The sequence below is a fragment of the Erythrobacter sp. SN021 genome (genome assembly GCF_021864455.1).
Genome location: NZ_JAKKUW010000006.1, coordinates 57672 through 114116 on the forward strand (window position 1 = coordinate 57672; position 56445 = coordinate 114116).

The 56445-nt window shown below is 62.9% G+C and carries 53 protein-coding genes and 1 tRNA gene (2 of these 54 running past the window's edge); 31 read left to right on the top strand and 23 right to left on the bottom strand.

Annotated features, from left to right (window positions below; translation table 11 throughout):
- Together L5849_RS16010 and L5849_RS13105 are read left to right on the top strand one after the other, a co-directional pair.
- Nucleotides 1–830 carry the final stretch of a methyl-accepting chemotaxis protein gene (locus tag L5849_RS16010; RefSeq protein WP_305040844.1) on the top strand. Its footprint begins 973 nt before the window's first position, so the window shows 830 of its 1803 coding nt (coding positions 974–1803); its start codon lies off the left edge, out of view; it ends in the stop codon at nucleotides 828–830.
- Nucleotides 831–887: 57 nt separating this feature from the next.
- A complete protein-coding gene (locus L5849_RS13105; RefSeq protein ID WP_236925947.1) occupies nucleotides 888–2231 on the top strand; it encodes a methyl-accepting chemotaxis protein in 1344 nt (447 codons plus the stop codon).
- Between the two features lie 69 nt (nucleotides 2232–2300).
- Here L5849_RS13105 and L5849_RS13110 read toward each other — a convergent pair whose 3' ends face one another.
- Both L5849_RS13110 and L5849_RS13115 read right to left on the bottom strand, forming a co-directional pair.
- A complete protein-coding gene (locus L5849_RS13110) occupies nucleotides 2301–5624 on the bottom strand; it encodes an amidohydrolase family protein (RefSeq protein ID WP_236925948.1) in 3324 nt (1107 codons plus the stop codon).
- A gap of 17 nt (nucleotides 5625–5641) precedes the next feature.
- Nucleotides 5642–6682, bottom strand: a complete 1041-nt coding sequence (locus L5849_RS13115; protein WP_236925949.1) for a LacI family DNA-binding transcriptional regulator — start codon at nucleotides 6680–6682, stop codon at nucleotides 5642–5644.
- Nucleotides 6683–6866: 184 nt separating this feature from the next.
- Here L5849_RS13115 and L5849_RS13120 point away from each other — a divergent pair, with 184 nt between their 5' ends.
- The 4 genes from L5849_RS13120 to L5849_RS13135 are packed head-to-tail and all read left to right on the top strand — an operon-like array spanning nucleotide 6867 to nucleotide 11109.
- On the top strand, nucleotides 6867–8375 hold the full coding sequence (locus L5849_RS13120) for an NAD(P)/FAD-dependent oxidoreductase (protein WP_115415974.1): 1509 nt from the start codon (nucleotides 6867–6869) through the stop codon (nucleotides 8373–8375).
- Nucleotides 8376–8409: 34 nt separating this feature from the next.
- Entirely contained in the window at nucleotides 8410–9168 is a 759-nt protein-coding gene (locus L5849_RS13125; RefSeq protein WP_236925950.1) for a molybdopterin-binding protein, read from the top strand.
- Nucleotides 9169–9220: 52 nt separating this feature from the next.
- A complete protein-coding gene (locus tag L5849_RS13130; protein ID WP_236925951.1) occupies nucleotides 9221–10189 on the top strand; it encodes a hypothetical protein in 969 nt (322 codons plus the stop codon).
- Entirely contained in the window at nucleotides 10186–11109 is a 924-nt protein-coding gene (locus L5849_RS13135) for a GNAT family N-acetyltransferase (RefSeq protein WP_236925952.1), read from the top strand. Before L5849_RS13130 ends, L5849_RS13135 begins: the two co-directional genes overlap by 4 nt.
- A 91-nt stretch (nucleotides 11110–11200) precedes the next feature.
- On the opposite strand, the gene rplA is transcribed toward L5849_RS13135, so the two are convergent.
- Complete coding sequence (gene rplA, locus L5849_RS13140; RefSeq protein WP_115415971.1) at nucleotides 11201–11893, bottom strand: 50S ribosomal protein L1; 693 nt, start codon at nucleotides 11891–11893, stop codon at nucleotides 11201–11203.
- 4 nt (nucleotides 11894–11897) lie between these two features.
- Nucleotides 11898–12329, bottom strand: coding sequence for a 50S ribosomal protein L11 (gene rplK / locus L5849_RS13145; RefSeq protein WP_067690596.1), 432 nt, complete (start codon nucleotides 12327–12329; stop codon nucleotides 11898–11900).
- A 333-nt stretch (nucleotides 12330–12662) separates the two neighbouring features.
- On the opposite strand from rplK, the gene L5849_RS13150 reads away from it, so the two are divergent.
- From L5849_RS13150 to L5849_RS13165, 4 genes are all read left to right on the top strand, one after another.
- Nucleotides 12663–13820: a sensor histidine kinase gene (locus L5849_RS13150; protein WP_236925953.1), complete on the top strand. Its 1158-nt coding sequence runs from the start codon at nucleotides 12663–12665 to the stop codon at nucleotides 13818–13820.
- A gap of 93 nt (nucleotides 13821–13913) precedes the next feature.
- On the top strand, nucleotides 13914–14960 hold the full coding sequence (locus tag L5849_RS13155; protein WP_236925954.1) for a retroviral-like aspartic protease family protein: 1047 nt from the start codon (nucleotides 13914–13916) through the stop codon (nucleotides 14958–14960).
- Nucleotides 14961–15058: 98 nt separating this feature from the next.
- Nucleotides 15059–15961, top strand: coding sequence for a hypothetical protein (locus L5849_RS13160; RefSeq protein WP_236925955.1), 903 nt, complete (start codon nucleotides 15059–15061; stop codon nucleotides 15959–15961).
- A gap of 269 nt (nucleotides 15962–16230) precedes the next feature.
- A complete protein-coding gene (locus L5849_RS13165) occupies nucleotides 16231–17925 on the top strand; it encodes a hypothetical protein (RefSeq protein ID WP_236925956.1) in 1695 nt (564 codons plus the stop codon).
- A 15-nt stretch (nucleotides 17926–17940) separates the two neighbouring features.
- Here the strand turns inward: L5849_RS13165 and L5849_RS13170 are convergent, their stop codons facing one another.
- Together L5849_RS13170 and L5849_RS13175 are read right to left on the bottom strand one after the other, a co-directional pair.
- Complete coding sequence (locus tag L5849_RS13170; RefSeq protein WP_236925957.1) at nucleotides 17941–18882, bottom strand: copper resistance protein B; 942 nt, start codon at nucleotides 18880–18882, stop codon at nucleotides 17941–17943.
- Entirely contained in the window at nucleotides 18879–20618 is a 1740-nt protein-coding gene (locus L5849_RS13175; protein WP_236925958.1) for a copper resistance system multicopper oxidase, read from the bottom strand. Before L5849_RS13175 ends, L5849_RS13170 begins: the two co-directional genes overlap by 4 nt.
- Before the next feature lie 68 nt (nucleotides 20619–20686).
- Between L5849_RS13175 and L5849_RS13180 the strand changes: the two genes are divergently transcribed.
- Complete coding sequence (locus L5849_RS13180; RefSeq protein WP_115415964.1) at nucleotides 20687–20965, top strand: metal-sensitive transcriptional regulator; 279 nt, start codon at nucleotides 20687–20689, stop codon at nucleotides 20963–20965.
- A gap of 97 nt (nucleotides 20966–21062) precedes the next feature.
- On the opposite strand, the gene nusG is transcribed toward L5849_RS13180, so the two are convergent.
- The gene (nusG, locus tag L5849_RS13185) at nucleotides 21063–21599 is read right to left on the bottom strand and encodes a transcription termination/antitermination protein NusG (protein WP_115415963.1); all 537 of its coding nucleotides are present in this window, start codon (nucleotides 21597–21599) and stop codon (nucleotides 21063–21065) included.
- A 44-nt stretch (nucleotides 21600–21643) separates the two neighbouring features.
- Nucleotides 21644–21847, bottom strand: coding sequence for a preprotein translocase subunit SecE (secE, locus tag L5849_RS13190; RefSeq protein ID WP_115415962.1), 204 nt, complete (start codon nucleotides 21845–21847; stop codon nucleotides 21644–21646).
- A 251-nt stretch (nucleotides 21848–22098) separates the two neighbouring features.
- Here secE and L5849_RS13195 point away from each other — a divergent pair, with 251 nt between their 5' ends.
- Complete coding sequence (locus L5849_RS13195) at nucleotides 22099–23622, top strand: sodium:alanine symporter family protein (RefSeq protein WP_236925959.1); 1524 nt, start codon at nucleotides 22099–22101, stop codon at nucleotides 23620–23622.
- 75 nt (nucleotides 23623–23697) lie between these two features.
- On the opposite strand, the gene L5849_RS13200 is transcribed toward L5849_RS13195, so the two are convergent.
- From L5849_RS13200 to L5849_RS13225, 6 genes are all read right to left on the bottom strand, one after another.
- Nucleotides 23698–23847: a hypothetical protein gene (locus L5849_RS13200; RefSeq protein WP_174223723.1), complete on the bottom strand. Its 150-nt coding sequence runs from the start codon at nucleotides 23845–23847 to the stop codon at nucleotides 23698–23700.
- 48 nt (nucleotides 23848–23895) lie between these two features.
- On the bottom strand, nucleotides 23896–25059 hold the full coding sequence (locus L5849_RS13205; protein WP_236925960.1) for a glycosyltransferase family 87 protein: 1164 nt from the start codon (nucleotides 25057–25059) through the stop codon (nucleotides 23896–23898).
- A 103-nt stretch (nucleotides 25060–25162) separates the two neighbouring features.
- Nucleotides 25163–26986, bottom strand: coding sequence for a DUF885 family protein (locus tag L5849_RS13210; protein ID WP_236925961.1), 1824 nt, complete (start codon nucleotides 26984–26986; stop codon nucleotides 25163–25165).
- A 105-nt stretch (nucleotides 26987–27091) separates the two neighbouring features.
- Complete coding sequence (locus L5849_RS13215) at nucleotides 27092–27490, bottom strand: hypothetical protein (RefSeq protein ID WP_236925962.1); 399 nt, start codon at nucleotides 27488–27490, stop codon at nucleotides 27092–27094.
- Nucleotides 27491–27498: 8 nt separating this feature from the next.
- Entirely contained in the window at nucleotides 27499–29052 is a 1554-nt protein-coding gene (locus L5849_RS13220; RefSeq protein ID WP_236925963.1) for an NAD(P)/FAD-dependent oxidoreductase, read from the bottom strand.
- A gap of 85 nt (nucleotides 29053–29137) precedes the next feature.
- Complete coding sequence (locus L5849_RS13225) at nucleotides 29138–29977, bottom strand: MipA/OmpV family protein (protein WP_236925964.1); 840 nt, start codon at nucleotides 29975–29977, stop codon at nucleotides 29138–29140.
- Between the two features lie 228 nt (nucleotides 29978–30205).
- Here L5849_RS13225 and crtY point away from each other — a divergent pair, with 228 nt between their 5' ends.
- From crtY to L5849_RS13255, 6 genes are all read left to right on the top strand, one after another.
- Nucleotides 30206–31393 (top strand): lycopene beta-cyclase CrtY, encoded by a 1188-nt coding sequence (gene crtY / locus L5849_RS13230; RefSeq protein ID WP_236925965.1) that lies wholly within the window; start codon nucleotides 30206–30208, stop codon nucleotides 31391–31393.
- Nucleotides 31390–32940: a phytoene desaturase gene (locus L5849_RS13235; RefSeq protein WP_236925966.1), complete on the top strand. Its 1551-nt coding sequence runs from the start codon at nucleotides 31390–31392 to the stop codon at nucleotides 32938–32940. Before crtY ends, L5849_RS13235 begins: the two co-directional genes overlap by 4 nt.
- Before the next feature lie 8 nt (nucleotides 32941–32948).
- Nucleotides 32949–33530 (top strand): TIGR00730 family Rossman fold protein, encoded by a 582-nt coding sequence (locus L5849_RS13240; RefSeq protein WP_236925967.1) that lies wholly within the window; start codon nucleotides 32949–32951, stop codon nucleotides 33528–33530.
- Between the two features lie 77 nt (nucleotides 33531–33607).
- Complete coding sequence (locus tag L5849_RS13245) at nucleotides 33608–34549, top strand: phytoene/squalene synthase family protein (RefSeq protein ID WP_236925968.1); 942 nt, start codon at nucleotides 33608–33610, stop codon at nucleotides 34547–34549.
- Between the two features lie 144 nt (nucleotides 34550–34693).
- Nucleotides 34694–36565 (top strand): acetyl/propionyl/methylcrotonyl-CoA carboxylase subunit alpha, encoded by a 1872-nt coding sequence (locus tag L5849_RS13250; RefSeq protein ID WP_236925969.1) that lies wholly within the window; start codon nucleotides 34694–34696, stop codon nucleotides 36563–36565.
- A 98-nt stretch (nucleotides 36566–36663) separates the two neighbouring features.
- Entirely contained in the window at nucleotides 36664–38211 is a 1548-nt protein-coding gene (locus tag L5849_RS13255; protein ID WP_236925970.1) for an acyl-CoA carboxylase subunit beta, read from the top strand.
- An 82-nt stretch (nucleotides 38212–38293) separates the two neighbouring features.
- Here the strand turns inward: L5849_RS13255 and L5849_RS13260 are convergent, their stop codons facing one another.
- Nucleotides 38294–39559, bottom strand: coding sequence for a multidrug effflux MFS transporter (locus L5849_RS13260; RefSeq protein WP_236926075.1), 1266 nt, complete (start codon nucleotides 39557–39559; stop codon nucleotides 38294–38296).
- A 67-nt stretch (nucleotides 39560–39626) separates the two neighbouring features.
- Between L5849_RS13260 and dinB the strand changes: the two genes are divergently transcribed.
- A complete protein-coding gene (dinB, locus tag L5849_RS13265; protein WP_115417791.1) occupies nucleotides 39627–40745 on the top strand; it encodes a DNA polymerase IV in 1119 nt (372 codons plus the stop codon).
- Nucleotides 40746–40815: 70 nt separating this feature from the next.
- On the opposite strand, the gene L5849_RS13270 is transcribed toward dinB, so the two are convergent.
- The 4 genes from L5849_RS13270 to L5849_RS13285 all read right to left on the bottom strand — a co-directional run bounded on the left by L5849_RS13270 (nucleotide 40816) and on the right by L5849_RS13285 (nucleotide 43086).
- Nucleotides 40816–41184 (bottom strand): NUDIX domain-containing protein, encoded by a 369-nt coding sequence (locus L5849_RS13270; RefSeq protein WP_236925971.1) that lies wholly within the window; start codon nucleotides 41182–41184, stop codon nucleotides 40816–40818.
- An 89-nt stretch (nucleotides 41185–41273) separates the two neighbouring features.
- The gene (locus L5849_RS13275) at nucleotides 41274–41894 is read right to left on the bottom strand and encodes a 6-phosphogluconolactonase (RefSeq protein ID WP_236926076.1); all 621 of its coding nucleotides are present in this window, start codon (nucleotides 41892–41894) and stop codon (nucleotides 41274–41276) included.
- Nucleotides 41895–41969: 75 nt separating this feature from the next.
- Nucleotides 41970–42431, bottom strand: a complete 462-nt coding sequence (locus L5849_RS13280) for a Dps family protein (RefSeq protein WP_236925972.1) — start codon at nucleotides 42429–42431, stop codon at nucleotides 41970–41972.
- 91 nt (nucleotides 42432–42522) lie between these two features.
- Nucleotides 42523–43086: a hypothetical protein gene (locus tag L5849_RS13285; protein WP_236925973.1), complete on the bottom strand. Its 564-nt coding sequence runs from the start codon at nucleotides 43084–43086 to the stop codon at nucleotides 42523–42525.
- Nucleotides 43087–43163: 77 nt separating this feature from the next.
- Between L5849_RS13285 and L5849_RS13290 the strand changes: the two genes are divergently transcribed.
- Complete coding sequence (locus tag L5849_RS13290; RefSeq protein WP_236925974.1) at nucleotides 43164–43958, top strand: SDR family oxidoreductase; 795 nt, start codon at nucleotides 43164–43166, stop codon at nucleotides 43956–43958.
- An 86-nt stretch (nucleotides 43959–44044) separates the two neighbouring features.
- On the opposite strand, the gene L5849_RS13295 is transcribed toward L5849_RS13290, so the two are convergent.
- From L5849_RS13295 to L5849_RS13310, 4 genes are all read right to left on the bottom strand, one after another.
- Complete coding sequence (locus L5849_RS13295) at nucleotides 44045–44296, bottom strand: DUF6356 family protein (RefSeq protein ID WP_177822615.1); 252 nt, start codon at nucleotides 44294–44296, stop codon at nucleotides 44045–44047.
- Nucleotides 44297–44318: 22 nt separating this feature from the next.
- A complete protein-coding gene (locus L5849_RS13300; protein ID WP_236925975.1) occupies nucleotides 44319–45371 on the bottom strand; it encodes a YeiH family protein in 1053 nt (350 codons plus the stop codon).
- Between the two features lie 35 nt (nucleotides 45372–45406).
- A tRNA-Gly gene (locus L5849_RS13305) sits at nucleotides 45407–45480 on the bottom strand.
- Between the two features lie 111 nt (nucleotides 45481–45591).
- On the bottom strand, nucleotides 45592–46260 hold the full coding sequence (locus L5849_RS13310) for an OmpW family protein (RefSeq protein ID WP_115415943.1): 669 nt from the start codon (nucleotides 46258–46260) through the stop codon (nucleotides 45592–45594).
- 144 nt (nucleotides 46261–46404) lie between these two features.
- Between L5849_RS13310 and L5849_RS13315 the strand changes: the two genes are divergently transcribed.
- From L5849_RS13315 to hemN, 11 genes are all read left to right on the top strand, one after another.
- Nucleotides 46405–47106, top strand: coding sequence for a helix-turn-helix domain-containing protein (locus L5849_RS13315; protein ID WP_115415942.1), 702 nt, complete (start codon nucleotides 46405–46407; stop codon nucleotides 47104–47106).
- A gap of 80 nt (nucleotides 47107–47186) precedes the next feature.
- Nucleotides 47187–48863: a cytochrome-c oxidase, cbb3-type subunit I gene (ccoN, locus tag L5849_RS13320; protein WP_115415941.1), complete on the top strand. Its 1677-nt coding sequence runs from the start codon at nucleotides 47187–47189 to the stop codon at nucleotides 48861–48863.
- Nucleotides 48864–48875: 12 nt separating this feature from the next.
- Nucleotides 48876–49640 carry a cytochrome-c oxidase, cbb3-type subunit II gene (gene ccoO, locus L5849_RS13325; RefSeq protein ID WP_115415940.1) on the top strand — a complete coding sequence of 255 codons (765 nt, stop codon included), beginning with the start codon at nucleotides 48876–48878 and terminating at the stop codon, nucleotides 49638–49640.
- Nucleotides 49637–49801 carry a cbb3-type cytochrome c oxidase subunit 3 gene (locus L5849_RS13330; RefSeq protein WP_115415939.1) on the top strand — a complete coding sequence of 55 codons (165 nt, stop codon included), beginning with the start codon at nucleotides 49637–49639 and terminating at the stop codon, nucleotides 49799–49801. The genes ccoO and L5849_RS13330 overlap by 4 nt, the downstream gene beginning before the upstream one ends.
- On the top strand, nucleotides 49791–50702 hold the full coding sequence (ccoP, locus tag L5849_RS13335) for a cytochrome-c oxidase, cbb3-type subunit III (RefSeq protein WP_115415938.1): 912 nt from the start codon (nucleotides 49791–49793) through the stop codon (nucleotides 50700–50702). The genes L5849_RS13330 and ccoP overlap by 11 nt, the downstream gene beginning before the upstream one ends.
- Nucleotides 50689–52272, top strand: coding sequence for a cytochrome c oxidase accessory protein CcoG (ccoG, locus tag L5849_RS13340; protein ID WP_115415937.1), 1584 nt, complete (start codon nucleotides 50689–50691; stop codon nucleotides 52270–52272). The genes ccoP and ccoG overlap by 14 nt, the downstream gene beginning before the upstream one ends.
- Nucleotides 52269–52718 (top strand): FixH family protein, encoded by a 450-nt coding sequence (locus tag L5849_RS13345; protein WP_306664141.1) that lies wholly within the window; start codon nucleotides 52269–52271, stop codon nucleotides 52716–52718. The genes ccoG and L5849_RS13345 overlap by 4 nt, the downstream gene beginning before the upstream one ends.
- Nucleotides 52715–54838: a heavy metal translocating P-type ATPase gene (locus tag L5849_RS13350; RefSeq protein WP_236925976.1), complete on the top strand. Its 2124-nt coding sequence runs from the start codon at nucleotides 52715–52717 to the stop codon at nucleotides 54836–54838. The genes L5849_RS13345 and L5849_RS13350 overlap by 4 nt, the downstream gene beginning before the upstream one ends.
- Entirely contained in the window at nucleotides 54835–54993 is a 159-nt protein-coding gene (ccoS, locus tag L5849_RS13355) for a cbb3-type cytochrome oxidase assembly protein CcoS (protein WP_115415935.1), read from the top strand. The genes L5849_RS13350 and ccoS overlap by 4 nt, the downstream gene beginning before the upstream one ends.
- Complete coding sequence (locus tag L5849_RS13360) at nucleotides 54990–55199, top strand: hypothetical protein (RefSeq protein ID WP_115415934.1); 210 nt, start codon at nucleotides 54990–54992, stop codon at nucleotides 55197–55199. The genes ccoS and L5849_RS13360 overlap by 4 nt, the downstream gene beginning before the upstream one ends.
- A gap of 31 nt (nucleotides 55200–55230) precedes the next feature.
- Nucleotides 55231–56445 carry the 5' portion of an oxygen-independent coproporphyrinogen III oxidase gene (hemN, locus tag L5849_RS13365; RefSeq protein WP_236925977.1) on the top strand. 99 nt of this gene lie beyond the right edge of the window, so only the first 1215 of its 1314 coding nucleotides appear in the window; its start codon is at nucleotides 55231–55233; the stop codon falls past the right edge of the window.

Genomic DNA, 56445 nt, shown 5'->3' on the forward strand with positions numbered 1-56445 from the left:
GCTTCGCTCAGCGGTTTAAAACGACTGTGGGCGAGGTGGTCAACGGGGTGGCGTCGGCTTCCGCTCAGCTCAAGACCACGGCCGACTCCATGGCTTCCGCCGCCGAACAGGCATCCGTCCAGACGACCAATGTCACCGATTCGATGGAGCAGGCATCGAATGGCGTGACCGCCGCCGCCGCCGCCTCGGACGAATTCGCCATGTCGATCGGCGAAATCAGCCGCCAGGCGGCCCATTCGGCTGCCTTGGCCCGCAAGGCAACCGCTGCCGCGAGCGGTGCCGACGAAACGATTTCCGCCCTTTCCATTTCGGCGGACCAAGTCGGGCAAATCGTCGAACTGATTCAGTCGATCGCCCAGCGCACCAACCTTCTCGCTCTCAACGCTTCGATCGAGGCGGCCCGTGGAGGGGAAGCGGGGCGCGGTTTCGCCGTGGTTGCCAGCGAGGTCAAGGAACTGGCCACCCAGACCAGCCGCGCGACCGAGGAAGTCGCCGCGCAGATCCGCGCCATGCAGGATTCCACCGGTGCCAGCGTCGGCGCGTTGCGCTCGATCGCCGAGCAGATCAAGGAACTGGAAAGCACCGCCACATCGATAGCCAGCGCGGTGGATCAGCAATCGGTCGCCGGGCAGGATCTCGCCCGCAGCATCGATCTTGCCGCACGATCCGCCGACGAGGTGTCATCGAATATCGTGCAGGTTCGCGAAACCAGCTACGCCACCGGAGCGGCCGCCAGTCAGGTGCTCAATTCCTCGACCGAGCTCGAGGCACAGGCGATGACGCTCCAGACGCAGGTCTCGCAATTCCTTCAACACGTGCGCGCCGCTTAACCCGATTGCAAGCAATCCGTCCTTACGGTTGACGCAGCCTTAAGGGGGTAAACGGGGATGACCGCATACAGTTCGATCATGGCCGACGAATTGGTCCAGGAAATCGCGGATGTGGATATAGACTATTCGCAATCGCGAACGCGCAATTCGGCGCTGTCGCGCTGGTTCATGGATTTGTCGTTGGCGCGCAAGGCAAAGCTGGCATCGGGTATCACGCTCGGCGGTCTGCTCGTAATTGCGTTTCTCGCCGTGATCGGTCTGACCTATCCCGAATTTGCGGAAACCGCCCGGTTCGCGGTGATAGCCATCGCCGCAATATCTCTCGTCGGCGGCATCGTAAGCTTCAAACTGATACTCGATCAAGTCATCGAACCGTTTCTCCAGGTGTCGCACGGCATGGCCCGTCTGGCCCGGGGCTCCCGCGACATCGAGGTGGCAGGCCTCGACCGCGAAGATGAAATCGGCGATCTTGCCCGATCGTTGGAAGTGTTTCTGAAATCCGGTCACAAGCTCGACGAACTGTTCGCCGGCCGCAAGGAAGCGGCGGAAAAACGCAAGACTGAACTGATGCGCGTGGCCGGCGCCTTCGAGAGTGAAGTCGCAGATGTGGTCAGCGGCGTGGCGACTGCGGCGAGCCAACTGAATGTGACAGCCTCGGGGATGGCAACCAGCGCGGAGCGTGCAGCCGATCAGTCGCAGCGCGTTTCCCAGTCGATGAACCAGGCGAATAATGGCGTGACCGCCGCGGCGGCGGCCTCCGACGAATTCGCCCTGTCGATCGGTGAGATCAGCCGTCAGGCGGCCCATTCGGCCGAACTGGCGCGCAAGGCGACCGACGCCGCCAGCGGGGCCGACGAGACCATTTCCGCCCTTGCGGTTTCGGCGGACCAGGTCGGGCAAATCGTCGAGCTGATCCAGTCGATCGCCCAGCGCACCAACCTGCTCGCCCTCAACGCCTCGATCGAGGCGGCGCGCGGTGGGGAGGCAGGCCGCGGCTTCGCGGTGGTCGCCAGCGAGGTCAAGGAACTGGCCGCCCAGACCAGCCGCGCGACCGAGGACGTGGCCGCGCAGATCCGGGCAATGCAGGATTCGACCGGCGCCAGCGTCGGCGCGCTGCGTTCGATCGCCGGGCAGATCAAGGAGCTCGAGTCGACCGCGATTTCGATTGCAAGCGCGGTGGACCAGCAGTCGGTCGCCGGGCAGGATCTCGCCCGCAGCATCGATCTTGCCGCCCGTTCGACCGACGAGGTCGCATCGCATATCGACCAATTCCGCGAAACCAGCATCACCACCGGCACCGCCGCGAGCCAGGTGCTTAATTCGGCAACCGAACTCGAAGGTCAGGCAAGTGCGCTCAAGCTGCGCGTAGAGGCGTTTTTGGGGCAGATCCGCGCGGAATAGAGGCCGTCATGCAGACCCGGCAGACGGGCAGCGCGTAACCGCAATCCGCGCCGCCCGCCCTGGCCGGGGTCATTCCCACCAATAGGGCAGGCGCCGGGCGTTGCCGGTCTCGACCTCGTTCATCGTCCGCGCATCGTAGAGGCGACCGCCCAGCATCACGCGGTCGATCTTGTCCGAATTGCGAATATTTTCGCTGGGATCGGCATCCAGGACGATGAGATCGGCCAGCTTGCCGACTTCGAGACTGCCGATATCGCGCTCCATGCCGAGCGATTTGGCAGGCTCGATCGTTCCCGCCCGCAGCGCTTCGACCGCCGACATCCCGCCCCGGGCAAAGCTCCACAGCTCCCAATGGGCAGCGACACCCGCCTGCTGGCCATGCGCCCCGATGCTAACCTTGACCCCGCGCTGGGCGAGCTTCTTCGCTTCGCGCGCAGCCTCGTCGTCGACGAAAGCCCAGTCGGGCGCCTTCACGCGCCGTGCCGTTTGCGCAATCAGTTGGCGCGGCGGGGTGTGGACCATCAGCGGGTTGGCGAACACATCGGTCGCCTGCCGCCAGTAGGGATCGCCCGCCAGGCCGCCATAGGTCACCACCAGCGTCGGCGTGTAATTGACGTTCGACCCAGCCCAGAATTGCAGCACATCCTCGTAGAAGACTTCGCCGGGAACATTGTGCTCGAGGGTGGAATTGCCATCGGCGATCAAGTTCATGTCCATGCCGAACAGCGAACCCCCTTCGGCCACCACCAGCATGTTCTCCGCGCGTGCGGCGGCCACCACCTGCTGGCGCTGGTCGCGCCGGGGCTGGTTGTAGTTCTTGATCGAAATGCCGCCCTGCGCCTTGATCCGCTGGATGTGCGCGAGCGCATCCTCGTAGCTGTCGATCCGCGCATAGACGCTCGGCGCCTTGGCCCCATAGACGATTTCCGCCGTCGAGAAGATGCGCGGGGCGAGCAGCGTGCCGGCGCGCTGACGCTCTGCCGCGGCAAAGATCATGCTGGCCTGCGACGAGGGATCGTGGAGCGTCGTCGTGCCCATGGCCAGGTTCTGAACCAACGACCAGTTTTGCTGCGGCACCAGATCGCCCGTGCCCTGCGGCCCATGCGCATGCGCGTCGACAAGGCCGGGCATGATAGTCTTGCCCGCCGCATCGATCACCGTCGCGCCCTGCGGGACCTGGACCGAGGACGCCGGGCCAATGGCGGCGATCCTGTCACCGGTGATGACGATCGTGCCATTGGCGATTGCACCGGCACCGTCACCCGCCATGGTCAATATCTTCGCGCCGGTTATCGCCACCGTGCCGCGCGGCTTGTCGGCGGCAACCGAGCGCTCGAGCGAGGTGCCGCTGGTCGGCGGAACGAAAGCGGGCGCGTCCTTGTCCTTAGGCGCATTGGCGAACATCGAGGCGAGGCTGGCGCGGTAGAGCACCGGCCCCATCGACCAGGTCAGCATGTCGCCGCCCTCGCTCCAGCCGATGTAGTCCGCCCCGCCCTTCGATGCGCGCACCACAGGCAGCGAACTGGCCTTTTCGCCCACCGTCACCGCCTGCCCACCGGGCATCAGCGGCGTGGCGAAGACCTCGTAATTCTCGCGGAAGGCGACGAAATCGCCGCGCGGACTGACGTGATATTCGGTCGCCAGTTCGCCCTCGGCATGGACCTGCCGCGCTTCGCCGTCGAGATCGGCGGAGAGCAGTTGCAGCTTGCCATCCTTGCGGCCCAGCATGAACACGCGGTCGCTATCGGCGCCGAATTGCGGGTTCGACGTGTCGCGTGCGACGAGTTGGGGCGTGCCGCCCGCTGCGCTTACGCTGTAGACGCCCGCGTTCTCGGAGAATTCAGGCGAGGTGAGGTATCCGCCCGAGCGCTTTTCGAACACGATAGTGTCGCCGGTGGGCGAGAAACGCGGGTTCGCATAGTGGCCGCGCATGGTGGTGACCGCCCTCGCCCCGGAACCATTGGCATTGGCGGTCATGATCTGGCCGAGGCCGCTGTCGGTCCAGCGGACATAGGTAATCCGCCGCCCGTCGCGCGACCACGAGGGCCACAGCTCGAGCGCGTCGTCAGTGCCCGAGGTGAGCCTGCGCTCCGCGCCGCCGCCGACCGGTTTCGCATAAAGCTTGCCGAGGCTTTCGAACACGACCGTACGCCCGTCGGGCGAAACGCTGGCGAAACGCGGTATCTTCGCGGTGAAGCTGTCAGGCGATACCGGGATCACCGGGTGCGGCGCATCGGCCACGCCGCGCGTATCGTTGATGCTGAAGGGAATATCGCTCGCGCCACTGCCATCGGCTGCCACGCGCTTCAGCTTGCCGCCGGCCCACAGCACGATGGAATTGCCGTCCGGCACCCAGTCCATCAGCGGATAGAAACCATGGACAGCCCAGGTTTCCTGCATGTCCATGTCGAGATCGCCATAGATCATGCGCTGCTGGCCGGTAGCGAGGTTCTTCACCCACAGCTCGGTTTGGTCCTTGTCGCGGCGGATGAAGGCCAGGCTGTTGCCGTCGGGCGAAGGCTGCGGGCGGACAGCACCGCCGAAGCCGCTGACCGCCGTGGTCACCTCGCCCGTGGCCAGCTCGTACCGCTCGATGGCGAAGGTGCCCTGCGTCGAATCCTGCGCATATTCGAAGATCGGACCGCCGGTGACGTTGCGCGAGTAATAGACTGCCTCGCCGTCGGGCGCATAGACCGGCTCGCCCAGTTCCTTCTGCAACGCTTCGCTGGCCCGTTTGACCAGCTTCACGCCGCCGCCGCCCGAAACGTGGTAGAGCCAGATCTCGCCCGTGCCGAGCGAGCGCTGGGTGGTGAAATGCTTCTTGGCGACGATGTAATTGCCGTCGGGCGACCAGCTCGGCTGGTTGAGAAGCCGGAAGTCTTCCTTGGTCAGCTGGCGCTTGTCCGAACCGTCGGCATTCATGATCCAGATATTGTCGCCGCCGCCGCGGTCGGAGGTAAAGGCGATACGCCGCCCATCGGGCGAGAAACGCGGCTGCACCTCCCATGCGAGACCGTCGGCAATGCGCGTCGGCGTACCGCCCGTGATCGGCATGGTGTAGATATCGCCCAGCAGCGAGAAGGCGAGCATGCGTCCGTCGGGGGACACATCCACATCCATCCAGGTACCTTCGTCCGTGCGGATCGGCACCTGCCGGATGGTCGCACCGCGCGGCGCGGTGACATCCCACTTTTCGTCCTCGGCCTCGGCGGCCGGATTGGCCGTTGCAGGAGCTGCATCGACAGCCAGGCCGCTGCCTTCGGCGGGACCGTCCTCCGCCGATGCATCGACTTCCTGCTCCTCCACCGGGTTGGGGCTCGGCTGCGGGTCTTGGGCATGGGCGGCCTGGCTGACGAAGAGTGCGGCAAGCACGGAGGCAATACTGGTTTTCATGGGTCTCTCCGGGTGGATTATTCGATTGGCCGGCGCACGCTGGCGCGCTCGACGAGATGGACAGCAACACGGCGCTCGGGGCGTTCGTCCTGCGATGCAAGGGCAGTATCGATCAACAGCATGCCGGCCTGGGCGAAATCGGGTTCGACCGTGGTGAGGGGCGGCGAACTGAACTCGCCCGAGCCGAGACCGTCGAAGCCGATAACGCCGACATCGTTCGGTACATCGATGGCGCGCGCGGCCAGTTCCTCCAGCGCGCCCAAGGCCATCGCGTCGCAGGCGAAGAAAAGGCCATCGAAGCGCGCCCCGCTGCCCACCAACTGCGCGACGGCGTTACGGCCTTGAGAGACGCGATCGCTGCCTTCGCTGACCACGGCATCCACCGGCGCAAGCCCCGCCGCTTCCATGGCGCTGCGATAGCCATCGTAGCGCTCGCGAAACTGGCGCTGGGAAGATGCGGTATCGCCGACGAACACGATTTGCCGGGCACCACTGGCCACCAGGCGTTCCACTGCAATCCGCCCGCCGTCGCGATTGTCCGAGCGGACCCAGACACTGTCGTCGAAGGGCGAGCCCCAAAAAGCGATGCCTTCGGTATCTTCCGCGCATTTGCGGAAATAATCCCAGGCTGCGTGATTGGTCGCCGTCCCGATGACGACCACACCATCGGCCTGGCGGCGCGCGACGTAATGGCCGAAAAGCTCCTCCGGCTTGGCCTGGAACGAGACCAACGCCTCGTATCCGCGCTCTGCCGCCGCGGCGCAGGTGCTTCCCAGCAGGCTGTAGTAAAACGGATTGATGGCTGCGGGACCCTGCCCCTCGCGCCCGATGACGACGATCGCTATCGTGCCCGTCTCACCGCGCCGCAGGCCTGCGGCACGCATATTGACGTGATAGCCCAGTTCCTCCGCCGCCAGTTCGACCCGGCGGCGGGTCGCCGGAGTGATGGTTTCCGAACCGGCCAGCGCGCGACTTACGGTCGACTGGCTCACCCCAGCGCGTTCGGCCACGTCTATCGAAGTGACCCGCCGCGGCTTCTGCTTGGCGCTGCTAGACATGCTGCGAAGGCTCCCCTTTCCGACCGCCCTAACGCAGGCTCTGCGCGAAAGCGATAGCCAAGCAGGACGCGGAAGCGATCCAGTCGCCGATGGAGCCGAACCCCGCAAATTAGGTTGCGCCCTGCAACCGAGGCTGGTGCTTTCGTTCAGACTGAGCTAGGTTCCGGGAACTTGGGAGAGACAGATGACGAACACGGCGACCGATTTCGATGTTATGATCGTGGGTGCGGGAATTTCCGGCATCGGCATGGCAGCGCATATGAAGGAAAAGGCGCCGGGCCATGATTTCGTCATTGTCGAACGCCGCGAGAACCTGGGCGGCACCTGGGACCTGTTCCGCTATCCCGGCATCCGTTCGGATAGCGACATGCATACGCTGGGCTTCGATTTCGAACCGTGGAAACACGAGAAGTCGATCGCCGATGGGCCTGCCATTCTCGAATATCTCGACCGGATCGTCGATGAACGCGACATCCGCAAGCATATGCGGTTCGGGCACAAAGTGCTCGCCGCCGACTGGCGCGAGAGCGATGGGCGCTGGCACGTAACGCTCGAGACGGGCGAGGGCGAGAAAAAGCACCTTACCGCCAACTGGCTTTATCTCGGGTCGGGCTATTACGACTATGACGAACCCTATGATCCGGGCTTCGACTTCGGCGAATTCGACGGTCGGATTGTGCATCCGCAGTTCTGGCCCGAGGACCTCGATTACACCGGCAAGAATGTCGTCGTGATCGGATCGGGTGCCACTGCGGTGACGATCGTTCCCTCGATGAGCGACAAGGCCGCCAAGGTGACCATGTTGCAGCGCACGCCGACCTGGATGTTCAGCCGTCCGGCGAAGGATGCGCTGGCCAATTTCCTGCGCAAGATCCTGCCCGAGAAACTCGCCTACCGGATCACGCGGTGGAAGAACATCACCTTGCAGGATTTCGGCTTCAAACGCGCGCGGACCCAGCCGGAGAAAATGGCTGCGACGCTTCACAAACGTATTCGCAAGTCAATGGGCGAGGATTACGATCTCGCGCCCTTTACCCCGCCCTACAACCCCTGGGACCAGCGCCTGTGCCTGGTCCCCGACGACGATCTGTTCACCGCGCTCAAGAGTGGCAAGGCCGACGTGGTCACCGGCCATATCAAAGCCTTCGAAAAAGGCGGAGTGCGGCTGACCGACGATCGTTTCCTGCCCGCCGATATCGTCGTTACCGCGACTGGCCTCAAGCTCGCGGTGGCAGGCAAGATCCAGCTCGCGCGCGAAGGGCAGGCCATCGATCTCGCCCAGCATTATTATTACAAGGGCTGCATGTTCTCGAACCTGCCCAATTTGGCGGTTGTGTTCGGCTATCTCAACGCCAGTTGGACTCTGCGCGCGGATATCAATTCCGATTATATCTGCCGGGTGCTCAACGAGAGCCGCGCAAAGGGTGTCGATGTAGTCGAGCCGGTTCTGACAGCCGAGGCAGAAGCCCGGATCGAGGAAGACGACATCTTCGATTTCTCGTCGGGCTATATCCAGCGCGCCAAATCGATCATGCCGAAAAACGCGGTCGCTTATCCCTGGCGGCTGAATCAGGAATATGTGGTCGATCGCAAACGCATGAAGGAAGAGCCGGTCGACGATGGCCTGCTGGAATTCCGCCGTCATGGTGCCAATGCGCGCGCGGCCGACCAGCAATTGGAAGCAGCAGAGTAGCATTCATGCGGCGAGCACGTTAGGCGTGCCATCCATGAATGAACGCATCTATACTGCGGGTCTGGTCGTCATCGGCGACGAGATCCTTTCGGGGCGCACGCACGACAAGAACATCGCCCAGATCGCCAGCTGGCTACAGGTGCAGGGCATCCGCCTGTCGGAAGTGCGCGTGGTGCCCGATGTGATGGATCGCATCGTCGAAGCGGTGAATGCCTTGCGCGAAGCGTATGACTACCTCTTCACCACCGGCGGTATCGGCCCCACCCATGACGACATAACCGTGGATGCGGTGGCAGAGGCGATTGGTGTTCCGGTGGTCATCCATCCCGAGGCGAAGGCCATGCTCGAACGCTATTACGCCAGCATCGGCAAGGAATTGACCGAGGCGCGCCTGCGCATGGCGCGCGTGCCCGAAGGCGCCGAACTGATCCCCAACCGGATGTCGGGTGCACCGGGGATCAAGCTCGGCAATCTGCATCTCATGGCCGGTGTACCGCATATTACCGCCGGCATGCTCGATGCGCTGACTGGTACACTCGAAGGCGGCGCTCCGCTGCTGTCCGAAACGGTCGGATGCTGGACGCCCGAAAGCGAGGTCGCCGACATTCTGCGCCAGGTGGAACAGGCCCATCCGCAGTGTCAGATCGGCAGCTATCCCTTCTTTCGCGAAGGGCGGGTGGGCGCCAATTTCGTCGTCCGCTCGACACGGGAGGAAGAGCTCCAGAGCTGCATCGACAGCCTGTGCGACGGGCTTGCGACTGCCGGCTTCGATTTCACTCCCGGCGGCATCTGAACCGCTAAGTCTATCATTACCCAATTAACTTCCGTGTGATAAGGTCACATGGATGACCGCAGTCTACATAACCATCGACACCGAATATTCACCGGGCCTCACATTGCGCCTCGGCGCGAAAGCCCGCGAGGAAGTGTTCGAACGATCAATTTCCTGCTGCACCCCACAGGGCCAAGTCGGAACTGGGCATCAAATGGATGTGATGGACGCGAACGGGGTCAAGGGCGTGTTCTTCGTCGACCCGATGCCCGCGCTGGTGTGGGGGACAGGAGCGATTGCCGCCGTGGTCGAACCCATACTCGAACGCGGCCACGAGGTACAACTGCATCTCCACCCCGAATGGTTGGAGATTGCCGGCGATGCCAATCCCCTGCCGGGTCGGACGGGCCGCAACATGCACGATTTTTCGGAATCGGAGCAGGTCGAACTGATCGAAATCGCGCGCGAGTTTCTAATGCGGGCCGGGGCTCCGGCCCCCACCGCCTTCAGGGCGGGCAATTTCGGCGCGGACGATGCGACACTGCGCGCGCTGGCGAAGGTGGGGATCCGTTACGATAGCAGCCATGTGCCGGGGATCGCTGGCTCGGAGTGCCGTATTTCGCTGTCCGCCGACGACCGCCAAGTCGTTTGCCACCACGGCACGATCGAAGTCCCCGCAGGATCGATCCGCAGCCACGGTGGCCAGCGCCATGCGCAGATCACCGCACTTTCGCATCGCGAGCTGGCTGCGGCGCTGCGCTTTTGCGTGCGCGAAGGCGCCGCCATGCTCAATATCGTAAGCCACAGTTTCGAGCTGATGAGCCGCGACCGTACGCGCGCCAACACGATCGTCCGCGATCGCTTTGCCAGATTCTGCGCGAGCATAGCGGCGACCCCGGGAGCGCATGGGGCGACCTTCACCAGCCACCCGCCGCAAATCGGTGACGGGACCGGCGCGGCCGCCATGCCGCACAGCCCCTTCCGCTCCGCGGCACGGGTTATGGAACAGCTCGCCTCCAATATGCTCTACGGCGCATCGTGACGGGTGATCTCACGCCTTCCACCGAATATCGCATCCCGTTCACGGTAGGATCGCGGCGGCTGTTCTCGATCGAGCGCTCGGTCGCCACGCTGGCCTTTTCGCTGCAGGATATTCTCGCCGGGCGGGTACCGCCGGTGCCCGCGCTGAACAGTGTCGAGGGGCTGCGGGTGCTTTCCGCTCCGACGGCGGCGGAACTTCGCCTGCGCTCAGCGATGCCGGGCTTCCTGATCGGCTCGCGCGAACAATATGCGCGATACTTCATCGACATGGCGGGCAGCTACGAAGACTACTTCTCGCGCTTCTCGGCCAAGACCCGTTCGACGCTGCGCCGCAAACGCCGCAAGTTCGAAAAGGCGGCGGGCGGTTCGCTCGATCTGCGTGCCTATCGCACACCCGAGGAAATCGACACATTCACAGCGCTGGCCCAGCCGCTATCGCGCAGAACCTATCAGGCGCGCCTGCTCGACGCGGGCTTGCCCGAAGGCGAAGCCGCCCAGGCGGAGAGACGCGATCTGGCGGCAGAGGACCGTCTGCGCGCTTTTCTGCTTTTCCTCGACAACGCTCCGGTCGCCTATCTCTACCTTCCGGTGGAGCGCGAGACGCTGGTCTATGCCTATCTCGGCTTCGATCCCGGCCATGCCGGTCTGTCGCCCGGCACGGTGCTGCAGATGGCAGCGCTCGAGAATCTCTTCGCCGAGGGACGCTACCAGTATTTCGACTTCACCGAGGGCGAAGGCGCGCACAAGGCGCTGTTCGGAACCGACAGCGTGGATTGCGCCAGCTTCCTGATGCTTCGCCCGACCTGGGCCAATCGCGCCGTGATTGCGAGCCTCGGCGGCTTCGATGGCGCGGTGAAGTCCGTCAAACGGCTTGCACGGCAAACCGGCGTCGAGGGCACGCTGCGGCGCCTTTTGCGCTAGGGAACGGCTCCGCGCTCCTCATGGAAAAGGGCCAGCGGGTCTGCACCCACCGGCCCTTTCGTATGTCTTGGCGACGGCTGCGAAGCTGGGCTTACGCGCCTTCGACTTCAGCCAGGTCGACCTTGAGGCCCGGACCCATCGACGAGGTCAGCGTGACCTTGCGAACGTACTTGCCCTTGGCGCCCGAAGGCTTGGCCTTGACGATGGCGTCGGTCATGGCCTTGAAGTTGGCCTTGAGGTCCTCGTCCTTGAACGAGAGCTTGCCGATGCCCGAGTGGATGATGCCCTGCTTTTCGACACGGAATTCGACCTGGCCGCCCTTGGCGTCCTTCACGGCCTGTTCCACGTTCGGGGTCACGGTGCCCAGCTTCGGGTTCGGCATCAGGCCCTTGGGGCCAAGGATTTTACCGAGACGACCGACGACGCCCATCATGTCCGGCGTGGCGATCACGCGGTCATAGTCGAGATTGCCGTTCTGCATGTCTTCCATGAGGTCTTCCGCGCCGACCTTGTCGGCGCCGGCGGCCTTGGCCTTCTCGGCATTGTCGCCCTTGGCGAACACGGCGACCTTGACGTCCTTGCCGGTGCCGCTCGGGAGCGAAACCATGCCGCGGACCATCTGGTCGGCGTGGCGCGGGTCGACGCCGAGGTTCATCGCGACTTCGACAGTCTCGTCGAACTTCGCCTTGTGCTCGCGCAGCGTGGCGAGTGCTTCGTCCACACTGTAGAGCTTTTCGCTGTCGAGCTTGGCGACGAGCTGCTGCTTCTTGGTCTGCTTAGCCATTATCTTAGCCCTCCACCACGTCGAGGCCCATCGAACGCGCGCTGCCTTCGATGATCTTGGTGGCCTGTTCGATGTCGTTCGCGTTCAGGTCCTTCATCTTCTGCTCGGCGATTTCCGCCAGAGCCGAACGCTTGATGCTACCGGCCGAAACCTTGCCCGGCTCCTTCGAACCCGACTTCAGTTTGGCAGCCTTCTTGATGAGGAAGCTGGCCGGCGGGGTCTTGGTCACGAAGGTGAACGAACGGTCGGCATAGACCGTGATGGTGGTCGGAATCGGCATGCCCTTTTCCATGTCGCCGGTGGCGGCATTGAAGGCCTTGCAGAATTCCATGATGTTCACGCCGCGCTGACCCAGCGCAGGGCCTATGGGCGGCGAGGGGTTGGCGGTGCCCGCAGGCACCTGCAGCTTGATATAGCCGTCGATCTTCTTGGCCATAACTGGCCTCCTTTCTCACTTTCGCCACGGCACTCTCGAACCGGGGCTCATGGTAAGCGGTCAAGCGGTCTGACGGATCAGACCTCCCGCACGGGTTCCCGAGGATGACTTGGGAAGACGCGCACATAACGGTTTTGCGCCTGAATGCAAGCGATTCGCCCCATTGTCGGCGGCGGCAAAGAGACCGGTTTCTTCCTCCAGCACCGCCCTCCACGCAAGCCTTCCGGCAGCCCGCTCACGATGTATTTTCCCCTTGAGAACAACAAAATAGACCCTTGCGCCTATCGCTTTGATCCGACTGTGCTAGGAGTGCCCTTCCTAAGGGGAGCGCGCATGCAGAACTTTGTCGATATCTGGCAATATATGCCGCACGGCATGTGTCTGCTGTGGCAACCGTGGCTCGTTTTCCTGTGGGCAGGCAGCGATCTGCTGATCTTCCTGTCCTATACGGCAATCCCCGTGGCGCTGCTCACGGTGCTGCGCAGGCGCAAGGACATTCCCTACTCGGGACTGGTTGTCTTGTTCGCCAGCTTCATCCTGCTGTGCGGACTGACGCATCTGATGGGGATCGTAACCCTGTGGTACCCGATCTATCCTTGGGTCGGTTTGCTAAAACTAGCGACCGGATTTGTCTCCGCCGCCACCGCCATAGTGCTGTTCCGCCTGATTCCGATCCTGGTTTCCCTGCCCTCCCCTGCCCAGCTCGCCGAAGCCAACCGGAAACTCCAGGCCGAAGCGCGGGCGCATGAGGAAACGCTGGCGAAGCTGGAAGACCTGGTGGCGGCGCGGACCGAGGAGCTTCATGCCGCCAATGCCAAGCTTGCGGTGCAGACGCGCGAAGCCGTACACCGCAGCGGCAACCTCCTATCGGTCGTCACTTCGCTTACGAGGCAGACGGCACGCGGCCACGACCAGACCGAAGAGTTCGTCGAAGCACTGCTCGGCCGCATACAGTCCCTGGCGAGGGCAACCTCGACCGTGTTGCGGGGCGACGACAACCAGTCCGGAGACCTGGAGACGATCATCCGCCAACAGCTCGATCCGCTTTTGCTGACCTATGGGGAACAGGTTGCCATCGATGGGCCGGACACGCAGATCGTCAGCGAAGCGGCACAGCAGATTTCGCTCGCGATCCACGAACTGGCGACCAACGCCCAGAAATACAGCCTGCCCGCCGGGCCAGAGGTACGGGTCGACGTTTCCTGGAGCATCACCGAGGCCGAACAGGACCAGGTTTTCGCGCTCGTCTGGCGCGAATCCATGTCGCGCAGCGGCGAGACGCATGGCGGCAGGCCTGCCGAAGGCGGCTTTGGAACCAAACTGCTGACCCGTATCGTGCCGCAGGTGCTGCGCGGACAGGCGGTCCGTTCCTATACCGATGACGGGCTCGAATATCGGCTCGAAGTGCCCGCCTCGGCCGTGCTCGCCAATCCGCAGGATGCGGATAGCGTTGCCCTCGCTGCCCGCCTCGTCGACGAGACCTTCGAATAGGCGTAGCTGGCGCGCGCCTCTCCGGTCGGACCGGGTTTGTTCCTTGTCGATGATGATTCGCTCATCGCCCGATGGGCGTGTATTGCATCGAGAATGAGCAGAAGTGTCCAGACGATTGCTCTTTCGGCCTTGCTGTGCATTGCCACAGCCGCCTCTGCGCAGGTGGAGCCGGCTCCGCAATCGCCGGAACCCGCCAATACGCCACTACCCGCCATTCCGGCAGCCGAGTTCGACGAAACGCTGGCTATCAGTGGCGAAGAAATCGACGCGCGCAAGTTGCGCAGCCGCATGACGGTAGACGTCATGGTCAATGGCACCGGGCCGCACAAATTCGTCGTCGACAGTGGGGCCGACACATCGGTGGTCGGCGAAAGGCTGGCCGGGAAACTGGCAATGCCGCCTGGCGAGCCGACGATGCTGCACGGGGTGACGGAGAGCAAGATGGTCGACCGCGTGTTCGTCGATGAACTGATGCTCGGCCCTACAGCAACGACCGATCTGGAACTGCCGGTGCTCGACGAACGGGACCTTGGCGGCGATGGCATGATCGGCCTGGATGCCCTGGTCGAACAGCGCCTCCTCATCGATTTCGAGAAACGGCACATCAGCGTGGACGACGGTTTCACCCCGGCCCCGCTGGTAGGCGGCGTGATTATCGTCAAGGGGCGCCTTCAGAGCGGCCAACTGATCCTGACCGAAGTCAAGGCAGGCCGTGTATCGGTCGACGCAGTGGTCGATACCGGGTCCGAAATCACCATCGGCAATACGGCGCTGCGCGAGCGTTTGAAGCTCAGGCGCAAGGACAAGCTCCAAAAGATCACGGTTTATGGCGTTACCGGAAAGGCTCTGGATCTGGATTTCATGGTGATCCAGGAACTCAAGCTCGGGCCAGTCGCCCTGCGTAACGTACCAATCGCTTTCGCCGACATTCCGCCTTTCGAAGTCTTCGGCCTCCAGGACGAACCCTCGCTCCTGCTCGGCACCGATCTTATGGAGAATTTCCGTCGGGTTTCGCTGGATTTCAAGGACCGCAAAGTCCGGTTTCAACTCAAGAAATGCGACAGATCGGCGATTCGCCTGCGCACTTCCACACTCGCATCGCGAATGCGGGCTACCGATGAGCGAGCCTGTTCGCGCTGAGCCCGGTTCTTTGCGGGCTATGTACCAGATGGGACATTCAGGCGGAAAGAGGGCGCCCGTAATCGTCACGAACCTTTTGGAATCAAGGGATCGTGACCATGAAACATCAAATTCTCATCGCCGCAGGATTGGCCGTTGCCGCCACCGGAATCGCAACCACTCCCGTTAGCGCGGGTCCGTTCGACAAACTCAAGAAGGCCGTCAAGAAGGTCGAGAAAGCGGCGGAAGATGCCAATACTGCCGTCGAGGTGGTCGAAGAAACCCGCCGCACCAAGGGCCGCAACGTCGTGGGTGCGGCCGCTGCCGTTGCCGGCGGGCGCAATGCAGCCATCGCCACAGGCGTAGCGGCAAGCGCCGCCAGTCGCAGCGGTTGCGACGCGACCGGCGGGACCGGTCGTTGCACGGCCAAGCGTCCGGGATATGCAGGCCGCGCCCCGACGCCTTCGGCCAAGTTCACTTCGATGACCAAGTGCGCCGGGCTGCCGATCAGCAATGCCTTTGTCGGCAAGTTCGGCGATTATACCTTCCAGCAAGGCCTCTCGCAGGAGAAGCGCGGCGGCATCATCGACCGCGAGCCGGTCAGCGCCAGCAATGGCTGTATCATGCCCTCGATGGCTTCGGGCGATGTGCTTTACATGGAAGTGCCCGCCAATCGGTGGGCGTCGATGAAGGGCGGCTGGAAGATGCAGTGCATCGAGATGGACACCGGCCAGAATGCCAATCCCGCAGCCTTCCCCAGCTGGAGCAATATCGCCGGCAAGGACATCATGCTGCACACCGGCAATTCGCTGGGCTACGAGCCGACTGCCAGCGGGAGCAATTCCGACCGCTCGCGCGCCTGGGACAACGATCTCAAGCGTCGCGGCAAACACATGCTCGGTTTCAACATGCCCGATCTGCACAATGACAAGGGCACCGACTTCTACTGCCAGTATTACAATGTCGCTTCGGGCAAGAGTGTCGCTGCCTTCGCCTATCGCCGCGGCGCCACGAGGCGCTGAACCACGCGGCCGACGCGGCCCGCACCCGTCCTAGGTCCCAATCAGGTAATTGCGGGCCGCGTCACCCCATTCTCCAGGGCGACCCGAGTGACCGATTCCGATCGGTCCCCCTGTACAGCCACGTCCGCATGGCGCGAGGGCTTCCCAAAACGCCATGCGGCACGGTGGCCGACTGACAAGCGGGGGCGGTTCCGGACCGTTCCCGCTTTTTTCTTGGAAAAGCAAAGCACAACCGCAATACACAGCCGGTGAATGATGAAGAATGGGAAGTGGCAGGCGAATTGGACGATGCGTTTCGCGACCGGTTGATACGCGAAGCTTATGAGGTCGTCGCCGCCCCGGAGCACCTTTTCGATCTGCAACTTCGGGTAGCGAAGGCAGCCGATAAGGGCAGTGACGCCCCGCGAATGCTGGCCCCACATATCGAACAGGTCGGCGAAATATTCGACCGGGTGCACTTCGCCGAGGACTCCGATTTTGCCGGACTGTCCCTGGGGCCGTCCACCGAAAAGCACGGCTTCGACACGGCCATCGCTTTCACTCTCGATAACGCCTTGCGCATAGTCGATGGTGGCCAGGCGCCCTCAGGGGTCCCCGGCGAAACGCTGCCGGATTTCGCGACCGGCTTCGATGCCGAACGGCGCCAGCGGCTCAGGCAATTCGTCGAAGGACGGGATACCCGGCAATCGATGATCCTGCGCATCCAGCGAACGCCGGAAGACGAACGCGGCGTTCCGATGGTCGCCACGGTGCGCGAACGCGAAGACCAGCGGCTGATCGACCTGCGCCGCCTGAGCCTGTCATGGGACGATCCCGTCGCGGCCGAATTCGCCACAGCCATGGGCCTCAGCACGGCGGAAAGCGAATTGATGCGTTATCTTGTCGAAGGCAGAAGCCTGACCGATTTCGCTGCCGATCGCGACCGTTCCATCGGCACCGCGCGCAATCAGCTCAAGGCGACCATGCGCAAGCTGGGCGTGGCTTCGCAGAGCGAGCTGGTCGCGCTCTATGCGGGATTTTCGGAAACGTGGCGGCTGGGTCAAATGGGTCCGACCGGTAGCCTGCAAAGCGAAAGCGCGACCCAACCCGCAGCGGTTCTTGCCGATGGCAGCGAAATGCCCTTCGAACGTAGCGGCATGCCCGGCGGGACACCGGTTCTCGTGCTCCATGGTTCCATCGAAGGTCCCTTCCTCACGCCCGACCTGGAACAGCGGGCCAAGACGGAAGCGTTCGATCTCATCATTCCGTGGATGCCGTTCTACACCCAGCTAGATGCGTCCGAAGACGTGCTGACCGGGGTCGACGATTTCGCCCACCGCGCGGGAATGCTGCTCGATGCGCTGGGTATCGAACGGTGCGTCGTCCTGGCAACGAGCTTTTCGTCAGCCTACGGATTGGCGGTGCGGGCGCATCTCGGGGACCGGATATCGGGCGTGGTGCTGACCGGATCGCCCATTCCCATGCGAGACGGAAGGGACACTGCCACACGCAATCCCCTGTGGCGCGCACCGCTACTGCTGGCACGCACGAGCCCGGCCTTTCTCCAACTGCTGGTGCGCGCCGTCGTGCGCTTGTCCATGCGCGGCGAAACCTACCGCTATTTCGACCGGCTGCTCGAAAAAAGCCCCCTGGACCGCGAAACGCTGCGCAGACCGGACGTGCAGGCGGCGGTGCGCCGGGCTTTCGTTTCGCGTCCCGACCGTGCAGCGCGGGGAATGACGATGGGGCTGCTGCTGATCCTGCAAGACTGGTCGCGCTGGCTCGATGCACCAGGCGCGCCGGTGCGCGTGCTGGTCGGTGAAGAGGACACGATCCACGATTTTCCCACGCAACTGGCCCATTGCAGCGCGCACGGCTTCGAAGCGGTCGGGCCGATAGCCGGTGCAGGCGGGTTCATCCTGTTCCAGCGACCGGGCCTGGTGCTGGATCACTTGCGTCAGTTGTCGCCGGCTGGCGGCGCTTGAAACGGGTAGCGGCTTTCAGAACCAGAACCGCACCCCCACGACGACGCTCGTGACCGAAGGATCTTCGCCCTCCAAGCGTGCGAAATCGGCGCTGTCGCCGAGCTTCCATTCCTGCTCTATTCCGAGGTAGGGCGCGAATTCGGGCGCGAATTCGTAGCGCAGACGCAGCCCCGCCTCGAAATGGTCGATGCCCGCGCCCACACCCAGTTCCGGAATGTCCTGCACCGATAACCCCAGTTCCATGCGCGGCTGGAGAATCAGGCTTTGCGTAATCCGCTGATCGAGTTCGGCTTCGATCCGCGCGGTAATGTCGCCCTTGTTCGACACGAAGGCTGCGGCATCCACTTCGAAGAGATAGGGTGCGAGGCCCTGCACCCCGATCACCGCATGGGTTCGTTCGGGACCGGTAAGATCCTGCCGAACGCCTACCTGCAAATCGAACCACGGGCCGATGGCGTGCGACCACAGCGCCTGCACTTCCGCATCTTCGAGCGGGCCGTTCACTTCGCCTTCGCCCTCCGTCTTGACCCAAAGCTTGTCGATATCGCCGCCATACCAGCCCTGAATGTCCCACAGGAAACCGTCATGTCCTTCGCGGCTGCGCAGTTCGAGCCGGTCGCCCTGAACCCAGAACAGCGTCATCCCCCCATTTTCGCGCGCCAGAGCCTCACGGCTCTCCCGCATCGCCTCCGCGCCCCAGATCGCGTCGGCCGCGCGGGGCGGCCCGCTACCCGCGGCCGCCGGTGGCGGTGCCTCGGGCGGCTTGGGAATATCGAGCTTGAGGCCCTGCAACACCGGACCGCCCGAGGTCGCTGCAACGGCACCGTGATCCATCTGCGAATGGTCCATCGCAGAATGGTCGACCGGCGTTTCACCTTCGGGCTGGCCATGCCCCTCGTGCTGCGCAAGGGCAGGCACGGGAACAGCGACGATTGCAAACGCGATTACGGTCCTCATGCCACGCCCTCCGGCGAGGCGACGGTGACCACCTGAAACATCCCTGCATGCATGTGATAGAGCAGATGGCAGTGAAATGCCCAGTCACCCACTTCGTCAGCGGTGAGATCGAATGTGGCACTGCCGCCCGGCTGGACGATGACGGTGTGCTTTTGCGGCTGGTGCATCCGATCCGCGCCATTGACCAGTTCGAAGAAATGGCCGTGGAGGTGGATCGGGTGCGCCATCATGGTATCGTTGACCAACTTCACCCGCACGCGCTCGTTAAAGGCAAACCTGATCGGCTGGTCCGCAACCGCGTTGAATTTCTTCCCGTCGAACGACCACATATAGCGTTCCATATTGCCGGTAAGATGGATTTCCATCGACCGGCTGGGACTGCGCGAATCGTCATTGGGCTCGAGCGCCGACAGGTCGTTGTAGGTGAGCACTTTGTGGCCGATTTTGTCGAGCCCCAAGCCTGGATCGCCCATGCGGTCGATCGGTTCGGCGCTGACCATATCCAGACCGGGGCCGACCTTAACATCGGCCGGTAGTGTGGAGGTATCACGCATGTTCATCGCGCCGTGGTCCATCTCGCCCATCGGCATATCGTGGCCCATCGCGGCATGATCCATACCGGAATGGTCCATGCTGCCGTGCCCCATGTCCTTCATCGTAAGCAGGACCGGATCGCGCAAGGGCGGCACCGGCGCGCGGGCGCCGGGGCGCGAGGCAAGCGTCGCCACTGCCATGCCAGACCGGTCCATCGCTTCGGCAACGATCGTGTGAGCCTCGCCCGTCGGCTCGACCACGATGTCATAGGTTTCCGCCGTGCCGATCTGGAATTCGTCCACCTCGACCGGGCGCACGTTCTTGCCGTCGGCCTGCACCACGGTCATGCGGACACCGGGGATACGAACGTTGAAAAAGCTCATTGCGCTGCCGTTTATGACGCGCAACCGCACACGTTCGCCGGGCTTGAACAAATATTCGAGGCCGTCCGAAGGTGCATGGCCATTGGCGAGATAGGTGTAGGTCGAACCGGTCACATCGGCGATGTCGGTGGGCATCATCCGCATACCCGCCCACATCCTCCGGTCCGCGCCGCTCAGTGGATATTCGTCCGTCCAGCTCGTCTTCTGGCGGTTGAAATATTCCTCGCCCTTCTTGAGCTTGGCCATAATCGTATGAGGGTGCAGCGGAGTGAATTCGCTCAGCATTAGCACATAGTCACGATCGGCCTCCACCGGGTCGGGTCCGGCAGGATCCACAATCAGCGGACCGTAATGGCCGGCCTGCTCCTGCAGACCCGAGTGGCTGTGCCACCAGTACGTACCGGCCTGGCGTAATGCGGGCATTTCGTAAACGAAGGTCTCGCCCGGCTTGATACCCGGAAAGCTGACGCCCGGTACGCCGTCGAACTGGAACGGGACAAGCAGACCGTGCCAGTGGATCGACGTATCTTCGGCAAGGCGGTTTGCCACCCGCAGCGTGACCGGCTCGCCTTCCTTGAGGCGGACTAGCGGCCCGGGAATGCTGCCATTGACCGCAAAGGCATGCCCGCGCCGACCGGCAACGGCAACCGGCCCTTCGCCGACCGCGAGATCGATCACCCGGCCTGATACTTCGTCGAAGCCCTGGCGGATCGGACCATGCGACACACCGCGCGCCCATGCGGGCATAGCCGCGAGGCCGCCAATGGCGACGGCGCTTTTGATGAGCGATCTGCGGGTTGTATTGATCGAAACTTGCATTTGGCTTGCCATTTTTCCGTTTCGAGCGCAGTATACCCCTACAGGGTATCTTTCAAGCGAGAGTTCCGATGGCCGAAAAGTCAGCACAGGCACGTATCGTCGATCGCCTTCGCAGGGTGGAAGGGCAGGTGCGCGGGGTTACGCAGATGGTCGAGGACGATCGGTATTGCATCGACATCCTGCATCAATTGCAAGCAGTGAAATCGGCGCTCGCCCGCGCCGAGGACGAAATCCTCAAAAAACACGCCTCGCATTGCGTGGCCGAAGCAATTGCCTCGGGAGATACGCGCAAACAGCACACCAAGGTCGAGGAACTGGTCAACCTTTTCGCGAAGGCCAAGCGATAGTCCGCGGCCCGGTTTTGGCGAAAGGAGCAATGCGGAATCGAAAAGGCCCCGCCGGGCATATCGCGGCGGGGCCTTTCGAAAGCCCATAGTGGAAGCCTTACTTGACCAGTTCGACCTGTTCGAAATCGAGTTCGACCGGTGTCGCGCGGCCGAAAATCGAGACCGAGACCTTGACCTTCTGCTTGTCGAAATCGAGTTCCTCGACGAGGCCGTTGAAGCTTGCGAACGGACCGTCCAGCACCTTGACCTGATCGCCGATCTCGTAATCGACGCTGATTTCCTTCTTCGGCGCCGCGCGCGCTTCTTCCACACCGCCGAAATAGCGCGCCGCTTCCTTTTCGGAAATCGGCTGCGGCTTGTTGTTGGTGCCCAGGAAGCCGGTCACCTTCGGAGTGTTCTTGACGAGGTGATAGACGTCGTCGGTCATGTTCAGCTTGGCCAGCACGTAACCGGGCATGAACTTGCGCTCGACCTGGACCTTCTTGCCGCGCTTCACTTCGGTCACGGTTTCGGTCGGAACTTCGACTTCCTCAACACCTTCGGAAAGGCCAAGCCGTTCGGCTTCGGCGATAATTGCGTCGCGAACCTTGTTCTCGAAACCGGAATAGGCGTGGATGATATACCAGCGTGCCATGTGTTCTCTATTATCCTGTCGAAATGCGGCTCAGGCCAGAAACATCAGGCCAGCGTCAGAAGCCAGCGCACCACGGCGCTGAAAAGCGAGTCGATGCCAAGGAAGAAAAGCGAGAGGATGACGGTCATGATGAACACGAAAATCGCCGTGCGCACCGTTTCCTCGCGCGTCGGCCATACGACCTTGCGCCCTTCGGCCTGCACCTGGCGAAGAAATTCCGCCGGGCTGGTTTTCTTTTCGTCTGCCATTGCTCACGTCTCTCGCGTAAAAATCGTGCCGCCTTCCGCCACGTCCCTTTCAGGTAGGGTCTCTCGCCGCCCCGGTTCAAGTCCGGGAGGGGCTTTTCTCGATTCCCAATGTCGGAAGACACAGCCGCACTAGTCCCGCGAACCCGAAAAGGCAAGCGGTGGACTCGCGCGAATCTCCTCTTTGCAAGTGTGTTGCCCGCGACTAGCCTACGCGCTTTCCGGTCAAGGGACGCATGAGGGGAATTTACGCGATGGCAACAAGCCAGGCACCGAGTCTGGGCGAGCGGCTGATTCAGCCGGTCACCAATCTATCCGATTTCATTTGGGGCGGGACCTGGAACGGGGCAGAAGTGCTCCCCTTCCCGCCCATGACCATTATCCTGCTGGGCATTGGCCTGTGGATCATGGTGGGGCTTAAATTCTACCCCATCATCAAACTCGGCAGCGCCTTCAAGGGCCTGTTCGCCGGTCGCAAGAGCCAGGGCGAAGGCGAAATTTCCCCTTTCGCGGCGCTTTCCACCGCATTGTCCGGTCAGGTCGGGACAGGCAACCTTGCCGGCGTCGCAACCGCCATCGCGCTGGGCGGTCCCGGGGCAATCTTCTGGATGTGGGTCACTGCCCTGTTCGGCATGGCACTGGCCTTCGCCGAAGGCTCGCTCGCCATCCGCTACCGCGAGCGCACGAGTGACGGCGTACTGCGCGGCGGACCGATGACCTACATCATGATGGGCCTGGGCAAGAAATGGACCTGGCTCGCCGTGGTTTTCTGCCTCGGCACGCTGTTTTCCGCTCTGGTAACGGGCAACTCGATTCAGGCGAATGCCGTGGCGGATGGCCTCAACGAACTGTTCGGCATCGAGGAATGGCTCGGCGGGCTGATCGTCGCGATCCTCGTTTTCATCGTCATCATCGGCGGCATCAAGTCGATCGGCAATGTTGCCGAGAAAATCGTGCCCTTCATGGCGGCCACCTACATCGTCATGGCAGTCATCGCGCTGATCCTCAATTTCGGCGATCTGGGTGAAACCTTCGGCCTGATTTTCCACGGCGCTTTCAATCCGCAGGCGGCCAGCGGCGGCTTCGTGGGTGCGGCGATCATCCTCGCGATCCGTGCTGGCGTCGCACGGGGCCTGTTCTCCAACGAAGCCGGCCAGGGCTCGACCGCCATCGCCCATGCCGTCGCGCAGACCAACGATCCCGAAACGCAAGGCCGCATGGCCATGCTCGGCACCTTCATCGACACGATCGTAATCTGCACCATGACCGCGCTGGTCATCCTTACGGTGCGCGGCGATTTCACGGCGGGTGGCGAAGCCGTGGCCCACGCGTGGCAATCCGATCGCGTCGGTTTCGAAATGACCAGCGGCGCTTTCGCGGCGGCCTTCCCGGTCGAGATTGCCTCGGTTCCGATCGGTACGCTGGTAGCCTCGATCGCACTGATCCTGTTCGTCTTCACTACGCTGCTGACCTGGAGCTATTACGGCGAACGGGCGATCACCTTCCTCTATGACCGTGTGAAAGGCTCCAGCCGTTCGGGCGAGAAAAAGCTACACATGGCTTGGCGCGTCCTGTGGTGCGTGGTTATCTTCCTTGGCGCGGCACAGCCGAGCGAGCTGGTCTGGCGACTGGGAGACATTTCCAATGCCGCCATGGCCCTGCCGAACCTTCTCGCCCTTGCCCTGCTCAGCGGGGTGGTATTCAAGCTGGCGCAGGGCCAGAGGGATGCAGGCCCGACGCACACGGCCGAGACACCAGAAGAACCCGAAGAATACTGAAGCCGGGGTTGATCCCAAAGAATTGGGGCCGGAGGTCGCTATGACCTCCGGCCCCGTCCATTTGCGACTGAACCCTCAGCGTAGCCCGAACAGACGAGCCAGGAAACCCGGCTGTTCCATCGGCTGGATCTTGCCGTGCATCCGATAGCGCAGCGAACTGTCGCTATAAGGCTTCGGCTGCACCCAGCCATCGGGGCGGCTGCTGCGGAAGGACAAACTCGACATGGCGTACCTCCATGAAACTTCTGCCCTCCGTCCTGATGAGTAAAAACACTAGGGTGCGCGAGAGGTTCCCGGCCCGCTGGTCCCGCCACGGCTCCAGACTAGCGCCAGCAATACCAATGCGGCGATCGGCATGAAGTTCACCCCGACGGGCAACGCCAGTGCGCGGGTGGCATAGGGCGCAAAATAGAGCAGCACGAGCACCAGCTTTTCATGGGGGCGAAAACCGTGCTTCAGCCCCTGCATGACCAGCCAGAGCGTGGGGAAGATCAGGAAAGGCAGATCGTAGCTGAAGAGATAGGGAGAGGCGAGCGCCGTCGCGGCGAGGACTGCGGCCCCTGCTGCCCGCGCGTCGCCGCCGAAGCGGCGTGAGGCAAGCAGGGCCACCGCACAAGCCGCCAGTCCCGATATGACAGCCAGTACCAGACCCGCGATGTCGCCTCCCAATAGCCGTGCCTGGGAATAGAACGTCGTCATGCGCCGCAGGAAATCGGGATTGATGCCTTCCAGCAGGGCACCGCTCGCGCGCCAGCTTGTGGTATAGGCCATGATGGTTTCGCTGCCGAAAGCAGCCCATGAAATCGCGACCAGCGCCGTTGCGGTGACGCCGGCAACCATGAAAGCGGGCCACTTGCCCGCTGCACCGAGCCAAAACGGCGCCAGCACTGCGAGATGCGGTTTTATCACCAAGGCACCGATTGCCGCCCCCGATATTGCTTGCCGTTTGCCCAATTCATGCGCGGCCAGCACCAGCAAGGCGCCTGTCAGGAGGCCGGTCTGTGCGTGTCCCGCCGCGATCAGCGCCCCGGGATAGGCAATGACGAGTGGCCAAAGGCGAGGAAATGCACGAATGCCGGCCCATGCCCACAAGCTCCAGGTGATGGCCACCCAGGCTATCCATGCGACCGGAAACGGCAGGGCACCAAAGGGCGTGACAGCAAGCAGGAAAGGCGGCGGATTGACGAATGCGAACCATCCCTCGCTTCCCGTCCCCGTCTGGACCCGCTCTTGCAACGCCAGATCATAGGCGGCGGCGGGATCCCCTCCTATAACGACATGACCCGCCCCCCAGAAGGCAAGGAAATCGGTGCCCGCAGGCCCCATTGCCTTCATGTAGGAATTGGCCAGCACCCCAATGCTGACGAACGTGAGGAGCAATGCGTAGCCGCGCACTCGTTCGTGCGTCAGCCAGTCCGCCCTGCGCAGCCAGTCCATCGCCGCCCTTCCTCTCCGTCACGAAAACACGCGCGACGGGGTTAGCGCGGCGATGGGGCTGTCGCCAGTTGGGGCGGATGGCAATCCCCGCCCAAGCCCGTTGCTAGCTGGCCTTGGAAGCAATCCAGCGGTCGATCTTGGCCTCGAGCACCGGTAGCGGAAGGCTGCCGGTATCGAGCACTTGGGCGTGGAATTCACGAATGTCGAAATCGTCTCCCAACCGGCCTTCCGCCTTCTGGCGCAGTTCCTGAATTTTCAAAGCACCGACCTTGTAGGCAAGCGCCTGGCTCGGGATCGCGATATAGCGCTCTACCTCGGCCACCACCTCGGTCTCGGTCATGCCTGAATTTTCCAGCATGAAGTCGATCGCCTGCTGGCGGGTCCAGCCCTTGGCGTGGAGGCCGGTATCGACCACCAGTCGCATGGCGCGAAGCTGTTCGTCCTGCAGCGTGCCGTAGCGGTTCCATGGGTCCTCGAAGAAGCCCATCTCGTAGCCCAGCGTCTCTGAATAAAGCGCCCAGCCCTCGACATAGGCGGTGTTGCCCCCGAAGCGCATGAAGGCAGGCAGATCCTCGTTTTCCTGCGCCAAGCTGATCTGGAAGTGATGACCCGGCGCGCCTTCGTGGAGGTAGAGGGTGACATTGCCGGTCGTCAGGCGGCTGGGCAGGTCATAGGCATTGAAATAGAACGTACCCGGGCGCGAGGCATCTGGCGGACCCGACTGATAGGAACCTCCAGCCTGGAATTGTTCGATCGATTCGTCATAGGGCTTGATCTCGAGCGGGGCCTTGGGAAGTACCGAGAAATACTGGCCGATCTTTGCATCGACCTGCTTGCCGATATCGTAGTAGCTCTGGGTCAGCGCCTCACGGCTTTCCGGCTTGAACTGGGCATCGGTGCGGACATAATCGAAGAATTCGTTGAGCGTGCCGGTAAAGCCAACTTCGGCCTTGATCTCCTCCAGCGCGCCCTTGATCCGCGCCACTTCGCCGAGACCGAGATCGTGCAGATAGTCGGCCGTAAGCGGCAGCGTGGTCGTGCTTTCGATCATATGGGCATAGAGCTTGTCGCCGCCCTTCATTTGGCTCAGGCCGACGCTTTCGCGGGCCACCGGCAGATAATCGTCGCGCAGGAAGTCGCGCAGCCGTTCATGCGTGGCGTAAAGCTCTTTCGTCTTGGCTTCGTAGGCCGAGGTCAGTCGCGCCTTGTCTGCGGCAGAGAAATCCTCGGGAAAGGTCTTCACCGGTTTCATGAACATTGAATCCGCCAGCGGAACCGCCAGCAGCGTGTCGAGCTGCTTTACAACCCGATCAATGGTCAGCCGGGTTTCGACCACACCTGATTCCATCCCCTGACGCGAGCGTGCTATCGCGCGGTCGGTGATCGCGATATAGTCGTCATGACGGCTGAGGTTGTCCTCGTAATTGGCGATCGTCTCGAACTGCGCCGCGCTATCGCCACTGGCGAAGTTCGGGTAAAAGGTGTGGAGGCCGGCGAAATGGTTGATCGGGCGCACTTCGGTCAGTTCGCGGATTTCGTCGGTCTGGCCGCGCAGCGCCGATTCCTGATTATACTTGAACACGTCATAGGCCAACTGATCGGTTCCACTCAGCTTCTCCCGGTCGATCTGCGCGAGAAGCGCGAGATTGAGCTGGGTATCGGTCCGCGCTGCAAGGAACATCGAATCGGTGAAATAGTCTCCTAGGCGGTCGGCATTGGTGTCGTCGCCTCGGAACAGGCGACCGATCGGGTTGAGCGCGAGGCTGCGCGCATCGGATTCGGCGAAGAGGGTAAACAGCTTGTCGTGTTCGCTCGTCTCGGCCGCGGATTGGGTCGTCTCCTCGCTATCGCGCGCCAGTGCGGGACCGGCGGCAAGGATAAGCGAGAGGGCGGCGCCCGAAGCGAGCGCGTGGCGTGCGAATTTCATGGATATTCCCCTGTCATCTGTATTGCCCATGCAATACAGAACCGTGGATGCGGCACAACCATACCGTCCGACGACCGTGCGATTCCCATCGACGGGCGGCTTCGTTCAGGCGAGTCGCATCATCCCCGCTATGGCGAGCGCCAGCCCGGCCATCAGTGTGAAGAGCGGCCATAGCCGGTGCAAAGCGGCGAGATTCTTGAGCCAGAAGTGGAAATAGATGTCGCTCATCGCCATTACGACGAGCGCCTCGGCCATCATCAATCCGCCGATCGTCTTCACGATCATGGCCAGGAGATCGCCCTGAATCCACGGGTTGAGGAGAAAGATGGCCGCGCCGACAGAAAGCTCGCAAAACCCGCTGATGAGCTGGAGCGCGGGCGAACCGTCGACCTCGTCCACCATCTGGCGCCACAGACCGGGCTGGCGCAATGCGCCGATAGAGACGGCGATACAGAACAGGCCGAGCAACGCGGCGCTCCAGGCGGTGGGATCGAACGCGTCCATCTTTTGTCTCAGGCGGGGACCGCCTGCTCCTTTTTCTTCGTACCTATCGGCTCATCGCCGGTATAGACGAATTCGGGCGCATCATAGGAAATCCGGGGGATCTCCTCACGTTCGCGCCAGTAATCCTGATTGTGTCGCCACTCGGATTTGTCGCCGCGCCGGGGCAGCGCATCGAGCCCGCGCATCAGATATCCGGGGTTGAAATTCTCCGCCTCGATCCAGGGCAGGATGTCCATTTCCCGGTCCTCTGGGCGGAACTGCACTTCAACACGGTCGACGCCCCTGCCGTGCATGTGGTTGAGCATCCCGCAAACGAAATCGCCCATCATGTCGACGCGCAAGGTCCAGCTAGCGCGGAAGTAGCCCATCACCCATGCCATGTTCGGAACGCCGGTGAACATCATCCCGCGGTAGGTCACCGTGTCCGACCAATCAACACGTTCGCCATCGACCGTGAACGGGATGCCGCCCATGACCAGCAGGTTGAACCCGGTACAGGCGACGATAAGGTCTGCTTCGATCTCCTCGCCCGAAGAGGTGGTGACGCCGGTCTCGGTAAAGCGCTCGATCGTATCGGTGACCACGGTCAGATTGCCATCGACCGCCGCCCTGAACACATCGCCGTCCGGGCAGAATGCCAGGCGCTGCTGCCAGACCCGGTATTTCGGCGTGAAATGCGGTTCGAACTCGAAATCGGGCTTGCCAGTGAAGGCGCGCACCAGTTCCTTGAGTTCCTCGAACACCACATCGGGCTCTCTCTGGCAGCGACGGGTAAGCTGGTCTTGATCGTACATGATCTGCTGGCGCACGATGCGATGCACGGTTGGCTCGTCGACACCGATTTCGCGCAGACGGTCGGCCAGTTCGTTCTTGTTTTCGCTACAGAAGAAATAGGTCGGCGAGCGCTGCAGCATGGTCACATGCGCGGCCTTTTCGGCAAAGGCCGGAACCACGGTGGCCGCGGTAGCACCCGATCCGATCACAAGAATCCGCTTACCTTCGTAATCGTAATCCGGGTCCCATTCCTGCGCGTGGACGAAATCACCCTGGAAGTCGGCGAGCCCCTTTTCCTGCCACTCAGGCGGGAGATAGGGGTTTTCGTGATCGTAATAGCCCTGGCACATCCACAGAAAATTGCAGGTGAAGGTCAGTTCGGCACCGTCTTCCAGCCGGGTCGCCGTAACGGTCCAGAGGCCGGTATCGCGCTCATAGGCACAGGACGTGATGCGGTGGCCGTAGCGGATATGCTCGTCGATGCCGTTTTCCTCGATCACCTCGCCCATATATTTGAGGATTTCACCGGCACTGGCGATCGGCGCGCCGACCCAGGGCTTGAAGCGGTAACCGAAAGTGTAGAGATCGCTGTCGGACCGCACGCCGGGATATTTATGCGTATCCCAGGTACCCCCGAACGTGTCTTTCATCTCAAGGATGGCGTAACGCGCCCAAGGGCACTGCTCCTGCAAGTGATAGGCAGAGCCAATCCCCGAAATTCCAGCCCCCACGATCAGCACGTCCACATGGATCGCCGTATCGCTCTCTATATTGCCGACAACGTTCATCAGCCTCTCCTCTCTCGCGCGAATCTATCGCATGAGAGAGAAGAGCGGTGCATTGATCCGCATCAAATGACAGGCCCGTCCAGGGTTAGAAGGTGTAACCGATCCCCAAGGCGCCCATCCATTGATCCGCATCACCGCGAATGGACGTGAAGGGGGTCTGTTTGGCGTCGCCCAGCATGCGCGAGTAACCGCCCAGCACCACCAGTGCGAGACCGCCATCGGCGAGATTGCCGTTGAGATCGATCCCTGCGAGCAGGTTCACCCCGACGCGGTCCCACCCCCCTTCGGCCTGAAACTGCGGCAAGGCCCCGCCAGCGGGGACGGAATAGTAATATCGCGCGTAATCGTCGTCGACATAGCTTCCGCCAGCAGAAAGCGAGATTGCCATGCCGCGGCTGAGCGGCGTGAAATAGGTCGCCGTGGGTCTGACCACGATGCCGTCATGCGCGCCTGCAACGTCCCACAGAGTATCGACATTGAAACTGAGACTGTCGAAGCGGTTCATCACGCCGGGAAAGCTGATCCCCACACTGGGGCCGACGTCGAAAGCCGTGTCGAGCTCGCCATAGCTCAAAACCACCGTGTCCTCGATCTGAGTTGCACGATTGCGATTGAGGCGCGCCGCGATCCCGCCCGAGATTTTCGCCCCTTCGCTCTGGTCGTTGACGAAATCCAGGGCTACCCCGCCCGCTCGCGGATTGATGCGCACGCCGCCGATTTTCCCCTGCACGATGGGAATCGGGCTGAAAACATAGTCGTCGGAACCATCGTAGCTTGCCGAATAGACGGCGCCTACGCCGATGGAAAACCAGTCGCCATCGAACACCGTTTCCTCTTCGGCAGGCAGGTTCTCGACATTTTGTGCCTGCACGGGCGCAGCGCCCAGCAACGCCAGCGAGCCGGTGAGGGCGAGCATCGATTTCATAAGTATATCCCTGGATTTCCCTGTTTGCTGTCTAACACTTATGACAATGTCATGTTCCCGGCCTTCTTGCCAGATCGAATGCGACACGTACTTTGCGGCACGACCACCGGGAAAGGTAGAAATGGGACGGGGAGTCGCCATCGCCACCAGGCACCGAACCGTGTTTCTAGCCCGTGCGGGAACTGCGCAATTGCCGGAGCCGCACTTCACCCCTAAGCCCTGAACGCAATGAACGGGCGCGCGATCGACATGGCCATCGTGGGCGGCGGGCTGGCGGGCGGGCTGGCCGCGCTGGCCGTCAGCAAGGGCCATCCCCAGATGCGGATCGCCCTTGTCGAAGCGGGCGATGCCTTTGGCGGGAACCACCGGTGGAGCTGGTTCACCAGCGATCTCGACGATGATGGCGCCGCCCTGCTGGCCCCATTCGCAAGGACCGAATGGGATGCCGGATACGACGTCTTCTTTCCCGGCCATGAGCGCCGCCTCGGCTCGACCTATCGATCGCTCGCAAGCCGCGACTTCGACGCGACTTTGCGCCGCGCACTGCCACAGGATGCGATCCGCACAAATTCGCGCGCCGTCGAAATAAGGCCCGATGGTATCACCCTTGAAAACGACGCGAGCCTGGCCGCCCGAATTGTGGTCGATTGCCGCGATTTCGAACCTTCCGCGCATCTGCGCGGCGGCTGGCAGGTCTTCATGGGACGACATCTGCGGACCGACACCCCGCATGGGCTTGCCTGTCCGATCGTGATGGATGCGCGGGTAAGGCAGCATGACGCGTACCGGTTCGTCTATACTTTGCCGCTGAGCGCCAATGAGCTTTTCGTAGAGGACACCTATTACGCCGATGCCCCCGTGCTCGATCGCGATGTGCTGTCGGAACGTATCGATCGCTATTGCCAGGCAATGGGGTGGCGGGGAAACACCCTTGGCGGGGAAACCGGAATCCTGCCGGTAATCACAGGCGGTGATTTTACCGCGTACCGCCGCAGCCTGGGCCAAGCTGGCATAGTGCGCGCCGGGGCACGCGGCGGCTTCACGCACCCGCTGACCAGTTACACTCTGCCCTTCGCCGTTGCCAATGCCCTGGCCCTAGCCCGCGTGGCGGACAGGCCGGGACCCCAGATCGCCGCGCTGTTCGAGAAACGCGCCCACGATCATTGGCGCGCCACCCGCTTCTATCGCCGGCTGGGACGGATGTTGTTCGATGCCGCGAAGCCGGGGGAACGATATCGTGTGTTCGAACGCTTCTATCGCCTGCGCGAACCGCTGGTCGAACGCTTCTATGCCGGGCGTCCAACGCTCGCCGACAAGCTGCGCATCCTGTCGGGCAAACCGCCCGTAGCTGTAACAGCCGCAATCCGGGCGCTGCTTGGCAAGGGCAACCCGCTCGTTCATGAAAGGTCGCAATGAACGCCGAACTCAACACCCCCACCGCCGCAGGTTCCGGCGAACAGCCCGTCGATCCCGTCGCCACGGGAAAGGCGGCCTGCGTTATCGGCGCCGGTTTCGGCGGTCTCGCGCTGGCCATCCGGCTGCAATCTGCCGGTATCCAGACTACCGTGGTCGAAGCGCGCGACAAACCCGGCGGTCGGGCCTATTTCTGGGAACGGGACGGGTTCACCTTCGATGCCGGGCCGACGGTCATCACCGATCCCGACTGCCTGAAGGAATTGTGGGCGCTTACCGGGCACGACATTGCCGAAGACGTCGAGCTGATGCCGGTGATGCCGTTTTACCGCCTGCACTGGCCCGACGGCACCCAGTTCGACTATTCGAACGACGAGGAACAGCTATTCCGCGAAATCGCGCAGCTCAACCCGGCCGATGTGGCGGGCTATCAGCGCTTCCTCGAATATTCCGAAGCCGTTTACGAAGAAGGCTACGTCAAGCTCGGCCATGTGCCCTTCCTGGACTTCAAATCGATGATAAAGGCCGCGCCCGCGCTGGCCAAGCAGCAGGCCTGGCGCAGCGTCTATTCGATGGTTTCGAGCTATGTCGAAAACGAGAAACTGCGCGAGGCACTGAGCTTCCACACTCTGCTGGTCGGCGGCAATCCGATGAAGACCAGCAGCATCTATGCGCTGATCCACAAATTGGAGAAGGATGGCGGCGTGTGGTGGGCGAAGGGCGGCACCAACCGGCTGATCGCCGGCATGGTCAAGCATTTCGAGCGGATCGGCGGGACCGTACGACTGCACGATCCGGTGGTCCATATCCACACTCTGGGAAAGCATGTGACCGAGGTGGAAACCCATTCGGGCTGGCGCCACCGCTTCGACGCAATCGCCAGCAATGCCGACATCATGCACAGCTACAAGGACCTGCTGGCTGGCTCCAAGCGCGGGGCGGACTATGCCCGGAGCCTGTCGCGCAAAAGCTTCAGCCCCAGCCTGTTCGTGGTCCATTTCGGGATCGAAGGGACCTGGCCGGGCATCCCGCACCACATGATCCTGTTCGGGCCGCGCTATAAGGGCCTGCTCGAAGACATATACGATCACGGCGTGCTGCCGCAGGATTTCTCGATTTATCTGCATCACCCGACGGTGAGCGATGCGAGCATGGCGCCCGAGGGCATGAGCACTTTCTACGCGCTGGTGCCCGTGGCCCATATGGGCAAGCTGGCGGGCGACTGGGAAGAGATGGGGCCGCTGCTCGAACAGCGTATCCTCGATGAACTCGAGCGGCGGCTGATCCCCGATATCCACTCGCGGATCGTGACCAAATTCCACTACGCGCCACGCGATTTCGCGATGGACCTCAACGCCCACATGGGCAGCGCCTTCAGCCTGGAACCCGTATTGACGCAGAGCGCCTGGTTCCGCGGGCACAATCGCGACGATGTACTTGACAATTTCTACCTCGTCGGTGCTGGGACGCATCCCGGCGCCGGTATCCCCGGCGTGGTAGGCAGCGCCAAGGCGACTGCGGGACTTATGCTGGAGGATCTGGCGGTATGAGCCGCGATATGAAACGACTTGCGATCTATTGCGGATCGGCTTCGCCGGATGACCCGCGCTATATTCAACTCGCCTACGATGTCGGCAAGGGTCTTGCCCAAAAAGGGATCGGCGTCGTCTATGGTGGCGGCCGACTCGGCCTGATGGGCGCCACCGCGCGCGGCGCACTGGAAGCAGGCGGAGAGGTGGTCGGCGTCATCCCCGATGCGCTCGCCAACAGCGAGGTCGCCAATCACGATTGTACCGAGCTTTACACCGTCGGCGGCATGCACGAGCGCAAGCAGCGCTTCACCGACTTGTCCGATGGGTTCATAACCATTCCCGGCGGCGTCGGCACGATGGACGAGTTGTGGGAGGCCATGAGCTGGGCACAATTGGGCTATCACAACAACCCGGTCGGCCTGCTCAACGCTTTCGGCTTCTATGACGAATTGATCGCTTTCAACCGCAAGATGGCCGATGTCGGTTTCGTCCGTCCCGTCCACCAGAGCATTCTCGTCCACGACACGACGCTCGACGGTTTGCTCGACCGGATGGCCGCCTATCAGCCGCACACCCCGATCTTCCAGATGAAGGCCGACGACCTCTGAACAAGCCCCGCCCTCTCGCCCCGTCGCGCTATCTGCGACCAACGCCCGCCCGGGCCGGCGGCGGGCGGGACCGGGCTATGCTGGTCGAAAAATCGCTCGATTCGATCGAGCAGGGTTCGCACAGCTTCGCCGCCGCCTCGAAACTGTTCGACAAGGCCACGCGCGAACGCAGCTGGCTGCTTTATGCCTGGTGCCGCCGCTGCGATGATATCGCCGACAATCAGGACAAAGGCGGTCCGCTGGGAGACCAGGGCACGCCCAAGGATGCAGAGGATCGCGTTCAGGCACTGCGCATCCTCACGAAGCGCGCCTTCGAGGAGCAACCTACCGCCGATGCGGCCTTCGATGCGTTCGGTCTCGTCGCCCACGAATGCGGGCTGACTCTGGACGAGGCGAACGACGTTATCGCCGGTTTTGCGCTGGACGCCACGCGCTGGAGCCCCACCACCGAACAGGACATGATGCGATATTGCTATCACGTCGCCGGGGCGGTCGGCATTATGATGGCCCGGATCATGGGCGTCCCCGCAGACGATGGGGAAACGCTGGATCGGGCGTGCGATCTGGGGCTGGCCTTCCAGATCGCCAATATCGCACGCGATATCGTGGAAGATGCGCAGGCCGGGCGCTGCTATCTGCCCAAGGTCTGGCTCGAAGAGATGGGCTGGGAACAGGGCGAACACGCGCTGCCCGAAAACCGCTTCAAGCTCGCCAGCCTGATGCCCCGCATGATCGCGCTAATGGAAAAGCACGAAGCCGCTTCCAAACTCGGCGCCAAACGGCTGCGGTTTCGCCAGCGCTGGGCGGTGCTCGCCGCCGCGCGCATCTATGGCGCAATCGGGCGCAAGGTCCTCGCTCGCGGGCAAGTCGCATGGGACACTCGCACACGGGTGAGCGGGCCGGAAAAGCTGTGGCACATCGTCGCCGCTTTCGCTGAGGCGGTCTGGAACCGCCCGAGCGGCCCGCAAGAGCCGATCCTCTGGAGCCGCCACGATTTCCGCCCTGTCGCCGGGTGGTAAGAGCACCACAGCAGTCATTGCGAGCAGGCCTGCGGGGCCGACGCGGCAATCCACCAGCCAACATTGAGGATGCCGACACAACAGGTGATGGATTGCTTCGCCTACGGCTCGCAATGACTTGAAAAATGGGTTAGCGGCACCCGCATGATCCAGAAGCTCCTTATCGCCAATCGCGGCGAAATCGCCTGCCGCATCATCCGCACCGCGCGGGAAATGGATATCGCCACCGTGGCGGTCTATTCGGATGCCGATGCCAAGGCGCTGCACGTCCGCTCAGCCGACGAGGCGGTGCATATCGGCCCCTCGCCCGCAGCCGAAAGCTATCTGGTAGGCGAGAAGATCATCGCGGCCGCCAAAGAGACGGGCGCGGAGGCAATCCATCCGGGCTATGGCTTCCTGTCCGAGAATGCGGGCTTCGCGCAGGCGGTCATCGATGCGGGACTGATCTGGGTCGGGCCGAAGCCTTCCAGCATCGAGGCGATGGGCCTCAAGGACGCCGCCAAGAAGCTGATGCGTGAGGCGGGCGTGCCCGTCACCCCCGGCTACGAAGGCGAGGACCAGTCGGTCGAACGGTTGAAGAAAGAGGCCGACGCCATCGGCTACCCCGTGCTGATCAAGGCGGTTGCCGGGGGCGGCGGCAAGGGCATGCGCAAGGTCGATGCGGCTGCGGATTTCGAGGCCGCGCTCGAAAGCTGCCGGCGCGAGGCCAAGGCGAGCTTCTCCAATGACGAAGTGCTGCTGGAAAAGTGGATCACCTCGCCCCGCCATATCGAGGTGCAGGTGTTCGGCGACAGCCACGGCAATGTCGTCCACCTGTTCGAACGCGATTGCTCGCTCCAGCGCCGCCACCAGAAGGTGATCGAGGAAGCACCTGCGCCGGGCATGGACGAGGCCACCCGCGAAGAAATCTGCGCCGCCGCCGTGCGCGCTGCCAAGGCCGTCGACTACGAGGGCGCGGGCACGATCGAATTCATCGCGGATGCCTCGGAGGGCCTGCGCGCCGACCGCATCTTCTTCATGGAGATGAACACCCGGCTGCAGGTCGAACACCCGGTGACCGAGGAAATCACCGGCGTCGATCTGGTCGAATGGCAGCTGCGCGTGGCGAGCGGGGAGGCGATCCCGCTGAAGCAGGAAGAGCTGAGCATCAACGGCTGGGCGATTGAGGCGCGTCTCTATGCGGAAGACCCGGCTGGCGGTTTTTTGCCCTCGACCGGAACGCTCGACCACTTCGACCTAGGTGTCGAGGGCCGCATCGAGATCGGTGTAGAGGAAGGCGACAGGATATCGCCCTTCTACGATCCGATGGTCGCCAAACTAGTTGTCTGGGGCGAGGGTCGCGGCGAAGCGATCGACCAGCTCGCCGATCTCGCCGAGAGCGTCGAGATCTGGCCAGTGAAGACCAATGCCGCTTTCATCGCAAATTGCCTACGCGACGAGGATTTCGAAGAGGCAAATCTCGACACGGGCTTCATCGAGGCAAAAATCGACAGCCTCGTATCCTCCGACGAAGCCGATGACCAAATCTGGCAATGCGCGGCGGACCTTATCGCCTTGGCGGAAGCGGAAGAGCACGAAGACCTGCCCATCGGACTGCGACTGAATGCCCCCGGAATGCTTGCTGCCACACTCACCCACAAGGGTGCGACGCGAACGGTTTCAGCCGCAAGTACAGAAATCGATGGCTTCGCGACCGGTTTTGTCGATCCTGCGCGCGCCGTGGTTTTTGCTGGCGGACAGAGTTTCGTCTTCGAGCGCCAGTCGCGAGGCACGGGTACCGGTGCAGCAGGCGATGGCGCCATTCTCGCCCCGATGCCGGGCAAGGTCATCGCGGTCGATGTGGCGAAAGGGCAGGCGGTCACCACCGGCCAGCGGCTTATGGTGCTCGAGGCGATGAAGATGGAACACGCCCTCACCGCGCCCTTCGACGGGACCGTTAACGAGCTTTCCGCCAGCGAGGGCGCGCAGGTGCAGGTCGAGGCGGTGCTGTGCGTGGTGGAGCCGGTCGAGGAATAGCCGTCATCCCAGCGGAAGCTGGGATCACTCTCCAACAAGCAAGACTCCGACAGCGGTCCCAGCTTCCGCTGGGACGACGGCTTGGTTATGGGTCGTGCATGGGATGGGAAAAAGAACTCGAAGAACTGCGCCGTCGCGAAGCGCTCGCCGAGCAGATGGGTGGATCGGAAAAGGTCGCGCGACAGCATGGGCGCGGCAAGATGGACGCACGCGCGCGGCTGGCGGCGCTGTGCGACGACGGTAGCTTCCGCGAGATCGGCAAGATCGCCGGCAGGGGCTCGTATGACGAGGATGGCAACCTCGAAGCCGTCCTCCCCGCCCCCTTCCTCTTCGGCAAGGCACTGATCAATGGCCGCCCCGTCGTCGCGACGGCGGACGATTTCACCATTCGCGGCGGCGCGGCGGATGCCGGGATCAGCCGCAAGATGGTGCAGGCCGAGAAGATGGCGCATGAGCTGAAACTCCCGCTCATCCGCATGATCGACGGCACGGGCGGTGGCGGCAGCGTCAAGACGCTCGAACAGATCGGCGCGACCTATATCCCTGCCGTGCCTGGCTGGTCGGACGTAGTGAAAAACCTCGACACCGTCCCTGTGGTGGCGCTCGCACTCGGCCCCACCGCAGGCCTTGGTGCAGCGCGGACGGTGGCGAGCCATTATTCGATCATGGTCAAGGGCCTCAGCCAGATTTTCGCCGCCGGGCCTGCCGTGGTCGATGGGCTGGGTGAAAGCTACAGGGGCTCCGACGACCACAGCCAAGCCAAGGAAGACCTGGGCGGAAGCGGCATCCACACCCGCAATGGCGTGGTCGATGACGAAGTATCGAGCGAGGCCGAAGCCTTCGCCCGCGCGCGGCATTTCCTGTCATTCATGCCCGAGTATGTCGGCCAGCTCGCGCGCCGCTCCAACTGTACCGACCCGGTCCACCGGCGCGAGGAAGCGCTGCTCTCGCTCGTCCCGCGCCAGGACAAGCAGGTCTATTCGATGCGGCGCTGTATGGAGATGGTATTCGACCAGGGCACCGTATTCGAAATCGGCCGCATGTGGGGCCGCGCCTGCATTACCGCGCTCGCACGGCTCGATGGCTGGCCGGTGGCGGTTCTGGCAAGCGACCCGAGCTATCTCGGCGGATCATGGGATGCCAAGTCGAGCGAAAAGGTGGAGCGGTTCGTCAAGCTTGCCGACCAGTTCCGCCTGCCCATCGTCCATCTGGTCGACAATCCCGGCTTCATGATCGGGCGCGAGGCGGAAATGGCGGGGACCATCCGTTACGGCGTGCAGGCGATGAACGCGATCTACAAGGCAAGTGTCCCGCTCGCCTCGATCGTCCTGCGCCGTGCCTATGGTATTGCGGGAAGCGCGATGAGCAATGCCGAAACCTACCAGTATCGCTATTGCTGGCCGAGCGGCGACTGGGGCAGCCTGCCGATCGCGGGCGGGCTGGAAGTGGCCTATAAATCGGAGTTGGAAGCCGCCGAAGATCACGCGGCGGAGCTCGACGCAATTCGCGCGCGGCTCGACAAGGTCACCTCGCCGTTCCGCAGCGCCGAACGCTTCAATGTCGAGGACATCATCGACCCGCGCGACACGCGCCCGCTGCTATGCGAATTTGCCGGGCTGGCATGGCGGAAGCTGGAAAGCGGATAGGCCAGTATCCCCGTATCTCCTATCCGGTCAGGATATCCGTCCCGGCCCTGCTGCTCTTGCCCGTTGTTCTCCTGCGGAGATCTTATTCCACCTCGGGCTCCGGCGGCCCGAACAGCGCGCCGCGCTCGGAATAAAGCACGAATAGCAGGCTCATGATCGCGGAAACCAGTAGCGCGAGCGCCAAAGGGCGCGCCGTACCGTCATAGGCATAACCCACCGCTGCCCCCAGCGTAGCGCCAGTGGTCATGCGGAGGAAGCTTTGTGCACTCGAAGCCGCTCCCGCGATGTGGCGAAAAGGCTGCATGGCGATCGAGCCGAAATTCGCGCCGATGAAGCCGAGCAGGCTCATATTCGCGGCCATCAGCGGCACGAAGGTCCACAGGCTTTCGTTCGGTTGGGTCGCGAACCACAATTGCAGGGCCGACACCACGATGAACAGGAAGAGCGCGGAATGGCTTACCCGGCGCGCGCCGAAGCGTTCGACGATACGGCTGTTCGACCAGTTGGCGAGCGCCATGCTGCCCGCACAGAAGGCGAAGAGCAGCGGGAACATATCGCCCGCGCCGAAGGCTTCGCCGATGAGCTGCTGCGAGGAATTGATAAAGCCGAACAACCCGCCGAAAACCAGCGCGCTCGCCAGCGTATAGCCGATGGTCGACCGGAGGGTGACCGCCCTGCGCATGTTCCGGCCGATAACCGAGATATTGATCTCCTGGCGATCATCGTCATGCAGCGTCTCGGGCAGGCGCACATACACCCAGACCGTCATCGTCACGCCGAGCAAGGCCATCGCGACGAAAATCCAGCGCCAGTCGCCCAGCAATAGCAGAACACCCTGCCCGATACTTGGCGCCACCGCCGGCACCAGGAGGAAGATAACGAAGATAAGGCTCATCATCCGCGCCATTTTGTCGCCGCCCACCCGGTCGCGGATGATCGCGGGCGGCAAGGCAATGATCCCCGCCGCGAAGAAGCCCTGCAGTGCCCGGAGAACGATCAACTGCGTGAAGCTTGTGGCAGCAGCACAGGCCAGTGACAGCACGATATACGCGCCGAGCGCCGCAAACAGCACGGGCCGCCTGCCGAAGCGATCGGCGAAAGAGCCCGGAATCAGCGTGCCGAAACCCGCCGCCAGCAGATAAACCCCGACCACGAACTGCCGGTCATTCCCTTGCGCACCGAGACTTCCGGCCAGCTCGTCGAGAGCGGGCAGGATGGCATCGATACCGAAAGCGTTGCACGCCATCAGCAGCGCCATCATCCAGATCAGCTCGCGTTCCCCGATCGCCGGGCGGCGCGCACGGTCGGGTAGCGGCCTTTCGCCGCTGGCAAGATGATCGTTTCGCATTTGCACGAAATGGCAGGTGACGGACAAGGTTCCGCTTTGCAACCCGCGCCTTTATGCTGGTGCAGCGATGAGTGACCCGAAAGACACGGACGACGAAGGCGAGGCCGAGGGCCTTCGCAAGATCATCCATGTCGATATGGACGCCTTCTTCGCCAGCGTCGAACAGCGCGACAACCCCGAACTGCGCGGCAAGCCGGTGGCCGTTGGCGGATCGAGCGGGCGCGGTGTGGTGGCCGCCGCAAGTTACGAAGCGCGCAAGTTCGGCGTGCGCAGCGCCATGCCCTCGGTCACCGCCAAGCGATTGTGCCCCAACCTGATTTTCTGCAAAAGCCGCTTCGACGTCTATCGCGAAGTCTCGCAGCAGATCCGCGCGATCTTCCGTCACCATACCGATCTGGTCGAACCGCTGAGCCTCGATGAAGCCTATCTCGACGTAACCGAGGACAAGCTCGGCATTGGCAGCGCGACGCGGATCGCCGAGCTGATCCGACAGGAAATCCGCGCGAAGACACGCCTGACCGCGAGCGCGGGGGTCAGCTACAACAAGTTCCTCGCCAAGATCGCCAGCGATCAGAACAAGCCGGATGGGCTGTGCGTCATCCGTCCGGGCGAAGGCTCGCATTTTGTCGCCGACCTGCCGATCAGGCGGTTCCATGGCGTCGGTCCCAAGGGAGCGGAGAAAATGGCAAAGCTCGGAATCGCAACGGGCGGCGATCTGGCGATGAAGGATATCGAGTGGCTGCGCGCGCATTTCGGCAGCTTTGCCGACTATCTTTACCGGGCCGCGCGTGGGATCGACCTGCGCCCCGTACGTTCCAGCCGCGTCCGCAAGTCGGTCGGCGGCGAACGGACCTTCAGTCGCGATCTGTCCTCGGGCAGCGAACTGCGCGAGACCATGGAAGACATCATCGATATCGTCTGGGGCTATATCGAACGCGCCGAAGCCACAGGTCGGACGGTCACGCTGAAGATGAAATATACCGACTTTCAGATTTTCAGCCGAGCGAAGACGGTCGACCGCCCCATCGCCTCCAAAGAGGAATTCGCAGCCATCGGCCGCGCGCTGCTCGAGGAAGTGCTGCCCTTACCGATGCCGATCCGGTTGATGGGGCTGACACTCTCCAAGCTCGAGCGGGAGGGCGGGGAAGAGCAGACGCGTCCCGATAGTCAGCTCTCGCTCCTGTAACATCCGGGCAAGCTTGGGGAAGCGGCTACCAAGAGACCACAGTTCACCCTGAGATGCATGCGGAGACCGTCTAGCTTTTGCGTGCCTGCCACAATTTCAGCCGTGCCCTCGTTCGCGGGCTCAGCGGTTCGGGGAGCGAGTGCGTCGGAAAGAAACGCGCCTCGATCACTTCGCGGCCGTCGGGCCGGGGCATGGCATCGACCACTCCGTCGAAAAGATAGGCCGTGTGCGGCGCGCCGGAGAGTTCCTCTTCGATCACGCCGACCAGCACCATGCTCACGATAGCGCAGCCGGTCTCCTCGCGCATTTCGCGGTACGCGGCTTGTTCGCTCGTCTCGTTTCGCCTGATCCCGCCGCCGGGGAAATACCAGCCGTTCGGACCGTAACTGTGCCGGACCAGCAGTATCCGGCCGTCGAGGTCGCGGCCGACGATGCTCACACCCCGTCCGGTTCTGCCGGTGATCCGGCGCCAGTGATGACGCAATCGATGACCGAATCTGAGCGCCAGCTTGTGCACTGGCTTTGGGATCAGATGAAACATGTTACCGGTTGTCTAGCCGCAGCCAGCAACCGCGCAACCGGGAGATCGGATTTTCCCGCAACTGCCTGATCGAACACCGCCCGTTTCTCATCCCCACGGATGACGAACACGATCCCATCGCTCGCGAGCAGCGCCGGGATCGTCAGGCTGATCCGGTCGAACGGCGCCTCCTCAGGCAGCGGATCCGGGGTAAGACGCACAACCTTGCGCGGCTCGCCTATCTGGGGATCGGTGTTGGGGAAAAGCGAAGCAATGTGTCCATCGGCCCCCATTCCCAGCCAGGCGAGCGCGAAATGCGGCACCGGTAGGGTCTCGGTCAGCGTGACCACTTCGGCGCCGGCCGGTTCGAACATATCCCGCAACTTGCCTGTGTTGGAGGCCACGTGATCTTCGGGCACCATGCGGTCATCGCCAGGCCAGACGACCAGCCTGGTCCAGTCGAGATCGTGCTCCAGCAAAGCTTCCATGATTGGGAAAGGTGTGGAGCCGCCTGGCACGGTAATCGGAATCAAGCCCTCGCCAGCGTCGAGCGCCCGGCTCAGTTGCACTGCCAGCCAGTCCGCAATCGCGCTGTCGCTGGATCCCTCGACGATGGTGACGTTTTCCATTGCCACCTGATACACCAAGGCCGCCCATCCCCAAGGGGAAAGGCGGCCCCGATGCGCATTCGCATGGCGATGGGTTTATTTGCTGGTCTGGTTGAGGAACCAAATGCGTTCCTCGCACTGGTCGATCCAGTCATCGACAATGCCGCTGGTGGCGTTGTCGCCCGCCTCTTCGGCCGCTTCCTTTACCTCGCCGAGACGCCGATGCAGCTTCTTATTGTCGTCACGCAGTTCGACAACCATCGCATCGGCCGTGAGTGTCACATCGTCCTGATCCTCGATCCGCGTCTGTTTCTGGACGCTCCCGATCGAAGTGAGGGTGAATTCGTCGTTCTTGCGGACGCGCTCCCCGAGATCGTCGACCATCCCGATCAGTTGCGCGGCCTGCTCGTCGAACAGCACATGCAGATCGCGGAATCGCGGCCCGGCCACGTGCCAGTGAAAGTTTTTCGTCTTGAAATAGAGCGCCACCGTATCCGCCAGGGCGCCATTGAGTGCGCCAACCAGACCGGCTTTCGAATTGTCTCCGACTTTAGCCATGAAATTACCCCTTTCTGTTATTTGGTTTCTCAACACACTAACGGAGACCGCGCGGTTAAGTTTCCCGATTATAGCAGTCGCAGTAATCGATTTAGGCGATTATTCCCCGCGCGGTCAGCCCGGTAATCGACGCAAGCAAGAACAGCGCCAGCGCCAGGCCGATCCGGATAGCCCGCAATGGTAGCCGCTGTTCCAATGCCGAATTCATGGCCCAGCCGATCGCAACCGCCGCCCCGCCGCCAAGCGCGCCGCCGAACCCCGCCAATGGCCATGACGCGAAGACGACCGCGAAAGCTGCAATGAGGAAGCGCGAGGCATCGGTCAGTTGCCGCGCGAACAGCACGATGGCGATGGCGCCGAGCGAGCGTGTGGGCTCCTTTGGTGTCTTTTCCCGGTTCGGCCGGGCGCATTCGAACGCGGCCAGCAGCAAGGCAATCGCCACGAACATGGTCGCTGCATTCTCGGACATTGTTTCCGCCAGCCGTGCGCCGAACCATGCAGCTATACCCGCCGTGATCGCGGAACTGGCCAGAGCAATGGCGAGCAGGCCCGTCGAAGGGTCGAGCGCGGCCGACAGGCGCGCGACGAGCAATTGGTCGCGCGCACCGGTGGCGGCAAGAAAGCTGGCGACCATGGCGAACAATAGCGATGTCATGGTGCGACCGGTTCCCCTTCTCATGCCCGGGTGTCTGCGATAGCACGCTGGCGCGAGAAACACAGGGGAGAACGGATATGGAACTCACGCACGGCATGGCTGCGGTGGTCACCGGGGGCGCATCGGGTCTGGGCAGGGCGAGCGCCGAAGCGCTGGCCCAGGCGGGCCTCAAGGTCACGATTTTCGACATCGACGAAGAGGCGGGCGAAGCCCATGCAAAGGCCATTGGCGGCACATTCGCGCGAGTCGACATTACCCAGGAACAATCGGTGATCGCAGGGTTCGACAAAGCCCGCGCCGCGCATGGGCAGGAGCGCGTGACAGTCCATTGCGCAATGACCAGTCGCCGCGGGAAAACGCTGGGCTGGGACAAGGAAAACGGGCGCTACAAACGCCTGGCGACGGAGGATTATGCTTTCGGCGCGGAGGGGATTCTCGTCTCATCCTATCGCGTCGCCAGCCACTCGGCGCTCGGCATGGCCAATGCCGAACCGCTCAACGAAGACGGCGAACGCGGCTGCATCACGCTTACCGCCAGCGTGGCGGCGCAGGACGGGCAGATCGGGCAGGTCATTTACGGGAGCTGCAAGGCGGGGGTAAACGGGCTCGTTCTGCCCATGGCGCGCGATCTCATGGACATCGGCATCCGCGTGAATTCGGTCATGCCGGGCATTTTCGCCACTCCGTTGATGCTGGGCATGAAGGATCGCAACCCGCAGATGTGGGATCAGCTCAACGCCTCCGTCCCCTTCCCCAAGCGGCTGGGCCACCCCGAGGAATTCGCCTCCCTCATCTGCGAAATCGCGCGCAACAGCTACATTAACGGCCACCAGTTCCGGCTGGATGGTGCCATCCGGATGCCGCCGAAATAGAGCCCGCGCTCAAGTAGCGAAGCGATAGCGCGTCGAAAAACCAGCGCCCGCGCTCAAGTAACGAAGCGGTAGCGCATCGATGACCGCTAGATGCACCAGTCGCGCTGTTCGCCCTGACGCCGGTCGCCGGGGCCGAACTTCTCGCGACCGTGAATCATCTCGGCCGACAATTGCCTGACCGCCTTGCTGCCGGTTGTCTTGCACCAGAAGGGGAACACCCCGTGGACGATGCAGGCGAGGCCGGCGCCGATCAATCTCGCGCCGAAGCGCGATGCGCTGACGAAATGCTCGAAATAGCTCTCGCCGATCGAATGCGGGTGGTCGGTAAAGATCGACATGGCAGATGGTCCTGTAGATTGATCAGAGCGCCCACGCGATGCTGAGCGCGAGGGCGAAGGCAGTCAAGGTGGACGCCGCGACCGGCACGAAGGCTTTCCAGCCATGCGACAGAATGCCGGAAAGATCGGCTTTGATGGCGGCGGCGGTCACCGCCAGCAGCAGGAAGAAACCCGCCGCCGAGGCTCCGGCCTGCCCCACCGCAGCGGGAATTTGGACGAAGCTGTTGAGCGCGACCACGGCCACGAAAGCCGCGATGAACCAAGGCACGCCCTGGCGTAGCGAGAACCGGTTACCCCCGCCCTGCCGCCCGAGAAACAGGGCGACAAGCAGCAGCAGCGGGACCAGCAGCGTGACGCGCGACAGTTTCACCACCGTCGCCACCTCTCCCGCCTTGTCGGATACCGCGAAACCACCGCCGATGGCCTGCGCCACGTCGTGGATCGAGGCACCGACGAGAAACCCGGCTTGTGTGTCGGTCAATCCGAGCATGGCGGCGAGCGCGGGATAGGTCGCCAAAGCGAGCGCGCTGGCCAGCGTGACGCCGAGCACGGTGATGGCGAAACCTTCCTGGCTCACCCTTTTCGATCCGATGATGCTCCACAGCGCGAGTGCTGCCGAGACCCCGCAAATGGCCGTGGCCCCGCCCGCGAGAAGCCCGAACCGGAGATCGAGCCGGGCACAGCGCGCCGCAACCATCCCGGTCCCGATCACCGCCGCCATGATCGCCACGAGGCCCAGGAAGGGAATCAGCCCCAGCGCGGCGATCTCGCCGAAGGTGACCCGCAGGCCCAGCAGGACGATCCCGAAGCGCAGCAAAGTCTGCGAAGCCATGTCGAGCCCCGGCCTCAGCCGCTCGTCGGCACTTGCGAAGTTCAGGGCAAAGCCGAGCAGAAGCCCCAGCAGGATCTGCGGCGCGCCATAATGGTCGCTCAGCCACAAGGCCGCCAGTGCGGCGATTGTAACCAGCAGCAAGCCGGGGACGGGCGCATGCCAGCTGCGGCGCTCCGCCTTCGGCGAAAGCTGCAGCTCGCCATAGAGATCGGCCATGTAGAAGGTATCGATCCTGTCGCGCATAGCCCCCCGCTAGCGATCGAAAGCAACGGCACGATTGGAGCGGGTGAAGGGAATCGAACCCTCGTCGTCAGCTTGGGAAGCTGCTGCTCTACCATTGAGCTACACCCGCATGGTGGTGGCGCCATTGGCTTGAGGGGCGCGCCAGGTCAATGGGCAGGACATAAAAAGCGACCCCCGGCCTATCCGCCGGAGGTCGCCTTTCATTCGCGCATCGCTGCGATCAGAAGCGGTAGGCGAAGCCTGCGCTCAGGACCCAGGGATCGAGCTTGTGTTCGGTCTCGATGGCCAGCGTATTGCCGGCATACCAGCGGGCCGTGGTGTCGACGAAATAGCGCTTCGCATCGAGGGTGAAGCCAAGGCCGCTATCGTTGATCGGCACGTCGATACCCGCCTGGAGAACGAAGCCGAATTCATCCGACAGAGTGGTTTCGGTGACACCCAGCGGGATAGTTGCCGCACCCGGCTCGACATCGATCCACCAAAAATAGGTGGCGCCCGCACCGAGATAAGGCTTCGCGCCGCCTACGTCGAAGTGATACTTCGCGGTGAAAGTCGCCGGGATCAGCTTGGCATCGGAAACCAGTTCGGCACCGGGAAGGCCGGACACGGCATCGACATCGTGCTGGGTGACACAGCAGATCGTCTCGATCGAGATGTTCGGGCTGACGAAATATTCGATGGCCAGCGTGGGCACGAAGTTGTCGTTTGCCTCGGTTTGCGTTCCTGCCGGGAGACCGACGATATCCGTGCGCAGATCGGTGATCTCGCCATCGGGGGCCACATAGGTGCCCAGCACCTTGACCTGAACCTTGCCGTCATTGTCCTGCGCCTGAGCGGGGGCGGCAATCATCGCTACACCGGCGAGAGCGGCTGCAAGCAGCTTCTTCATTGTCTTTGTCCTCATGGCGCTGCAGCGGTCGCCCCGTGCGACTCAGTATGGTTGCAACGCTTGCCCCCTGTTTGGAGACCGAATATTCGGCCTTCATTGATCTCGATCAAAGATTTGCAGGTCGCGAATTGCGAGAGATGCGGCATGACGAGTTTCCCCGAAGCCTTCGAAAGCTTTGCCTTGAAGATCCTGTCGCCGGACCTGTCCGACGCGGCGCATCTCCGTTTTCAGGCGCTGGCCCGGCAGGTCGCGCTGGAAAAGGACCGCTCGCTCGATTTCGACGGAAATTCCTCGCAACTCATATTTGTCGGCCAGGGGGCAACCAAGCTGGTTGCCCACGCTTCCGAGGCGCGCGACCAGATCGTCGCCTTTCATTTCGGTGGCGAGGTGTTTTCGGTGCCCGAACAGGACAATTATTCCTATTCGGTATGCGCCTTGCGCGATTGCAGCCTCCTGACCTTCCCGGCGGACGACTTTCTCGATCTCGCGGCAAGCGAAGCGGGGATTTTGCGCCACCTGCTCGACAATACGACCGGCTCCTTGCGGCGTTGCCGCGAAAAGACCATCGCCCTCGGCCGCAAGACTGCCGCGGAACGAGTCGCGGTTTTCCTTCTGGCGATGAGCGAGCGAATCGGCATGGAACAGGACGGAACGGTCCTTCTCGAATTGCCGATGTCGCGCCGCGATATCGCGGAAAGTCTCGGCCTGACGATCGAAACGGTGAGCCGCCAGCTCAGCCTGCTGCGCGAGGCAGGCGTGATCGAGACAACGGGGCGATCGGGTATCGTTCTGCGCGAGATGGAAATGCTGAAGGCGCGCGCCGGCTATCTGCGTGATGCAGCATGAATTCTTTCACCAAATTGATCCAGATCAATGCGACTGCCGAGGTGGCGGCCTAGGCCGCTCTTGAACGGACGGAGACCCTTATGCACGCTGAAGCCGCACTGGGCCGGATTGGCCTATGGTTCATAATCATGCTTGCGGCCATCGCGTCGGCGGTAGCGGCCGCTGACGCCGGTTTTGCCGCGCATGCCACGATAATCGCCATCGTCGCCTTTGCGATGATCTGGATGAGCGCGTCGCGCTTCGATCCGATGGGCAAGGCGCAGGGCTTCTTCAAGATGCCCGATGGCCCGTCCCGCTATGACGACGACGTGATTCGCTGGGGCGTGATCGCGACCATGTTCTGGGGTCTCGCCGGGCTGCTCGCCGGTGTTTTCATCGCCGCGCAGCTTGCTTTCCCGCAGCTCAATTTCGAACCCTATCTCAATTTCGGTCGCGTCCGTCCGTTACACACCAGCGCGGTGATCTTCGCCTTCGGCGGCAATGCGCTGCTGGCGACCAGTTTCTACGTCGTCCAGCGCACCTGCCGCACGCAGCTCGCCTTTCCGGGTCTCGCGCGCTTCGTGTTCTGGGGGTATCAGCTGTTCATCGTGCTGGCCGCCACCGGCTATCTGCTCGGCATCACCCAGTCCCGCGAATATGCCGAACCCGAATGGTATGTCGATCTGTGGCTGACGATCGTCTGGGTGGCCTATTTCATCGTTTTCGTCGGTACGCTTGCGAAGCGCAAGGAACCGCACATCTACGTGGCCAACTGGTTCTACCTCGCCTTCATCGTGACGATCGCCATGCTCCACATCGTCAACAATCTGGCGATGCCGGTGAGCCTGCTGGGCGCCAAGAGCTATTCGGCCTTCGCCGGTGTCCAGGACGCGCTGACCCAGTGGTGGTACGGCCATAACGCGGTCGGTTTCTTCCTGACTGCGGGCTTCCTGGCGATGATGTATTACTTCGTCCCCAAGCAGGCCGAACGCCCGGTTTACAGCTATCGCCTGTCGATCATCCACTTCTGGTCGCTGATCTTCCTCTACATCTGGGCAGGCCCGCACCACCTCCACTACACCGCGCTGCCCGACTGGGCGCAGACGCTGGGCATGGTCTTCTCGGTCATGCTGTGGATGCCGAGCTGGGGCGGTATGATCAACGGCCTGATGACCCTGAACGGGGCATGGGACAAGGTCCGCACCGACCCGATCATTCGCATGATGGTGATGGCGCTGGCCTTCTACGGCATGAGCACCTTCGAAGGGCCGATGCTGTCGATCAAGAGCGTCAACAGCTTGTCGCACTATACCGACTGGACCATCGGCCACGTCCACTCCGGCGCCCTGGGCTGGAACGGCATGATTACCTTCGCCTGCGTCTACTTCCTGGTCCCGCGTCTGTGGAAGCGTGGGCGTATGTATTCGCTGCGCATGATCAACTGGCACTTCTGGCTCGCGACGCTCGGCATCGTTTTCTATGCCTCCAGCATGTGGGTCGCCGGCATCATGCAGGGCCTCATGTGGCGCGAATACGGGCCTGACGGCTACCTTGTTTGGTCGTTCGCCGACAGTGTCGCCGCCATGTTCCCGATGTATGTGATGCGCATGGCCGGCGGGCTGATGTATCTCAGCGGCGCGATCATCATGAGCTACAATATCTGGATGACCCTCGCCGGGAAGCAGCGGGAAGAAGCACCGCTCCGCGATGCAGCCTACGACCCGCAGGCCGACCGCCCCATCGTCCAGCCCCGCCCCGAAGCCGTTCCGGCCGAATAGGATCGCACGACCATGTCAGACCCCGTCGTCGAAGAAACCGTCAAGGGCCACAAACGGCTCGAACGCAACATCACCCTGCTGGCCGTGGCGACGTTCATTACCGTCTCCATCGGCGGCCTCGTCCAGATCACGCCGCTGTTCTATCTCGAGAACACGATCGAGGAAGTGGAGGGCGTGCGCCCCTATACCCCGCTCGAACAGGCCGGGCGCGACATCTATATCCGTGAAGGTTGCTATACCTGTCACAGCCAGATGGTCCGTCCGTTCCGCGACGAGGTGGAACGCTACGGCCATTACAGCCTCGCGGCGGAAAGCATGTACGACCACCCGTTCCAGTGGGGTTCCAAGCGTACCGGGCCTGATCTTGCACGCGTGGGTGGCCGCTATTCGGACGAATGGCACGTTCAGCATCTCGAAAACCCGCAAAGCGTCGTGCCCGAAAGCGTGATGCCGCAATATGGCTTCCTCAAGGAAACCGATCTCGAGATCGGCGATCCGACCGCCACGCTGACCGCGCTGCGCCGTGTCGGTGTGCCCTATGGCGACGACGATATCGAACAGGCCGAGGCCGACATGCTGGCGCAGGCCGATCCCAATGCCGATCCGGGCGATCTGGCCGAGCGCTATCCCAAGGCGCTGATTCGCGATTTCGACGGCGATCCCGATCGCCTGACCGAAATGGACGCGCTGATCGCCTATCTTCAGATGCTCGGCACGCTGGTCGATTTCGATAGCGCTGCGCCCCTGGAAGAATTGGCCGAGGAGAAGGGTCGATGAGCTTCTATGAAACCCTGCGCCATTTTGCCGACAGCTACGCATTGATAGCCATGCTGGTTCTGTTTGTCGGGCTGTGTGCCTGGCCATTTCGGCCCGGCGCCGGAAAGCGCAACCACCACGCCGCGACGATGATTTTCAAGGGACAAGACGATGGCGAATAAGCGCATCGACGAACCGACCGGTACCGAAACAGTCGGCCACGAATGGGACGGTATCGAGGAACTCAACACGCCGCTTCCGCGATGGTGGCTGTGGACCTTCTACCTGACGATCATTTTCGCGATCGGCTACGTGATCGCCTATCCGGCCTGGCCGATGATCGACCGGGCGACCGTGGGCATGCTCAACTGGTCCAGCCGGGGAGAGCTGGCGAAGGACATGTCCGCCGCCGATCAGGCGCGGGCGACCGTCCGCGAGCAACTTGCCCGCATACCGATCGAACGCCTGCCCGAAGAAAGCGGCCTGATGCAGCAGGCGGTGGCCGGCGGAGCAGCCGCGTTCCGGGTGAACTGCGTCCAGTGCCACGGCTCCGGCGCCGCCGGCAGCCAGGAACTGGGCTATCCCAACCTCAATGACGATGACTGGCTGTGGGGCGGCGATCTGAAGGCGATCGAATACACGCTCGTCCACGGCATTCGCCAGGCGGGAGACGATGAAACCCGCATGAGCGTGATGCCGCCGTTCGAAGGTGCTTTCGACACCGCGCAGCTCGACGCGCTCGTCGACCATGTGCTCTCGCTGAGCGGCAAGGCGGAAACCAACGCCACGGGCGCCCGGATCTATGCCGACAATTGCGCGGCCTGCCATGGCCCCGCAGGCGGCGGCGACCGTGCACAGGGTGCGCCGACGCTCAACGACGCCATCTGGCTGCGCGGAAGCAGCCGCGAGGCGATCAAGCGCCAAATTCTGCAGCCCCGGATGGGCATGATGCCCAAATGGGAAGGCAGGCTCGATCCGGTGACCATCAAAATGTTGGCCGCCTATGTCCATTCGCTCGGGGGAGGCGAAGACTTCGTGGAGGTCGCGGAGAACCCCGAGGCAGAGGTCGATGAACAACCCTGACGAACGCAAACCCGGCGACGACCGCGACTGGTCGGTCGTCGTCGAGGACGGGGTCGCCAAGACCAACGAACCGGTTTCCAGCGCGGTCGCCGAACCCGAAGCGGCGACCCGTCGCCACGAGCCGCACGAACCTGCTCGCGCGCATCTGCCCGAAAAACTCTACGAAAAGCGCGCGGTCGTTCACAACAAGCGCATCGACGGGCCGTTTCGCCGCTTCAAATGGCTGGTGATGGTCGTCACTCTGGCGATCTATTACATCACTCCATGGATTCGCTGGGACCGTGGTCCCTATGCGCCCGACCAGGCGGTGCTGGTCGATCTCGCCAATCGCCGCTTCTACATGTTCGGCATCGAGATCTGGCCGCACGAATTCTATTTCGTCGCCGGCCTGCTCATCATGGCCGGGATCGGCCTGTTCCTGATCACCAGCGCGGTAGGCCGCGCATGGTGCGGGTATGCCTGCCCGCAAACCGTCTGGACCGATCTGTTCCAGCATATCGACCGTTTGTTCGACGGCGATCGCAATGCCCGACACCGCCTGGACAAGGCCCCGTGGACATTCGGCAAGATCCTGCGCCGGGCGTCGAAATGGACGGTCTATCTCTTCATCGGCCTGATTACCGGCGGCGCCTGGATCCTCTATTTCGCCGACGCGCCGACGCTGCTGCGCGATTTCTTCGCGGGCGAGGCGGCACCCGTGGCCTATGGCACCGTCGCCGTCCTGACCCTGACCACGGTCACGCTGGGCGGCTTCATGCGCGAGCAGGTTTGTATCTACATGTGCCCCTGGCCGCGCATCCAGACCGCCATGATGGACGAACAGTCGCTGCTCGTTACCTACAAGGACTGGCGCGGGGAGCCGCGCGGCAGCATCAAGAAGGCGCAGAAGAACCCCGGCGCGTTCGGCGACTGCATCGACTGCCAGCAATGCGTCCAGGTCTGCCCGACCGGGATCGATATTCGCGAAGGGCCGCAGATCGGCTGTATCACCTGCGCCCTGTGTATCGATGCCTGCGACCGGGTGATGAAGGATATCGGCCGCCCGCGTGGCCTGATCGACTATGCGACGCTGGAAGATTGCGAACGCGAAGCCGCCGGTGGCGAGCCCAAATCGCCCTGGCGCACTTTGTTCCGCCCGCGCACCCTTGTCTATTCCATGATCTGGGGCGGCATTGGCGGTGCGATGCTGTTCGCGCTCGGCGTTCGCAGCCATACCGATCTTACCGTAGCACCCGACCGAAATCCGCCCTTCATGCTGCTGAGCGACGGATCGGTACGCAATGCCTACACGCTCAAGCTGCGCAATATGGAAAGCCGCCCGCGCGACATGGAGATCGCCATCGAGGGACTGCCCGGAGCGGTCATGTGGACGGAAAACGTCAATCGCACAGAGGCCGCGCCGACGCAGACCGTAGCCGTCCCGGCGGACCTCGTTCGTCAGGTGCGCGCTTACGTTGCCGTTCCCGCCGGTACCCCCTCGCAAGAGTTCTCTTTCCGTGTAACCTCGCTTGACGAACAACGGGAAAGCGATGTCGTGCAGACCCGTTTCGATGCACCGGAGAGCGAATGATGCGGCGTGAATTCACCGGCAAGCACATGGCCTTGATCATGGTCGTGGGCTTCGGGATCGTGATCGCGGTCAATTTCTACATGGCCTCGCGCGCCATTGCGGGCTTTGGCGGTGTCGTGGTCGAAAACTCCTATGTCGCGAGCCAGAAGTTCAACGGCTGGCTGGAGCAGGCGCGCGAGAGCGAACGGCTGGGCTATTCCGCTTCCCTCGCGCGCGATGCCGAGGGGCGGCTGGTCGTGACCACGGAAAAGGTCCCCCAATCCGCCCTGCTCTCCGCCGATCTCCGGCGTCCCCTAGGCAAGCCCGAGGACATGGAACTGCAATTCGAGCAGGCCGGGCAGAACCGCTACGTCTCCACTCGCGCACTTCCCGCCGGACGCTGGATCGTGAGGCTGACCATCGATGGCGGCGGCGCCCGCTGGATCGACGAAACCGAGATCCGATGAACGCCCCGGTTCCTCTCGACACGCTCGAGGGTGCCAGGCTGGAGGACAGCCGGTTCACCGTGCCGGGCATGCGCTGCGCCGGTTGCATCGCCAAGATCGAGCGTGGCCTGGCGGGCCTCGAAGGGGTGGAATCGGCACGGGTCAATTTCTCGTCGAAGCGTGTGGCCGTGCGCCACGAAGCCTCGCTGAGCGAGGAAGACCTTGTCCGCGCGATCGCCGGGATCGGTTTCGAGGCCCAGGCGGTCGCCGACAATCCGATGGGCAAGGACGAGAAGGAAACGAAAGCCCTTCTGCGGTCGCTGGCCGTGGCAGGCTTCGGCATGATGAACATCATGCTGCTGTCGGTCAGCGTATGGTCCGGCGCGGGCGGCGTGACCCGCGACCTGTTCCACTGGCTTTCGGCGCTGATCGCCATTCCCGTGGTCGCCTATGCCGGCCGCCCGTTCTTTGCCAGCGCGATCATGGCGCTGCGCCACCGGCGGACCAACATGGACGTGCCGATCTCCATCGGTGTGCTGCTGGCCGTCGCGCTGAGTATCTACGAAACCGCGACCGGCGGCGAGCATGCCTATTTCGACGGCGCGGTGATGCTGCTGTTTTTCCTGCTGGCCGGACGCGCGCTGGATGCGACCATGCGCGACAAGACCCGCGCCGGGATCGGTGCCTTGCTATCGCGCATGGGCAAGAGCGCGACCGTGGTGGACGAAACCGGAGCGAGCCGCATGGTGGCCGCCGAAAAACTCGAGCCGGGAATGCTCATGCTGGTCGCAGCAGGAGAAGCGCTCGCTGCCGACGGCGTCATAGAACACGGCGCGTCGACGCTCGACAATTCGATGCTGACGGGGGAAAGCGTCCCCCAGCCGGTCGCCGCTGGCGAGAGCGTGTATGCCGGGGCCGTCAATCTGGGGAATCCGATACGGGTTCGCGTAAGCGCGGCCGCCTCCGACACGGTGCTGGCCGAAATCGCTCGCCTGATGGACGAGGCAGGGCAGTCGCGTAGCAGTTACGTGCGGATCGCCGATCGTGCTTCGCGCCTCTACGCACCGGCCGTCCACTCGCTCGCCTTGCTGGCCTTTATCGGCTGGATGGTGGCGGGCGCGGGTTGGCACCAGTCGCTGGTGATCGCGATTGCGGTGCTCATCATCACCTGCCCCTGCGCCATGGGGCTGGCCGTGCCCGCGGCGCAGGTGGTGGCCTCGGGCGCCCTGGCGAAGCGCGGCCTGCTGGTGAAAGACGGCAGCGCGCTGGAACGGCTGGCGGAAGTCGATATGGCCCTGTTCGACAAGACCGGCACGCTGACGGTCGGGGAACCGGTGCCGCAAATCGATCACCTCTCCCCCCACCAGGCCGGCGTGGCGCTGGCGTTGGCGCAGTCGAGCCGGCACCCGCTCAGCAAGGGAATCGCGAAAGCGCTCGGACAACGCGACATCGTCCCCGCCGCAGTCGACGATCCGCGCGAGGAAGGCGGGCGCGGCGTGTCGGGCCGCATCGACGGCGTTCGCGTCGCGCTCGAACGGTCCGAAGCGGAAACCGCCACCCTTTCGACCGCCTTGCGAATAGGGGACGCAATCGTCGCCATTCCCTTTTCCGATCCGCTGCGCAGCGATGTGCGCGAGGCGATCGGCTCTTTGCGCGACCAGGGCATCGAAAGCCGTATCTTGTCGGGCGATCGCGCATCCGCGGTCGAAGCCGTCGGGCGCGAGTTCGACATCGCCTGGGACGCACACCTGCTCCCCGACGACAAGCTGGCACTGCTCGATCGACTCAAAGCCGACGGTCATCGCCCCCTGATGATCGGTGACGGCATCAATGACGGCCCGGCGCTTGCCGCTGCCCACGCCTCGATCGCCCCGGGAAGCGCCAGCGACGTCAGCCAGCAGGCCGCCGATGCGGTATTTCTGGGCAAGGCACTGATGCCGGTTTCGCTGGCGGTGAATGTGGCGCGGCAGACCATGCGGATCGTGCGGCAGAATTTCGCTTTCGCCATCCTTTACAACGTCTTCGCCCTGCCGATCGCGCTGGCCGGATTGGTAACGCCGTTGATCGCCGCGGTGGCCATGTCGCTCAGCTCGCTGGTCGTGGTCGGCAATTCGCTGCGCCTCGCCCGGGCCGCCCGATGAGCGGGCTCGCCTTTCTGATCCCCATCGCGCTGGGCATGGGGCTGCTGGGCCTGGCCGGGTTTTTCTGGGCCATGCGCAAGGGCCAGTTCGACGATCTCGACGGGGCCGCCCAGCGCATCCTCATCGATGACGAGGAAGAGGACGAAAGCGAATGAACCGGCCCCTCTCGCTCGCCGTGATGGCACTGCTTCCGCTGGCGATCGGGCCTCTGCCCGCGCAGGCGCGCAGCATTACCGCGCAGATATGCGGGGGCGGTACGATAGAAATCCCGATCGAGCGCGACCGCCAACCGCAGGCGCCCTGCACCGCGAAGGGGTGTCATGCCGGTTCCTGCCGCAAGAAATTTGATTCAGCGCAATGACGCTGTGGCCCATCCTGCCCAGAAGGCAGGTATGTGGACATATTATCCCGATCTGCTCGCCACGCCCGTGCCCCGTTACACGAGCTATCCGACCGCCGCCGAATTCGCCGACATACCTGTCGATGCCTATCGCACCGCCTTGCAGGAAACCTCGGGAACGGTCTCGCTCTACGTGCACATCCCGTTTTGCGAAAAGATCTGTTTCTATTGTGGCTGCAACACCGGAAAGGCGAACCGCCGCCAACGGCTCGAATCCTATCTCGACGCCCTGCACAACGAAATCGCGACCGTGTCGCGCGAGCTGCCGGATGACGTCCGCGTCGGCAGAATCGCCTTCGGCGGGGGCAGCCCCAACGCCATAACACCCGATGATTTCCGGTCGCTTTTCGCGGCATTGGAAAGCCGTTTCTCGCTGGACGATCCCACGCTTTCGATCGAACTCGATCCGCGAACCATGACGACGGAATGGGCCAACGTCATTGCCGAACACGGCATTTCGCGCGCCAGCCTGGGGGTCCAGACCTTCGCCGAGCATTGCCAGAAGGCCATCGGCCGGGTGCAGCCGGAAGAGTGCATCGTGGAAACGGTCGACTGGTTGCGCGATGCAGGCGTCACCTCGCTCAATTTCGATCTCATGTACGGCCTGCCCGGCCAGTACATGCAAGATCTCGAGGATACCCTTCAGCGCACCCGCGTGCTCGGCGCCGACAGGATTGCCCTGTTCGGCTATGCCCATGTCCCGCATATCGTCCCGCGCCAGCGCGTTATCGATACCACCGATCTGCCCGATCAGGCCGAACGCTTCGCCATGGCGGAAATGGGCTATGCCTATCTCGCGACCCATGGCTACACCCCGATCGGGTTCGACCATTTCGCGAAACCGGGCGGCGATCCGCTGGCAAAGGCCGCGTTCGAGGGCCGACTGAAGCGCAACTTCCAGGGCTTTACCGACGATCAGAGCGAAGTGTTGATCGGGCTCGGCGCGTCGTCCATCAGCAGCTTCCCGCAGCTTCTGGCACAGAACGAGAAAAATAGCGGCCGCTATCGGATGCTCTCTTCGCAAGGCCTTCTGTCGGCTGGCAGGGGCGTGACCCGCAGCGCGGACGATCGCTATCGCGGCGCGGTGATCGAACAATTGCTATGCCAGGGCCGCGCGCGGCTCGGTGCCTGCTTGATGCACGAAGCATCGGGTCGGCTCCGGCCGTTCCTCGATCGCGGACTGGCGTCGATCGATCGGCAATGGCTC

What these genes read in the sequence shown, in the direction of transcription:
- nusG (WP_115415963.1), bottom strand. Translation starts at nt 21,599, where the DNA reads ATGGCACGCTGGTATATCATCCACGCCTATTCCGGTTTCGAGAACAAG.
- L5849_RS13125 (WP_236925950.1), top strand. Translation starts at nt 8,410, where the DNA reads ATGAATGAACGCATCTATACTGCGGGTCTGGTCGTCATCGGCGACGAG.
- L5849_RS13205 (WP_236925960.1), bottom strand. Translation starts at nt 25,059, where the DNA reads ATGGACTGGCTGCGCAGGGCGGACTGGCTGACGCACGAACGAGTGCGC.
- rplK (WP_067690596.1), bottom strand. Translation starts at nt 12,329, where the DNA reads ATGGCCAAGAAGATCGACGGCTATATCAAGCTGCAGGTGCCTGCGGGC.
- L5849_RS13245 (WP_236925968.1), top strand. Translation starts at nt 33,608, where the DNA reads ATGCTGGTCGAAAAATCGCTCGATTCGATCGAGCAGGGTTCGCACAGC.
- L5849_RS13150 (WP_236925953.1), top strand. Translation starts at nt 12,663, where the DNA reads ATGCAGAACTTTGTCGATATCTGGCAATATATGCCGCACGGCATGTGT.
- L5849_RS13110 (WP_236925948.1), bottom strand. Translation starts at nt 5,624, where the DNA reads ATGAAAACCAGTATTGCCTCCGTGCTTGCCGCACTCTTCGTCAGCCAG.
- L5849_RS13290 (WP_236925974.1), top strand. Translation starts at nt 43,164, where the DNA reads ATGGAACTCACGCACGGCATGGCTGCGGTGGTCACCGGGGGCGCATCG.
- ccoG (WP_115415937.1), top strand. Translation starts at nt 50,689, where the DNA reads ATGAACAACCCTGACGAACGCAAACCCGGCGACGACCGCGACTGGTCG.
- secE (WP_115415962.1), bottom strand. Translation starts at nt 21,847, where the DNA reads ATGGCAGACGAAAAGAAAACCAGCCCGGCGGAATTTCTTCGCCAGGTG.
- dinB (WP_115417791.1), top strand. Translation starts at nt 39,627, where the DNA reads ATGAGTGACCCGAAAGACACGGACGACGAAGGCGAGGCCGAGGGCCTT.
- L5849_RS13155 (WP_236925954.1), top strand. Translation starts at nt 13,914, where the DNA reads ATGAGCAGAAGTGTCCAGACGATTGCTCTTTCGGCCTTGCTGTGCATT.
- L5849_RS13105 (WP_236925947.1), top strand. Translation starts at nt 888, where the DNA reads ATGACCGCATACAGTTCGATCATGGCCGACGAATTGGTCCAGGAAATC.
- L5849_RS13235 (WP_236925966.1), top strand. Translation starts at nt 31,390, where the DNA reads ATGAACGCCGAACTCAACACCCCCACCGCCGCAGGTTCCGGCGAACAG.
- L5849_RS13260 (WP_236926075.1), bottom strand. Translation starts at nt 39,559, where the DNA reads ATGCGAAACGATCATCTTGCCAGCGGCGAAAGGCCGCTACCCGACCGT.
- L5849_RS13295 (WP_177822615.1), bottom strand. Translation starts at nt 44,296, where the DNA reads ATGTCGATCTTTACCGACCACCCGCATTCGATCGGCGAGAGCTATTTC.
- L5849_RS13210 (WP_236925961.1), bottom strand. Translation starts at nt 26,986, where the DNA reads ATGAAATTCGCACGCCACGCGCTCGCTTCGGGCGCCGCCCTCTCGCTT.
- L5849_RS13360 (WP_115415934.1), top strand. Translation starts at nt 54,990, where the DNA reads ATGAACCGGCCCCTCTCGCTCGCCGTGATGGCACTGCTTCCGCTGGCG.
- L5849_RS13115 (WP_236925949.1), bottom strand. Translation starts at nt 6,682, where the DNA reads ATGTCTAGCAGCGCCAAGCAGAAGCCGCGGCGGGTCACTTCGATAGAC.
- ccoN (WP_115415941.1), top strand. Translation starts at nt 47,187, where the DNA reads ATGCACGCTGAAGCCGCACTGGGCCGGATTGGCCTATGGTTCATAATC.
- L5849_RS13255 (WP_236925970.1), top strand. Translation starts at nt 36,664, where the DNA reads ATGGGATGGGAAAAAGAACTCGAAGAACTGCGCCGTCGCGAAGCGCTC.
- ccoO (WP_115415940.1), top strand. Translation starts at nt 48,876, where the DNA reads ATGTCAGACCCCGTCGTCGAAGAAACCGTCAAGGGCCACAAACGGCTC.
- L5849_RS13350 (WP_236925976.1), top strand. Translation starts at nt 52,715, where the DNA reads ATGAACGCCCCGGTTCCTCTCGACACGCTCGAGGGTGCCAGGCTGGAG.
- L5849_RS13240 (WP_236925967.1), top strand. Translation starts at nt 32,949, where the DNA reads ATGAAACGACTTGCGATCTATTGCGGATCGGCTTCGCCGGATGACCCG.
- L5849_RS13175 (WP_236925958.1), bottom strand. Translation starts at nt 20,618, where the DNA reads ATGCAAGTTTCGATCAATACAACCCGCAGATCGCTCATCAAAAGCGCC.
- L5849_RS13170 (WP_236925957.1), bottom strand. Translation starts at nt 18,882, where the DNA reads ATGAGGACCGTAATCGCGTTTGCAATCGTCGCTGTTCCCGTGCCTGCC.
- L5849_RS13180 (WP_115415964.1), top strand. Translation starts at nt 20,687, where the DNA reads ATGGCCGAAAAGTCAGCACAGGCACGTATCGTCGATCGCCTTCGCAGG.
- L5849_RS13160 (WP_236925955.1), top strand. Translation starts at nt 15,059, where the DNA reads ATGAAACATCAAATTCTCATCGCCGCAGGATTGGCCGTTGCCGCCACC.
- L5849_RS13250 (WP_236925969.1), top strand. Translation starts at nt 34,694, where the DNA reads ATGATCCAGAAGCTCCTTATCGCCAATCGCGGCGAAATCGCCTGCCGC.
- crtY (WP_236925965.1), top strand. Translation starts at nt 30,206, where the DNA reads ATGAACGGGCGCGCGATCGACATGGCCATCGTGGGCGGCGGGCTGGCG.
- rplA (WP_115415971.1), bottom strand. Translation starts at nt 11,893, where the DNA reads ATGGCTAAGCAGACCAAGAAGCAGCAGCTCGTCGCCAAGCTCGACAGC.
- L5849_RS13225 (WP_236925964.1), bottom strand. Translation starts at nt 29,977, where the DNA reads ATGAAATCGATGCTCGCCCTCACCGGCTCGCTGGCGTTGCTGGGCGCT.
- L5849_RS13275 (WP_236926076.1), bottom strand. Translation starts at nt 41,894, where the DNA reads ATGGAAAACGTCACCATCGTCGAGGGATCCAGCGACAGCGCGATTGCG.
- L5849_RS13200 (WP_174223723.1), bottom strand. Translation starts at nt 23,847, where the DNA reads ATGTCGAGTTTGTCCTTCCGCAGCAGCCGCCCCGATGGCTGGGTGCAG.
- L5849_RS13345 (WP_306664141.1), top strand. Translation starts at nt 52,269, where the DNA reads ATGATGCGGCGTGAATTCACCGGCAAGCACATGGCCTTGATCATGGTC.
- L5849_RS13300 (WP_236925975.1), bottom strand. Translation starts at nt 45,371, where the DNA reads ATGCGCGACAGGATCGATACCTTCTACATGGCCGATCTCTATGGCGAG.
- L5849_RS13130 (WP_236925951.1), top strand. Translation starts at nt 9,221, where the DNA reads ATGACCGCAGTCTACATAACCATCGACACCGAATATTCACCGGGCCTC.
- L5849_RS13310 (WP_115415943.1), bottom strand. Translation starts at nt 46,260, where the DNA reads ATGAAGAAGCTGCTTGCAGCCGCTCTCGCCGGTGTAGCGATGATTGCC.
- L5849_RS13195 (WP_236925959.1), top strand. Translation starts at nt 22,099, where the DNA reads ATGGCAACAAGCCAGGCACCGAGTCTGGGCGAGCGGCTGATTCAGCCG.
- L5849_RS13280 (WP_236925972.1), bottom strand. Translation starts at nt 42,431, where the DNA reads ATGGCTAAAGTCGGAGACAATTCGAAAGCCGGTCTGGTTGGCGCACTC.
- L5849_RS13315 (WP_115415942.1), top strand. Translation starts at nt 46,405, where the DNA reads ATGACGAGTTTCCCCGAAGCCTTCGAAAGCTTTGCCTTGAAGATCCTG.
- ccoP (WP_115415938.1), top strand. Translation starts at nt 49,791, where the DNA reads ATGGCGAATAAGCGCATCGACGAACCGACCGGTACCGAAACAGTCGGC.
- L5849_RS13220 (WP_236925963.1), bottom strand. Translation starts at nt 29,052, where the DNA reads ATGAACGTTGTCGGCAATATAGAGAGCGATACGGCGATCCATGTGGAC.
- L5849_RS13330 (WP_115415939.1), top strand. Translation starts at nt 49,637, where the DNA reads ATGAGCTTCTATGAAACCCTGCGCCATTTTGCCGACAGCTACGCATTG.
- L5849_RS13215 (WP_236925962.1), bottom strand. Translation starts at nt 27,490, where the DNA reads ATGGACGCGTTCGATCCCACCGCCTGGAGCGCCGCGTTGCTCGGCCTG.
- ccoS (WP_115415935.1), top strand. Translation starts at nt 54,835, where the DNA reads ATGAGCGGGCTCGCCTTTCTGATCCCCATCGCGCTGGGCATGGGGCTG.
- L5849_RS13285 (WP_236925973.1), bottom strand. Translation starts at nt 43,086, where the DNA reads ATGACATCGCTATTGTTCGCCATGGTCGCCAGCTTTCTTGCCGCCACC.
- L5849_RS13120 (WP_115415974.1), top strand. Translation starts at nt 6,867, where the DNA reads ATGACGAACACGGCGACCGATTTCGATGTTATGATCGTGGGTGCGGGA.